The organism is Dryocola clanedunensis (genome assembly GCF_038405435.1).
GTDB classification, from domain to species: Bacteria; Pseudomonadota; Gammaproteobacteria; order Enterobacterales; family Enterobacteriaceae; genus Dryocola; species Dryocola clanedunensis_A.
Genome location: NZ_JBBYHZ010000010.1, coordinates 54200 through 110517 on the forward strand (window position 1 = coordinate 54200; position 56318 = coordinate 110517).

Sequence of the window (56318 nt, forward strand, 5' to 3'; positions counted from 1 at the left end):
ATGATGTCGGTAATTTTGCTCGCTGAAGCGGAGATGTCGTCCATGGTCTGCACCACGCGGGCCACTATGGCGCCCCCTTGTTCCGCGCTGCGCGATGCCGTCGCCGCTATCTGGCTCGCGGCCTGGGCGTTTTCGGCGTTTTGTTTTACGGTGGCGGTCATCTGCTCCATAGACGATGCGGTTTGCTCCAGGGCGCTGGCCTGCTCCTCGGTGCGGGAGGCGAGATCCATATTGCCGCTGGCGATTTCGCCGGAGCTGTCAGAGATGCTGTTGCTGGTGCTGTGGACGATGTTAATGATCATGACGAGTTCGTCGCACATGGTTTTCATCGCCGCCATTACGCTTTGCGTATCTCCAGGCTTCACCGGCACGCGGCGGGTCAGGTCACCCCTGGCTACGGCATTGGCTATTTCGGCAACCTGAGCGGGCTCTGCGCCCAGCGAACGGAAGATGCTGCGGTGCACCCAGTAGCCGATAAGCAGCAGGAGCAGAACGGCGAGGCCGGAGCCGACCAGCTGCCAGCGCTCGGAGGCGCGGGTGCTGCTCTGCGCGGCATCGACGGCGCTGTTGGCGTAGCTTGCGGAGTCCTTCACGAATGTCACGATACCTTTCTCGTGGGCGAAGAAATGTTTATCAGCCGCTTTAAGGCGTTCAAATAGAGGGGTCGGCGCGCCGCTGCGGATCAGCTCAATAAGGCCGTTGGCATCTTTAATCATCGCAAGGCCCGCCGTGTACTGGGCGCCCAGCAGTTTTTGCTGCAGCTCCGGCGGCAGGACGCTTTTCCAGTAGTCGATGCGGTGATGCCAGAGCTTGCTGAGCCGCTGGATCTCCCGGTCGGCCTGGTCGACCGTCAGCGTCCCTTCCACCACGCGGGAGAGCACCAGCCGCATCTCAATCAGATAGACCGGGGCGGGATGGATATCGGATATCAGATCTTTGGCCAGCATGCCGCTCGCCGTTTTCTGCGCGCTCTGGTGGCTGCCGTAAAGTGAAATAGCGGTGATCAGCGCCGACATCAGCACCGAACAGCAGATCAATAACACTAAATTATGGGTCAGTGATTTCATTTGCCTCTCCTTGTGGTTGCCAGTGTTATCGGCTCAGGGGGAGGCAAACTTTCCTGTCGTTTCTCAAAAATTCAGACCGCATCACAAAATACAGTCAAAAATTTTTATTTAAAAACAGTTTGTTAGCGTGACTATTTCACAATCCATAAGTAAAAGTTTTAACGCGGCTGCTTTTCAGAAGCGTTGAGCCTGGGCTACTGCTTACCAATCACCAGCGAGACCAGACCTGCGGCAATCAGCGGGCCAACGGGCACGCCACGGAACAGCGCCACGCCCAGCACGGTGCCGACCAGCAGGCCCGCCACCAGCGTTGGCTGGCTGCTCATCAGCGTAACGCCCCGGCCGCCGAGCCAGGAGACGGCAACGCCGACGATAATGGCGACCACCGACTTCCAGTTGGTAAACGAGTGCAGCAGCGTGCTGGCGGGGAGGGTGCCGCTGGCGATGGGGGCCATCACGCCAATGGTGAGAATAATTATCCCGACGGTAAGGCCCTGTTTTTCAATCCACGGGAAGAACTGGCTGAGCGGCGTGACCCGCACGATGATCAGCACCAGTATGGAAACCGCCACGGTAGTGTTATGGCTGGCAAATCCCAGGGCCGCGAGGCCAAGTAAAATAAGCAACGTCGAGTCGAAGATCATAGCGATTCCTTGCAAAACAAAGGGGAGGTGGTTTTTTTATTGTTAATAAACACTCTACCTGCCGCGCTTTAATTTCGCTTCGCTTTTTCACCGCGCCGCATTTTTTTGTGCAAGTGTCCGAATGCCCGAGCCGGGCGGCGGCCTGCATCATAAATATGCAACAGAGGGCTGTTATTACTTGCTCCAGCGGCCCGACTAATCAGGCCTGACGTGGGAGAGTGAGATGAACGATCCGCTGTTTTACGAGGTGCTCTATATTACCGGTGCTTTTATCGCGATGATTAGCGCGCTGGTGGCATCGGTACTGCTGCTCGAGCGCTATCGCTGGTAACTCCCCTGAGTGGAAACGATTCTTAACGGGCATTCTCCTCGGCCCGCTCGGGCCTCTGCTAAACTTAACCCCGTAAGTTTTCGCTATTCTGTATTTCAACCAGAACTGGAGGATGTATGGGTTTAATCAGTTTCGTGAAGGAAGCAGGTGAAAAGATACTCCACGCGGTCACCGGTACGGCGCACGCCGCGGATCAAAACGAACTTCTCAAAGAGCACCTGAAGAAAACAGGGCTGCAGGACGCCGACAAAGTTGACGTTAAGGTAGAAGACGGCAAGGCGGTGGTCACCGGCGAAGGGTTAAGTCAGGAAGCAAAAGAGAAGATCCTGATTGCCGTCGGCAACGTCGAGGGAATTGCAGGCGTTGAAGATAACGTCAAGGTGCAGGATGCGGCAGAAGAAAGCCAGTACTACACCGTGAAATCAGGCGATACGCTGAGCGCTATTTCAAAGCAGGTTTACGGCGATGCGAATCAGTACAACAAGATTTTTGAAGCTAATAAGCCGATGCTGAAAAGCCCGGATAAAATCTATCCGGGGCAGGTACTTCGCGTACCTAAATAGCCCCAGTAACATAATCATCATTGGCGCGCGGGCGCGCTGATGGTGGTTATGCCTGTTTTTGCTGCTTATTGATATAAAGCTGTTTATCCGCAGCCTTATACATATCCTTCAGGGTGTCGTCTGGGCGCATGGCAGCCGCTCCCCAGGAAAAGTGAATGCGGCCCGTACCGTCGAGCTGGCTGACGTTATGCTCGATGCGCTGAATTAATTTTGGCGTCTCTTCGAAAGGGTAATTCACCAGAATCAGCATAAATTCATCCCCACCCAGACGAACCGGGTAGTCACTTCCGCGCACGGAGTTTTTGATCGCCTGGGCGAGGGTAACGATCGCCCGATCGCCTTCATCGTGTCCCCATGTATCGTTAAGCATTTTTAGCTTATCGCAGTCCAGCGCAATAAAAGTGACCGGGTTATCGGCCGCAATGGCCCGCTGAAGACGGGACTCCAGGCTTTGGGTCAATATTTTACGGTTATATAGGCCCGTCATTGTGTCGCTGATATTCTCCCGGCTCACGTGATGATAATGCCGGAAGTGCAGCCGTACTAATTGCAGCAGGGCCGCCGTAGAAAGAAGATAAAACAGAATGATTTTCCAGGACGAAAGAAGGAAATACCGCACGTCCAGAGAAAGCCTTACCTGCATGCCCTTTGCAAAGTTATGCGTATGGGTAACATAGTTGAAAATAGATTTTTTACTGCTGAGGACGTTTATCTGCCGCTGGCTGTGGGTATCCTTAATTTTAATATCCAGATTGCGGGAAACCAGCGGGCGGTCGTAGGGATAGAAAATATCCTGTAGATTATTCAGGCTATAGTCAGAAACAACAATACCTTTTAATTTCCCGGCCACGTACACCGGCGACATAATGCTCATGATATTTTTATTGCGAAACGTGTCGTGATAAATCTTCGGCACGGCCTTGCTGCTGGACATAAAGCCATTTAATACCGTTGTGTCAACGTTAAGCCTGCCGTATTTCAGAAAGTCGCGCGGCGTGAGAGTGAAGGCGTCGGTGCTGATAAACGAAGAGGTATAAATATATTTATTTTGCAGATCGACATAATAGGTGATGTGCCGGTTCTTAGCGCGTGCCTGCTTTTCACTGGCGTCGGTCTCATCCGGCAGGTTGGCCTTATCAAAGGCGGTGAGCTGGGGAATATCCTGCGCCCAACCGTGACAGTCATTCGCCAGCGTCTGGAAGGTGCCTGACAGCAGCGGGGAGTGCCGGTGATTAAGGTTGATCCCCCTGACCAGGCCACTGTATTCCATCTGCGCGCAGATCTGCCGCTGCTGGTAAGACGACAGCGGCGGCGTAGGCGTGTTAAAACGGCGTGTCAGGTAGCTCGCTATATTCTGATTCTGGTATTTATCAGCCAGCAGCGCCGATTCGGCCTTTTCCACGATGTAGTACATATAGGCATTCATCGAGCGGTAGCTGTTCATAAGCTCGTAGACAAAAAACGTCGAGGTGAAAGCAACCACGCCGAGCGAGATGAGCCCGCGGACAACCTTATGCTTTAACATCATGGTAACAGAACTCTGAGTGATGGCTTAATGAGCGACGAGGTAGTCTAGCACAGGGGAGGTATTACTGGTTTGCCAGATGTGGCATGGGCAGGAGAGATTTATTTAATAATAAGGTAGGGCTATTTAAGCCCTTACCGGAATTCTTACTTGTCTTTTTTATGAATATCGAGACAGGTAATCGTGGCCTCTTTGCCATCTTTATTCGTGACCGTCACTTTCTCGCCAGCCGCTTTGCCTTCGCAAGGGTTGGTGCGCTGAGGCGCGGTTTCGGCAGCAAAAGCGGAGGTGGTAACTGCTGCCAGAACGGCTGCCAGAATAATAGACTTCTTGATCATGATATTTCCTTTTTGATGTGGTTAATTCCGCAGATGATTCTAATGGCTGAACTAAATATTACTGTTAGGTTCTGTGTGTGAATGTTAATGAGAGGTTTTTGCAATTTAAATTTAAACAATTATAGGCTTGCAACGGTTTTGGTTTTCTCAATATTTATATTTAAATAAAATTATCGCACTAATAACAGGATGACAGTGAGGCAAAACACTTATGGCTTAATGTTATCTTAATCTTTATTCCATACTTGCCTCGTATTTATTAACGGGCATCGATTATTATGAAAATAAACACCACGCTTACACCTGCGACCGCATTGCTGGCGCTGTTCGCCTGCATAATCCCTTTTGCCGCAAATGTGCATATTCCCCTGCTGCATGGCCGCACGGTTACCTGGATTGAGAATTCGCAGGCCGTTCTGCTGCTGCTGGGGGCGGTCATCACCTTCAGCTATATGAAGCCGTTTGAGCTGCCGGAAGGCTCCAAAAAATTCTGGCTGTGGTCCGCCCTGTGGTGGGTCGTCCTGCTTGGGCGCAGCACCAGCTGGGGACGCGATTACTTTCCTCATCTGCCGCATTTCGTTTTCAGAAGCATTTCGGTGGTGCTGATTGGCGCTCTGTTGCTCTCCGTCATCCTGTCAAAGCAGCTGCGAAAAGAGATTGGGCTGCGGCTGAATAAGCTCAGCATCCCCGTCTGGACCTGCCTGCTGGTGGTCGCAACCTTTTTATTAGCGGACACGGTCGAGCATCACCGCCTGCTGGCGCCGTTGTTCCTGCACAGCGAAAAGTATCAGGATCTGACGGAAGAGCTTTATGAGACGCCGTTTATTATCGGCCTGCTGCTTATTTCGTTCGATTTTATGAAGCAGGAAGTGCAGTACAAGAGTACGTTTAGCGAGGCTATGCTTGCGCTGCAGTATCGTCAGTCGATGAGAAAGGCGTGAGAAAAAATCGGCCAGCGAAAGGGTATCCGCTGGCTGATTTGATTGAGTTAATTATGGGAATCTGAAGTTTGCTTCTGAAACAGCTCCCGGAACACAGGATAAATATCGTCCTGATCGCGGATGTGCTGCATGGCGAAGTTATCGAACGTTGACTGCAGGTTCTCGTACTCGCGCCATAGCGTCTGGTGCGCGCGACGGGTTATTTCGATATAGCTGTAATAACGCACCACCGGCAGCAGTTTCTTCGCCAGGATCTCATGGCACAGCGGGGAGTCATCGGCCCAGTTATCGCCGTCCGAAGCCTGGGCGGCGTAGATGTTCCACTGCGCCGGGTCATACCTCTCTTTCACGACTTCATCCATCAGCTTCAGGGCGCTCGACACGATGGTGCCGCCGGTTTCCTGCGAATAGAAGAACTCGTGCTCGTCCACTTCTTTTGCCTGGGTGTGGTGGCGGATATAGACCACCTCGACGTTTTTATAGGTCCGGCTAAGGAACAGATAAAGCAGGATGTAAAAACGCTTCGCCATGTCCTTCGTCGCCTGGTCCATGGAGCCGGAGACGTCCATCAGGCAGAACATTACGGCCTGGCTCGACGGCTCGGCACGCTTTTCGTAGTTTTTATAACGCAGATCGAAAGTGTCGATAAACGGCACGCGCTTGATTTTATCGCGCAGCTCGGCGATCTCCTTGCGCAGCCGTTCTTCCTCCAGAAGCTGTGCGGGTTCGCTTTTGCTGACGATTTCCAGGCTGTCTTCAAGCTCATGCAGCGCCCGACGCTTGCCAGCCGTCATTGCCGTACGCCGCGCCAGTGAGTTTTGCAGCGAGCGCACCACGGCGATATTAGCCGGCACGCCGTTGGACGTGTACCCGGCACGGTGCGTTTTGAACTCGTTGAGCTGCCGGTGCTGATTTTTCTTCAGGTTGGGCAGGGCGAGATCCTCAAACAGCAGGTCGAGGTATTCATCTTTCGAGATCTGGAAAACAAATTCGTCCTGGCCTTCACCGTCCTGGCTTGCCTGCCCCTGTCCGGCGCCGCCTCCGCCACCGCCGCCCTGCGGGCGTTCGATGCGGTCATTCTGCACGAAGTGATCGTTGCCGGGATGGACGCGATGGCGCAGTCCGCCTCGTCCCTGGTGAAACATCGGTTCGCTGATATCTTCACTGGGGATGGAAACAGATTCGCCGCTGTCGACGTCGGTGACCGAACGCTTGTTGATGGCCCCGGAGATCGACTGTTTGATTTGCGCTTTGTAACGGCGCAGGAAGCGCTGGCGGTTCACCGCGCTCTTGTTTTTGCCGTTCAGTCGCCTGTCAATAAAATAGGCCATAGTTCCCCCAAACTTCTTTGCCAACTGCGCAGGGGTGCCACGGCTGTGGCACCCGGTGGTGACTTAAGACGTTTATGAAGATTTGCGCACCCGCAGATACCATTCGCACAGCAGACGGACCTGTTTACGGGTGTAGCCTTTCTCCATCATACGATCGACAAAGTCATCGTGTTTCTTCTGCTCGTCGGTCGAGGTTTTGGCGTTGAACGAGATAACGGGCAGCAGCTCTTCGGTATTCGAGAACATTTTCTTCTCGATGACCGTGCGCAGCTTCTCGTAGCTGGTCCAGTTAGGGTTACGACCATTATTGTGGGCGCGGGCGCGCAGCACGAAGTTAACGATTTCATTACGGAAATCTTTCGGGTTGCTGATGCCGGCTGGTTTTTCAATTTTTTCCAGTTCCGCATTCAGGGATTCACGGTCAAACAGCTGGCCGGTATCCGGGTCGCGGTACTCCTGATCCTGGATCCAGAAGTCAGCATAGGTCACATAACGGTCGAAGATGTTTTGCCCATACTCTGAGTAGGATTCCAGGTACGCCGTCTGGATCTCTTTGCCGATAAATTCGGCGTATTTCGGGATCAGATAGCCTTTCAGGTGTTCAAGATACTTCTCGGCGATATCCTGCGGGAACTGCTCGCGCTCAATCTGCTGTTCCAGAACGTAGAACAGGTGTACCGGGTTAGCCGCCACTTCCACATGGTCAAAGTTGAACACGCGGGAAAGTATTTTAAACGCGAAGCGCGTCGACAGCCCGTTCATCCCTTCGTCCACACCGGCGTAATCGCGATACTCCTGGTAGGATTTCGCTTTCGGATCGGTATCCTTCAGGCTTTCACCGTCGTACACCCGCATTTTGGAGTAGATGCTGGAGTTTTCCGGCTCTTTCAGACGCGACAGAATGGAGAAGCGCGACAGGGTTTCCAGCGTGCCCGGGGCGCAGGGCGCGTGGGACAGCTCGCTGTGATTAAGCAGCTTCTCGTAGATTTTGATCTCTTCGGAGATGCGCAGGCAATAAGGCACTTTGACGATGTATACGCGGTCAAGGAACGCCTCATTGTTTTTGTTATTTCGGAAGGTCACCCACTCTGATTCGTTGGAGTGCGCAAGGATAATGCCGTTGAACGGCAGGGCAGAGATCCCCTCGGTGCCGTTGTAGTTCCCCTCCTGGGTTGCGGTCAGCAGCGGGTGGAGCACTTTAATCGGCGCTTTGAACATCTCGACGAATTCCATGATGCCCTGGTTCGCCCGGCACAGCGCGCCGGAGTAGCCGTAGGCATCCGGGTCGTTCTGCGCGTGGTTTTCCAGCTTACGGATATCCACCTTACCGACCAGCGCCGAGATATCCTGGTTGTTCTCGTCACCCGGTTCGGTTTTGGCAATGGCAATCTGCGCCAGAATTGACGGCCAGACTTTTACCACGCGGAATTTAGTGATATCCCCGCCGAACTCCTGCAAACGTTTTGCCGCCCACGGCGACATAATGGTGCCGAGGTAGCGGTTAGGCACGCCGTACTCTTTTTCAAGTATCGACGCATCTTCCTGAGGATTAAACAGGCACAGCGGGTGGTCATTCACCGGGCTGCGCTCGCCGTTGGCGCTCAGAGTATAAATAGGCACCCGCTGCATCAGCGCTTTCAGGCGTTCGGCAAGAGAAGACTTACCGCCACCCACCGGCCCCAGCAAATAGAGGATCTGTTTCTTCTCTTCCAGACCCTGGGCGGCGTGTTTCAGGTAAGCAACGATCTGTTCAATGGCTTCTTCCATGCCATAGAACTCTTCAAAGGCCGGGTAGCGGGAGATAACCCGGTTCGAAAAGAGACGGGATAGCCGTGGCTCCGTGGCAGTGTCCACCATCACTGGCTCACCGATGGCCATCAATAGCCTTTCTGCCGCGTTGGCATAGGCACTGCGATCTTGCTTACAGATGGCAAGAAATTCCTGCAGTGTGAACTCTTCGTCCTTGGCAGCTTCATAACGCTGGCGATAGTGATCGAATATATTCATGGCATGCCGTCCTTTCGTTTTTAGCACAGGTTAGAGAGCCGAAGGTAATAGTAATGGGGGCTCCCGGAAGACGTATTCTGAGTACAGCAACCCTTATGCCAACTTCTCTGTCGTGGTGCTGGTGGGACTGTCGTCAGAGGAATTCACCTTCTTAAAATAAAGCGTAGATGGCATTTGCAAAACTTGCATACGGCCGCGGGCCAATTTCAATGACATATCAATAACTCATCCTAATATATCTGCGCAGAGAGTAAGCGCTTTCATACGGGCGTCACAAAACTGACAGCCAGTCGTCATGTTCATCCGTGATGGTATGTTGTTTGAATGCTAACAATGATCGGTAAAATATTTGGGATACGCGGCGGAGGCGGTTACACTGCCAGCGCTGATTATTTGATTAAAGGACTTAATGGATTGTGAGCAAATTCAAAATTCTGGCAATAGGGGCTTTTGTCGCCTCATCTTTTACGGCAGCCCATGCCGAAGGCCCGTGGTCGTTAGGCGCAGCAGTGCTGGTGACCCCGAATCCTTATAAAGGCGATCAGGACCGGGTATATCCGGTGCCAATGATTGGTTATGAAGGGGAAGACTTCTTCCTGCGCGGCTTTAACGCCGGTTATTACCTGTGGAACGATAAGGTCGACAAGCTCGCAGCGATCGTTTACTACGATTCACTGCACTTCAAACCGAAAGACAGCAACTACAGTAGCATGCGCTCGCTCGACAGCCGTAAATCGACGATGATGGGCGGGCTCTCCTACGTCCACAACACCGATTATGGTTTCCTGCGCACCGTGCTGGCAGGCGACATGCTGGGTAACAGTAACGGTATCAACTGGGATATGGCGTGGCTGTACCGTTATAACACCGACCGTCTGACTCTTACGCCGGGCATCGGCGTGCAGTGGAGCAGCGAAAACCAGAACGAATACTACTATGGCATCAGCAAGAAAGAGTCCAGCCGCAGCGGACTGCGTTCGTACGATCCGGACGACAGCTGGTCGCCATACGTGGAGCTTTCCGTGAACTATAAGCTGACGGACAGCTGGAACGTCTTCGGGATGGGCCGCTACATCCGCCTGGCCGATGAGGTCACGGACAGCCCGATGATCGAGAAGCAGTGGACCGGGGTGCTCCTCACCGGGATTACCTACAGTTTCTGATGGTGCAATCTGTGCATTATCACGGGGCGCTTGCGCCCCGTTTGCATTATGGTGGTGCAACCGAATAAGGAGGCGTCATGACAAAGCAAATTCAATTCTCACACGCTCAGGCACTACCCGCTATCGGACAGGGCACGTGGTATATGGGTGTTGATCCGGCGAAACGTGCGGATGAAGTCCGTGCACTGCAAATGGGCATCGATCTGGGCCTGCGGCTGATCGACACGGCGGAAATGTATGCCGACGGCGGCGCGGAGCTGGTTGTTGGTGAGGCTATGGCCGGACGCCGCGACGACGTCTTTCTGGTTTCAAAAGTGTATCCCTGGAACGCGGGCGGGCAGCGGGCTGCTGCGGCCTGCGAGGCGAGCCTTAAACGCCTGAAGACCGACTATCTCGATCTCTATCTTCTCCACTGGCGCGGCGAGATCCCGCTGGAAGAAACCGTTGCCGTGATGGAAACCCTGAAGCAACAGGGAAAAATCCGCCGCTGGGGCGTGTCAAATCTGGACGCCGACGATATGCAGGAATTACTGAGCATTGAGGGCGGGGGTGAGTGCGCGACTAATCAGGTGCTCTATCATCTGGCTTCACGCGGTATCGAGCATGATTTACTGCCGTGGTGTCAGCAGCACGCAATCCCGGTAATGGCCTATTGCCCGCTGGCTCAGGCCGGCCGCCTGCGTAACGGGTTGTTTAATCATCCCCGGCTCAACGAGCTGGCGGCGGAGAAGGGCGTCACAATGGCGCAGCTTCTGTTAGCCTGGGTAATCAGCCACGAGGGCGTGATGGCAATCCCCAAAGCGGGAAGCACCGAACACGTGCGGGAGAATGCCGCGGCGCTGGCGGTTGAGCTAAGCGAGGATGAACTGGCGGTGATGGAAAAGGCGTTCCCGGCGCCGGGCCGCAAAACGCCTTTAGATATGGTCTAGCTCTTTTTCGCGACGCGCAGCGTAGCCGCCAGGCGAGAAGGTTTGTCAGCGGTGGCCTTTTGTGACGTTGTCACGCATGCGGTTTCAACGCAGACAAAAGTTTTGTAGCCGTCATCCGGCATATCGCCCATGGAAACGGACAGCGCAGGGCCCGGGTTCCAGCCCACCACGTTGCTCTGATGATGGTGCACAACGTCGATGGTGCGTTTCAGGCTGGCGTCGTGGATCACGCTGCAGTCGTCTGCCTCAAGGTAGAGGCGGTCGGTGCGGTCCGGGAAGGTCTGCACGCCGTCGGCCAGTTCGCCTTTCGCGCCGTCCAGCACTTTATCGATGTAGGGCTTGCCGAGGCCGCTGACCTTAACCGCGCTGATATCACCGACGGTGAAATAGGTGTGCAGGGCTGCGGTTGTTTCGAACTCACCGTGTGCTTCCAGCTCCATTTCGCAGGTTTTACCGAGTCTGAAACGGGCATACAGCGTGAAGTCGTGCGGCCACAGTTTGCGGCTCTCTTCGCTGCTTTGCAGCTCGAAGGTCAGCGACACGCCGTTTTCATCTTCGTTATGGGCGCTCAGCGTCCACGGCAGATTGCGGGCGAAACCGTGCGCGGGCAGATCTTTCTGTTCTGCCGGGCCAAACCACGGCCAGCAAATCGGCACGCCGCCGCGCAGGGCCTTGCCGTGTTTAAACGGCGTGATGTCGCTCAGCCACAGTACTTCTTCCTCACCCGCTGGCTGCCAGGAGAGCAGGTGCGCCCCCTGTAAAGCCACGGATGCGCGAACCTGCGGATGGTCGACAACAATCACGTCCAGCTCGTCCTGCTTGCGAAGTGAGAGAACCGGAGCGATCTGTTCAATAACCGGAAGGGCAAAAATTTTAGTAATCATTGACTCAACCTATATATCGAAAGCGAAAAAAAAGGCGACCGTGATGGTCGCCCTTATGGAATCAACTGCTCATCTCAACTTATTTAGAGATGTGGGCAATCAGGTCCAGTACTTTGTTTGAGTAGCCAGTTTCGTTGTCGTACCAGGAAACCAGTTTCACGAAGTTGTCGTTCAGTGCGATACCAGCTTTAGCATCGAACACGGAAGTGCAGATTTCGCCGTTGAAGTCAGTAGAAACAACGTCGTCTTCGGTGTAACCCAGAACGCCTTTCATTGGGCCTTCAGAAGCCGCTTTGATTGCTTTCTTGATTTCTTCGTAAGACGCTGCTTTTTCCAGACGAACGGTCAGGTCAACAACAGACACGTTTGGAGTTGGAACGCGGAACGCCATACCAGTGATTTTGCCGTTCAGCTCTGGCAGAACAACGCCTACAGCTTTAGCAGCACCGGTAGAAGAAGGAATGATGTTCTGAGCTGCGCCGCGGCCGCCGCGCCAGTCTTTGTGAGACGGGCCATCAACAGTTTTCTGAGTTGCGGTGGTAGCGTGAACGGTAGTCATCAGACCTTCAACGATACCGAAGTTGTCGTTGATAACTTTAGCCAGTGGAGCCAGGCAGTTAGTGGTGCAAGATGCGTTAGAAACGATGTCCTGACCTTCGTATTTATCGAAGTTAGCGCCTTTAACGAACATTGGCGTTTTGTCTTTAGAAGGACCAGTCAGAACAACTTTCTTAGCGCCAGCAGTGATGTGCTTACGAGCGGTTTCGTCAGTCAGGAACAGACCAGTTGCTTCTGCAACAACGTCAACGTTGACTTCGTTCCACTTCAGGTTAGCCGGGTCACGTTCTGCGGTAACACGGATAGTTTTGCCGTTAACAACCAGGTGGCCGTCTTTCACTTCTACAGTACCGTTGAAACGACCGTGAGTGGAGTCGTACTTCAGCATGTAAGCCATGTAGTCTGCGTCTAACAGGTCGTTGATTGCAACGATTTCGATGTCAGAACGTTCCTGAGCAGCACGGAAAACAATACGGCCGATACGGCCAAAACCGTTGATACCTACTTTGATAGTCATATATTCCACCAGCTATTTGTTAGTGAATAAAAGGTTGGCTGTAAAATTACAAAAACCTTACGCAGCGTCAAGCGGAATCGTGTCAATCATTGCGACAAATCAATCATCGGAGCAGCAATTGTACGATAAAACCGCTTCACGTTTCCCTTTGAGCTTCTAAGCACATGGGGGCGGTTTAGGACATTTTAAAGGGCATCAGATACAAAAATGTGACTGCGATCACATATGATGCCGGGCCAGAAATTCAGGGCTAAGTTTAGATCAAAAAGCCGCGCGGCGTTGTTAATTTTTTGTTAGAATCATACTGTTATCTGTAACAGTTGCAACCGCATGAGACCTACGCCCATGGCTAACCAATTACCCCCTGATTCAGCGAAGAAAAATCTCAACGAGATGCAGTTTTACGTCACCCAGAAACATGGCACCGAGCCGCCATTTTCCGGGCGGCTGCTGCACAACAAGCGGGAAGGCGTTTACCACTGCCTGGTCTGCGACGCGCCGCTGTTTATGTCCGACTCGAAATACGACTCGGGCTGCGGCTGGCCCAGCTTCTACGAGCCGGTCAGCGAGACGGCTATCACCTATATCAAAGACTTTTCCCACGGCATGGAGCGGGTCGAAATTCGCTGTGGAAACTGTGAAGCGCACCTGGGGCACGTTTTCCCGGACGGTCCGCAGCCTACGGGCGAGCGCTACTGCGTCAATTCCGCCTCGCTGAGCTTCACCGACGAGGAAAACGGCGAGCAGACTGAAGGGTGAAGAATCGATTCAGCAAATTATTCCACAGGAAGCGTAAATCATGATGAATCTGGACGAAATGTTGGCCTCGATGACCCCGGAAGTTTATCAGCGGCTGATGACCGCCGTTGAGACGGGCAAATGGCCGGACGGCGTGGCGCTGACGCCGGAACAGAAAGAGAACAGCATGCAGCTGGTGATGATGTGGCAGACCCGCCATAACAGCGATCCGCAGCATATGACCATCGGCACCGACGGCAATATCGTGATGAAGAGCAAGCAGCAACTTAAGGCGGATTTCGGCATTGAGCCTGCGCCAATTGTGACGGTAAAGCTGTAGCGTTTTATCGGTGGATGAATCGACCAAGCGTTTAAACCCTCTCCCGCAGCGGAGAGGGTTTAGTGTGACGGTCAGTGTTTTGTCTTAATCCCCAGCGTTTCCGCAAGCTGCTTCGCCAGCTGGTTGTTATCGTCCGCGCCATACTCCCAGAACATCGCGCCGCCTAAACCTTTACTCTTGATGTACTCGCCTTTAATCGCCACCGATTTTGGATTCTCATAGGAGATGGCAAACAGATCTTTGCCGTCGGCAGACTTCATCGTCAGGTAAGGCACTTTTGCATCGTCATCCCAGCGCTCGGTAAAGCGCTTCTGCGGATCGTTGAGCAGTTTGCTGACGATGTCGTTGTACTTAAAGTAGCTGTCTTTGGTGAGATCTAACCCGAATGAAGAGAAGACGGCCCTTTCTGGCGCGCCGAAGTAAGGCTGGGTAACCGGATGTTTGGCGGCATCCGCCTTGTCCCAGTCAATGCCAGGCTCCGTGGCTCGTTTTGGGACGCGGCCATAGAAGCCAATCCCCAGGTTCATCTGCGAAGGCTTCAGGCCAGCGGCCAGATAGTTGTTCACCACGAAGTCGGCGCTGTATTTATCCGCAGCGGCGACGGTCGGCCAGGCTTTCGAATCGTACAGGTTCGAGTTGAAGTACTGCGTGCCGTACGCCATGTCGTAGGTCATCAGGTTGATGTAGTCCAGCGCGGGCGCAATGGCCTTCACGTCGACCCACTCTTTTGGACTCTGCACGTTGGCCCCAACGGCGATGGTCAGCAGTTTCTCTTTGCCCAAAGCCTGGCGCAGCTCGTTGAGCAGGGCGGTGAAGTTGTCGCGGTCGGCTTTGGTGGCGTCCACCAGCCCCCATGCGCCGTTAATCGGGTACTCCCAGTCCAGGTCGATGCCGTCCAGGCCATATTGCTTAATGACGTCCTGCGCGGACCTGATGAACACCGCGCGGCTTTCAGGCGTGGCGGCCGCACCGGAGAAGCCCCGGGCGCCCCAGCCGCCGACCGACAGCAGCACCTTCAGCTGCGGGTTCTGTTTACGCAGCTGCGGAACCTTTTGCAGATCGGACATCACTTTTGGCGACAGCCAGATCTGGTGCAGCTTCGCGGCATCCTTCAGGGCGGCGTTGGTTTCGCCTTTTTCATCGTTGTAGATCAGGCCAAACGAATAATTGAGGTGGGTTATCTGGCGGACATCAAGCTTGTCGATATCGCCGCCGGGACCGGCGGTAACGTCGCCGCCGCCGTTGAAGTAGCCGACGGAAAGATAGTTTTCTGCCTGGGCCGCACTGGCCCAGACGAGCTGCATGACTGCCAGCAGCGGCAGCAGCTTGCGCGTGAATTTCATAGCGGTTCCTCTTTGACGGACAATACTGGAAAACCTGCTCACATCGTGGATCCACAACGAGCAGGTGAAAATCAGCTAAGGCGCTGAATAAGTAAGCAAGATGATTATGAGAGCGCTCTCATTCAAGCGCGAGGAAAGAAAGTTAAAAATGAGAGCGGCGTCGAAAAGTAACCGGGCGCGGGCTGCGCCCATAATTTACTGGCAGAAGAAATCAGAGAGGGTCATCAGCGCCGCGCCCGCGGCGGACATATCCTGGAAGGCGAGCAGGCTGTCCTGCGGGGAGATGTTGACGCCACGGCAGCCATCGGTGATGACCGTTACCTCGTAGCCGAGGTCGAGCGCGTCCAGCACCGTGAATTTAACGCAGTAGTCGGTGGCGAGGCCAAGCACAACCAGCGTTGAAACGTCGCGCTCGCGCAGCCAGGCATCAAGGCCCGTTTTCTGACGGCGGCCGTTATCAAAGAAGGCGCTGTAGCTGTCGATGGCAGGGTTTTCACCCTTGTGAAAGATTGCATCGATGCTTTCCGCCTTAAGCAGCGGATGCAGGGCCGCGCCATCGCCGTTCTGGATACAGTGATCCGGCCACCAGGTCTGGGGATAGCCGTCCAGTTCGCCCTGCGTATACGGCTCGGTGGCCTGCACGCTGGCAAAGCTGCCGTGGTTCGCCGGATGCCAGTCCTGGGAGGCGATAATCAGCTCGCCACGGGCCTTCGCGTAATCGATCATCGCGTTAGCCACGTCGATGGTGCTGTCGCCTTCCGGCACGGCCAGCGCGCCGCCCGCGCAGAAATCATTCTGCAAATCTACCAGTAACAATGCACGCTTATTCATGGGCTCTCCTCACTCGTCCGGCGTCAGTTCGCCACGCAGGTTGCAGGACATTGCTTCGCGGATGGCCTGTACGTCCAGCCCCTGGCTAAGCAGATAGTGCAGTTTGGTCAGCGTGGCTTCCACCGTCATATCATAGCCGCTAATCACTCCCGCCTGGGCCAGCGCGTTGCCCGTCGCGTAGCCGCCCATATTCACCTTACCGGACATGCACTGGGTCAGGTTAACCACCACAATGCCCCGCGAGCAGGCTTCCTGAAGCTCTCTCAGAAACGCGCCGTGCTGGGGCGAATTGCCCACGCCGTAGGAGCGAAGGATCAGCGCTTTAACCGGCTGGCGCAGGAAGTTACCCACCACGTCGGCGGAAATCCCAGGATAAATGGTCACCACGCCAATCGGCTGCGGGGTGATAGGGTGAACGATAAGCTCGCCCTCACCGTGCGGCGCAGCGGGGGTATTAAGACGACGAATATGAATGCCTGCCTCCAGCAGCGGAGCGAGGTTCGGGGAGGCGAAGGCGTCGAAGCCGTCGGCATGGGCTTTGGTGGTGCGGTTCCCGCGATAGAGACGGTTGTTGAAGAACAGCGTCGCTTCGTTGATTGGGAAATTGGCCGCCACGTAGAGCGAGTTCAGCAGATTGATCTGCCCGTCGGAGCGCAGCTCCGCCAGCGGGATTTGCGATCCGGTGACGATAACCGGCTTGCTGAGGTTCTCCAGCATAAACGACAGCGCGGAGGCGGTGAACGCCATGGTGTCCGTACCGTGCAGGATCACGAAGCCGTCGTACTCGTCGTAGTGGGCTTTGATGTCGTCGGCGATATGCTGCCAGTCTTCCGGCGTCATGTCCGAGGAGTCCATCAGCGGCTGGTATTCATGAATGGTGAAGTCGGGCATCTCCTGGCGATGGAACTCAGGCATCAGCGCCAGCTGGCGCTGGAGGTGGCCGGAGACCGGAATATAGCCGTGTTCGGAGCGCTGCATACCGATGGTACCGCCGGTATAGGCAACGTAGATGGATTTTTTTTGCATGAGTGGACTCAGGGCTTTTTACATTATGGGGCGCAGTATAAGGGGCTGGCGGGAAAAAATCAGCCCGGCGATTGCCGGGCTGATTTTATTGCTTAGGTTTGCTTACCTTACATCTCCGCAGGTGAGGCAGAAGGCGTAGCGGTTTTGCGGATCGTTCATGGTGCCGAACTTGTCGTTCTGCGCTTTTACCGCCAGCGCTGCGTCCGCCAGCGGGGCAGGCAGGTAAGCCTGAATCGCCTCCGGCAGCATGGCGCGCACTGAGCCGCTCATGCTGTTAAACACCATATCCACGAAGCTCGGATCGTCCTGCCAGAAGTCCAGGTGCCAGCTTTTCAGCTTCGCAAGCTCGGCCGCTTTGGCAACCGCGTCGTCGAAGTCGCCCAGGCTGTCCACCAGGCCGTTGGCTTTCGCATCCTGACCGGTCCAGACGTGGCCCTGGGCTATCTGGTCGATCTGCTCCGGGGTTTTCTTACGGGACTCGGCGACCAGGCCGATAAAGCGCTTGTAGCCGTTTTCAATGGTCAGCTGCATCATCTGCCCGACTTCCGGCGGCAGCGCTTTAGTGACCGCAACGTCTGCCAGCGGCGACGTTGACACGCCGTCGGTGTGCACGCCAATGCTGTCCAGCGAGTTCTCAACGGTGTTGATCACGCCAAAGATCCCGATTGAACCAGTCAGCGTGCTTGGGTTAGCTACGATGTAGTTCGCAGGCGTTGAAATCCAGTAGCCGCCGGATGCCGCCATGCCGCCCATAGAGACAACGATAGGTTTACCCGCCTCACGCGCTGCGGCTAGCTCTTCTCGGATCACCTCTGAGGCGGATACGCTACCGCCAGGGCTGTTAACGCGAAGGACAATGGCTTTCACTTTTGGATCCAGGCGCGCCTCGCGAATTTGCATCGCAGTGGTGTCGCCGCCGACCTGGCCCGGCGTTTCTTCGCCGTCCATGATGGCGCCGTTGGCGAAGATCACCGCGATGGAGCCGCCTTGGTCAGGCGCTTTCTTCACCTGATAGTCGTACATGCTGGTGTAGCTGAAGTCTTTGTTCTCTTTGCTCCAGCCGAACTGCTTGATCAGCGCTTTGTCGACGGTAGCGCCGGACGCCAGCTCATCAACCAGTTTGCTGTCCAGCGCGTACTTCGCCGTATCGCCACCAAGTTTAGTCAGGTTATCCAGCAGGCCCTGCGCCCCCGGGAACGCCTGCTCAGGGGTGATCTGGCGGTTAGCGGCGATAGTACCGATATAGTTCTGCCACAGCTCGCCAATCCAGCGGCTGTCCGCCTCGCGGGCGGCAGGGGACATATCGTCACGAATATAAGGCTCTACGGCTGATTTGTAAGTGCCCACGCGGAAGATATGCGTAGAGACTTTCAGCTTATCCAGCAGGGATTTGTAGTAGAGCGAGTTGGTAGCAAACCCGTGCAGATCGACCATACCCTGCGGCGACAGCCAGATTTTATTGGCGAAGCTGGCAAGATAGTACTGGCTCTGGTTGTAGCTGTCGCCCGTGGCGTAGACCGGTTTACCGCTGTCGCGGAACTCGCGCAGCGCTTTGCCGATATACTGCATTGAAGGCTGATCCGCCCCGGCGAACTCTTTCAGATCCAGCACGATGCCGGTGATATTGCGGTCGTCTTTCGCCTGGCGAATCGCATCCACGATATCAAACAGGGAGTTTTCCTGCAGGCGGTCGGAGCTGGCCCCGAGCAGCTGGCGGCCAATGACGCCGAGCTTATTGCTCACCGACGGCTTATCGACCACCACGCCGGTAATATCCAGCAGCAGCGCGCCGCGGGACGGCTCGGAAGAGGTGCTGCTCACCTGCAGCCAGATGCCGACGCCAACCAGCACCAGCAGGATCAGGAACATATTGAGAATGAATTCTCGGATGAAATTAAGCAGACGCCATGTCCACTTGAAGAAACCGGCAATAAAACGCCCTATGGTACGCATGTCTTCTCCGTCGCCGTCTGAATCCAGGGCTGTCCAGAATGACAGCCAAAGTGACCGCTATCCTAAATAGCCCTCGGCCAAAAGTCAGCAGGAATTCGGCCCGGCGCTGTAACAAAAGGCACGGGCGTGTTAATTTTGTGAATGAAAATCACTACAGGAGTTACCTAATGGATGCACTCGAACTACTGCTAAACCGCCGCAGCGCCTCACGTCTGAGCGAGCCAGCCCCGGCGGGTGAAACGCTGGAAAACATTTTCCGCGCCGGTATGCGTGCGCCCGATCACGGTACGTTACAGCCGTGGCGCTTCATCGTGATTGAAGGCGAGGGCCGCGAACGGTTCAGCAAAGTGCTGGAAGCCGCCGCCATTGCCGAAGAGATGGACGAGAAGGGCATAGAGAAAGCGCGCACCGCGCCGTTTCGTGCGCCACTGATCCTGGCCGTTGTCGCCCACTGCGACGACGAGCACAAAGTTCCGGTCTGGGAGCAGGTTGTCTCTGCGGGCTGCGCCGTGATGGCGATGCAAATGGCCGCGGTGGCCCAGGGCTTCAACGGCATCTGGCGCACCGGGCTGTGGACGGAAAGCGAAGCGGTTCGCGAAGCTCTTCACTGCCGCGAGCAGGACGAGGTTGTCGGCTTCCTCTATCTCGGTACCCCGCAGCTGAAAGCCTCCACCACCATTTCCGTACCGGATACCACACCATTCGTGCGGCATTTCTGAACAATTAACGCAAAGCTGTCTGGATTGTGAGCGAAAGCAGCGCAATTCAGACACGCACACTTACTACTCCTTCATTTGAGCGCTAACATAGAGCGATTGCCAATGACAGGAGATGTCCATGAGTGAGCAAACCGTTCGTTTAACGCAGTACAGCCACGGTGCCGGATGCGGCTGTAAAATTTCCCCGAAGGTGCTGCAAACCATTCTGCAGTCGGAGCAGGCGAAGTTTGTCGACCCGAACCTGCTGGTGGGGAACGAAACCAGCGACGACGCGGCGGTTTACGATCTGGGCAACGGTACCTGTGTCATCAGCACCACTGACTTCTTTATGCCGATCGTGGATGACCCGTTTGACTTCGGGCGCATCGCGGCGACGAACGCCATCAGCGATATCTACGCCATGGGCGGTAAACCCATTATGGCGATTGCCATTCTGGGCTGGCCTGTGAATACCCTCGCACCGGAAATAGCCCGCAAGGTCATTGAGGGCGGACGTTTTGTCTGCCAGCAGGCGGGGATTTCCCTGGCGGGTGGGCATTCCATCGACGCACCGGAGCCGATTTTTGGCCTTGCTGTTACCGGCATCGTGCCGACCGATCGCGTGAAGAAAAACAGCTCGGCGGAAGCGGGCTGCAGGCTCTATCTCACCAAGCCGCTGGGCATTGGCGTGCTGACCACCGCCGAGAAAAAATCCCTGCTCAAACCCGAACATTATGGCCTTGCCGCCGAAGTGATGTGCCAGCTTAACAAGCCCGGCGCGGAGTTTGCCGACATTGAAGGCGTGACCGCCATGACGGATGTGACCGGCTTCGGGCTGCTGGGCCACCTCAGCGAAATGTGCCAGGGGGCGGGCGTTCAGGCGGAAGTGTGGTTCGATAAGGTGCCAAAACTGCCGGAGGTCGAAGCGTACATCGCCCAGGGCTGCGTGCCGGGCGGCACCGGACGTAACTTCGCCAGCTATGGCCACCTGATGGGGGAGATGTCCAGCGCGCATCGCGATCTGCTTTGCGATCCCCAGACCTCCGGCGGGCTGCTGCTGGCCGTTCGTGCAGATGCGGAACAGGCCGTTGCCGCCGTGGCAGAGAAAAATGGCATTAAACTTACCGCCATTGGCGAACTGAAAACCGCCCGCGCGGGACGACCGATGATCGAGATCCTGTAATCACATGCGGCTGTTTATTGCGGAAAAACCGAGCCTGGCGCGTGCAATTGCAGACGTGCTGCCCAAGCCCCACCGTCGCGGTGACGGCTTTATCGAGTGCGGCAACGGGCAGGTGGTCACCTGGTGTATCGGCCACCTGCTGGAGCAGGCGCAGCCGGACGCCTACGACGGGCGCTATGCGCGCTGGAATCTTGCCGACCTGCCCATTGTGCCGGAAAAGTGGCAGCTGCAGCCTCGTCCTTCGGTCACCAAACAGCTCAACGCCATCCGCAAGCTGCTGGATCAGGCTACCGAAGTGGTTCACGCAGGTGACCCGGACCGCGAAGGGCAGCTGCTGGTGGATGAAGTGCTGGATTACCTCCAGCTCCCGCCTGAAAAGCGTCAGCAGGTGCAGCGCTGCCTGATTAACGATCTCAACCCGCAGGCCGTGGAGCGCGCCATTTCCCGCCTGCGCTCCAACAGCGAATTTATCCCGCTATGCGTTTCGGCGCTTGCCCGCGCACGGGCGGACTGGCTTTACGGCATCAATATGACCCGCGCTTACACCATTCTTGGGCGCAACGCGGGCTACCAGGGCGTGCTGTCCGTAGGGCGCGTGCAGACGCCGGTGCTGGGCCTTGTGGTACGCCGCGACGAAGAGATTGAAAACTTCGTTGCGAAAGATTTCTTCGAAGTAAAAGCCCATATCATCACCCCGGCAGACGAACGTTTTGTGGCGACCTGGATCCCCAGCGAATCCTGCGAACCTTACCAGGATGAAGAAGGGCGTTTATTGCACCGTCCGCTTGCCGAGCACGTCGTTAACCGCATTGGCGGGCAGCCCGCCGTTGTCACTGCCTATAACGATAAGCGGGAATCCGAAGTGGCGCCGCTGCCGTTTTCCCTCTCCAGCCTGCAAATCGAAGCGGCGAAGCGCTTCGGCCTCAGCGCGCAAAACGTGCTCGACGTCTGCCAGAAGCTGTATGAAACCCACAAGCTGATTACCTATCCGCGCTCCGACTGCCGTTATCTGCCGGAAGAGCACTACGCCGGGCGGCATTCGGTGCTGAACGCCATCAGCGTGCATCAGCCAGATTTGCTGCCGCAGCCTGCGGTGGATACCGATATTCGCAACCGCTGCTGGGATGACAAAAAAGTTGATGCCCACCATGCGATTATCCCGACGGCGCGCAGCTCCCGCGTCTCGCTGACGGAAAATGAAGCTAAAGTTTATAACCTTGTTGCCCGACAATACTTAATGCAGTTCTGCGCCGACGCGGTGTTCCGCAAATGCACCATCGACCTGGACATCGCGGGCGGCAAGTTCAACGCCAAAGCGAGATTCCTGGCCGAGGCGGGCTGGCGCACGCTGCTGGGCAACAAAGAGCGCGACGAGGAAAACGACGGCACCCCGCTGCCGGTGGTCGCCAAAGGGGACGAGCTGCTGTGCGAGAAGGGGGAGGTCGTTGAGCGACAAACCCAGCCGCCGCGCCACTTCACCGACGCCACGCTGCTTTCGGCCATGACCGGCATTGCCCGTTTTGTACAGGATAAAGATCTGAAGAAGATCCTGCGCGCCACGGACGGCCTGGGGACGGAAGCTACGCGCGCGGGGATCATCGAACTGCTGTTTAAGCGTTCCTTCCTGGTGAAAAAAGGGCGCTATATTATCTCCACCCCTCCGGGACGCGCGCTGATTCACTCCCTGCCGGAGCTGGCCGCAAGGCCGGACATGACCGCGCACTGGGAATCGACGCTGACGCAAATCAGCGAAAAGCAGTGCCGCTATCAGGACTTTATGCAGCCGCTGGTGAATACGCTTTATGAGCTGATTCACCAGGCCAGAACGACCCCGGTCCGTCATGCCTTTAAAGGCATTAAAGCGCCGGAAGACAATAAAAAACCCCGCAAAAGCTGGGCAAAAAAAGAGGGAAGTGAGGATGCGAACAAAAAGCCTGCTCGTCGGCGTCGCGGCGCTGATGGTGAGCCTGCCGGGGATGGCGCAGCGTCTTGATTCACAGCTGGACATCAACGTTCCGCCGGAGGTTTTCACCAACCAGACTCAGCGCGCCCAGCCGTGTAACCAGTGCTGTATCTATGAAGATAAAAACTATTCCGAAGGTGCGGTGGTAAAAGCCGAGGGCGGCGTACTGCTGCAGTGTCAGCGGGACGATAAAACGCTGAGCACCAATCCGCTGGTCTGGCGTCGCGTAAAACCCTGAGAGCCCTGCTGAATCATGACAAATAAATCTCCGTGGGTGGCACCGCTTAACAAGCTGCCCGCAAGCCTGCGTCCGATTGTGGCCATGCAGGAAAAGCACTTTGGCGCGGTGCTGAACCCCACCCGCTGGTGGGGGCGCTACCCGTATCTCTTCTGGCTGATTGCGCTGTTTGTCGGCTTCCTTGAGCGCCGCCGGGCGAAAATCGACGCCGTGACCCGCTCGCTGGTGATGACCCGCGTGTCCCAGCGGTGCTGCTGTGAGTTCTGCATTGATGCCAACAGCCTGCGGCTCGCAGAGCGCAGCGGGTCGATGGACAAAGTGCTGGCGGTGGCGAACTGGCCGCAGGAAACGCTGTTCAGCGAGCGTGAACGCGCCGCGCTGGCCTATGCGGACGCTATGACCGCTACGCCGCCTGCGGTCGGGGACGAACTGAAAGCCACGCTTAAAACCCACTTCGATGATAAAGCGATTACCGAACTGACGGCCCTGATCGCTTTTCAGAATCTCTCCGCACGGTTTAACGCGGCGCTGGATATTCCCGCTCAGGGCCTGTGCGTGCCGAAGGGCGGGGAAAAGCGCGATGTTTGACAGCTACCTGCATCCACGTATTAAGCCAGCGCTTAACCAGATGGTGAGCGTGCTGGATAAACCCTCCATTACCCCTGACGGCCTAACGCTGTTCGGCTTCGCCGTTGGCGTGCTGGCGCTGCCGTTTCTGGCGCTACAGTGGTATGGCGCAGCGCTGGTTGTCATCCTGCTCAACCGCTTATTCGACGGCCTGGACGGGGCGCTGGCCAGAAGGCGAGGGCTGACGGATGCGGGGGGCTTTCTTGATATCGCACTGGATTTTCTGTTCTACGCGCTGGTGCCGTTCGGCTTTATTCTTGCTGACCCGGCACAAAACGCCGTGGCGGGCGGCTGGCTGCTGTTCGCGTTTATCGGCACCGGCAGCAGCTTCCTTGCCTTTGCAGCGGTCGCGCAAAAGCACAGTCTTGAGAACCCCGGCTATGCGCACAAGTCGTTTTATTATCTGGGAGGCCTGACCGAAGGCACAGAAACTATCGCGCTGTTTGTGCTGGCGTGCCTGCTGCCGGAGGCGTTTGCCTGGCTGGCGTGGGTGTTTGGCGCGCTGTGCTGGATGACAACGCTGACCCGGGTATGGAGCGGCTATCAGACGCTGAAAAGGGTGGTTAAGCCTGACTAAGGTTGTCGGATGAATCAGGCTTCCCCACCCTGTATAGCTACTGAGCGGCCTTCACGGGCTCGGCGTTCGTCACCGGCCCCGGCGTTGCGGAGGGCAGCTTATCCGGCGTCGAATCACACGGTTTTTCTTTACCGCACAGCATATCCAGCATTTTCAGCGTTACGCCGTTAGTCCAGCCGAAGCCGTCCTGCAGCGGATATTCACCGCCACCACCGCCGGTCCCGGTGGTTGATACATCGTATTTCTCCACCAGTTTTTGCTCGCGGTTATAGGTGTGCTGCACGTTGGTCAGGAAGCGCCAGGTGACCTCCATGGCCAGTTCTTTATGTCCGTAGTTTTGCAGCCCTTCGGTCGCCACCCACTGCAGCGGCGCCCAGCCGTTTGGCGCATCCCACTGCTGACCAGACTTAACGTTGGTGGTGGCAAGTCCGCCCGCCTTGAGGAGCTGAGCGCGCGTTGCCGTCGCCATTTTATCGGCGCGCTCTTTCGAGGCCACGTGCACATAGAGCGGGAACAGCGCGGCGGCGGTCAGCTGGCTGCGCACGGCGTTACGTTTAAGATCGTAATCCGCATACCAGCCCTCTCTGGCGTTCCACATATTAGCTTCGATAGCCTTCTGACGGTCGTCCGCCAGCTTCTGGTATTTCGCCGCACCGGCATCGTCTTTGGCTACCCGGCTGGCGTGGGCCAGCGTTTTTTCGAGCTGATACATCAAAGCATTCAGATCGACAGGCGCGATGGTCGTAGTGCGGATCGATCCGAGCTGCTCAGGGTTGTCCATCCAGCGCGAGCTGAAATCCCAGCCGGATGCCGCACCCGCGCGCAGATCGCGATAGATTTCAGTGGCGGGGCGGTTGGGGTTGTTCTTCGCCGTGGTGACGTCGTCGAGGTACGATTCGGTACGCGGCGTATCCCGGTCATCCCAGTAGCGGTTGAGGATTGCCCCGTCCTTGAGTTTGACTACCCGCTTGTTCGCCTGGCCTGCGGTCAGCGCATCGCTGCCTTCCATCCAGTAGGCGTACTCCTGTTTGAGCTGCGGCAGGTACTTGCTGTAAACCTCGTCGCCGCCGTGGCTGGCGAGCAGCTCAACCATAAACGCGAAGAACGGCGGCTGGGAGCGGCTCAGGTAGTAGCTGCGGTTGCCGTTAGGAATATGGCCCCAGGTGTCTATTTCGCTGGCAAAGTTATCGGTCATATCCTGCACTTTATCCCAGTGCCCGCTTTCCGCCAGGCCCAGCATGGTGAAGTAGCTGTCCCAGTAATAAACTTCACGGAAACGTCCGCCCGGCACGACGTAAGGCTTCGGCAGCGGCAGCAGGGAGTCCCATTTCCCCGCGCTGTCGGTCGTCCGGGTCAGCACCGGCCACAGCCCGTCGATATGCTCGCGCAGGGTTTGCCCTTCCGGCGGCACGTACTTTTCGCCTTCCTTCGGCAGGATGAAGTTAACCTGCACAAAATGCTTCAGGTCGAAGCCGGACTGATTTCGCTGCATGCGGTAGTCCGCCAGGATCATCAGCGGATCGCCGTTGGGAACCGCATCGGCGAAGGTTTTTTGATCGGGGAAGAGCTTTGCGGTCTGCACATCGGTAAACAGCGGCCCAAGCAGCGCGTCCGGCGGCTGGGGCTGCGCCCGAAGCTGAGGTGTCTCGTCGGCGGAAGCCGGAAGGGTAAAGGTGACGAAGGCGCATCCCAGCGCCATCTGAACAGCAAGCAGTAACGTACGGGGACGGCGCAAACCAGGATTTATCATCTATTGTTCTCCTTTGCAGGACCGCAGCGAAAGTTTACTGCGATCAACCATATGAAAACCTTAGACGAATTTCACAGCCGCTGCGTGTCGTCAGGTAGCAAAAGTGAGGAAAGCAGACAAATTACCCTCCTCGCGGCTTGCTATTCCGGCGGATTTAACAGCCAGGTACCGGGTTTGTCGACGGACAACGATGCCGTACGGGTCTGGCTCTGATTGCGCAGGGTGATGTCATATTTCCCCGCCGGAAGCTGAAGAATGCCATAGCCGTTCGTGGTGGGAACGTTTTTCTGCGGCTTGCCGTTCACCTCCATCTGGTCGCCCTCGTTCAGATGAATGTAAACCCGGGCAAGCAGGTTCCCCGCAGCAGGGGCCGTTTTAGCCGCGGGCTTAGATACGGCGGGTTCAGCGGGGCTTTTCACCGCTGTTGCCGACACCTCCGGCGACGAGCGGCCAAAAATCAGCGCGCCGGCAATCACGCCGACGACTACGCCTGCGGCAATCTGTAGCGGGGATTTATAGCGCCTCCATCCGGTGATTGCAGCGACGTCCTCTTCTTCTTCCACCGCAACCAGCATGGTACCAGGCTGTTTTGTCCCCGGCACGTCGCCAGCTTCCCCCAGCGGGATATCGGCCAGCGCGGCAAATGCTTCAATGGACTGCGGGCGGTCTTCGGGCTTCAGCGAGAGGGCTTTGTCGATAGCCTGCAGCAGGCTGGTGGAATAGCCTTCAATCTGGCTTTGCGCCAGCGGCGTGCAGGTATCCTGAATACTGCGCGCCACGCTTGCCTGCGGCGTATTACCGGTGATAAGCGTATAGAGGATAGCGCCCAGGGCATAAATATCGGTCCACGGGCCAAGCTGGTTTTCAAGATCTTCGGTGTACTGCTCCAGCGGCGCAAAGCCGGGGTGCAGCAGAGTTTTGCTCTCGTCGCTCATCCCGCTGGCGTTGCGGCGTGAGGCGGCAAAATTGAGCAGCAGCGGAATACCGCTGTCCTGGATCTGAACGCTTTTCAGCGACAGGTCGCGGTGAATATAGCCGCCGCTGTGCAGGGCCGCCAGCGCGCCGCACAGCATTGGCAGCATGCCGCGTAGCCAGGCTTCATCGATGATTTCGGGCTGTTGCTGCTGCAGCTCCGCAAGGGTGATGCCGCTGTAGAACAGGGTGGCGGTATAGGCCGTTTCGTTAAGCGTCCAGAAGCGCAGCACCTGAAGCAGGTTCGGATGGTTGAAGTGGGCAAGCTGGCGCGCTTCCTGAATAAAGCGGTTCAGGCCGGTAGTGAACTCCGTGCTGTCCTGCTTGCTGCGCAGGACCAGGCGCATATCGTCGCTGCGCACGGTCAGGGCACGCGGCATGAATTCACGGATGGCAATCGCACGCTCCAGCTGATGGTCCCAGGCCCGGTAGACAATGCCCGTGTTGGTGGAGTCGATGACTTCCTGAATTTCAAACTCGTCAAAGCGATAACCGGGCGGCAGCGCGTCGGGGACACCTGGCGTGTAGTCGTTAACTATCATGATGCCTTCTCTGCTCAAAATTAAAAAGTTTTCGGACTATTTCTGGGCGCGCCATGCGCCGACCGCCGGGTCCCGCAGCTGCGGATGCAGGGAGTCAATCAACAACAGCGTAATGGTTGTGTCGGGCTCCAGCCAGGCCGACCACACCCTGCGGATCTCATTAAGCCTGGCCTGCAGCCGGGACTCATCCAGGGCCATTTCGCGGGGAACTTCGACGGCAATGGTGCCGGTGGTTTGCCAGCCGTTCAGCTCGGGCTTGTAGGGCAGGATCATCCAGCTAAGCGGGGCGTGTTCGTTGCTGACCACCATCCGCTCGTTGTTCAGGCTGGTGATAAGCAGCGTATCCGCGTTGGCATTATTGCTTAAGCCGCTGACCGGGAAGCCGTGAACAAAGGTCATTTCGAGACGTTTTTCGCCGTTTTTCCCGCTCTGGATGACTTCGCTGCGGCCGTTCAGCCAGCCGCCTTTTTCGCATTTGCCATCGGGAATAAAGAGCGCGGAGGCGTTTTCATCCCCACGCCAGAAGGTGCGCAGATGGCAGCCGTCCTGCAGGGTAAACTCCTGCCACGGCGTGCGGTCTGCCTGGGGCGACATCTCTTTGGCCTGCTCGGCAGAAGAGGTGTTTTCCGTAATGACCGGCGCGACGGTCACCGCCCAGTCGCTGTTTTTCGCGGCCGTGCCGAAGGCAAGGGTGTCGCCCTTATCGTCTTCCATCCGCCAGTTAACCAGCTCGATTTTTTCGCACTGGCTTTCCAGCAGCGCGCCCAGGCGGGGCATGAAGCTGTTGAGAATTGACGGCGTTTTTTCACCGTTGGCAACAATGCGCAGGGGAAGCTCGGTGTCGCACCAGCTCTGCGGCGAATTATTTTTGATGTTGTCGATCCAGACGTCCAGCTTCTGGGAGGGGGACTGCACAATACGATAATTCCCTGCCCATACGGTTGTTGATGCCAGCAGCAACGCAACGCCTGACAGCCAGAGTTTCATAATAATCCTTGAGCCAAAGTGAATGATGAGTGGGGCGCGGCAGCCGGGCAGAAAATGCCGGGTGCGCCCCTATGTTCTCATGGTAACTGCTTGTTTTAAATCTTTCTTTCTAGCCGCCAGGAGGACTAATCGATGATCCAGGTGCCGTTGTTGGCGTTCTGGCAGGCTTTACTGGCGTTATCCACCGCGACGCAGGTTGTTTTCTTTGCCGCTTTGCGAGGGCGCGGGCGATCTTTCTTCAGCGTCTGGGCATACAGCTCGCTTTTAACCAGCGCGCGCATCGGCACGTAGCCCGTCAGCTGCTGCTTGTCTTTTTCCGCGATGGCAAGCCACGAATGTTCAACCTGACCCAGCACGCGATAGGTCTGGCCGTTTTCCAGCTGGCCGATAACCTTGCCACCGAAGTCTGGCTTGCTCAGAATAGAGCCCGGATAGAGCGCCCGGTAGTCGGCATCAATCGCCGTGAATTCCGCCGGTGGGGAGACGGCGTAGCGGTGGGTGAGCGTAACGCCGTTCACCACGCTGGTCACAATGGTGTCATCCGTCATGGTCGGAGGCGGCGCTTTGCAGCCAACGACGCTTGTGACGACAAGGAGGGCTAACAGATTTCGCAATTTCATCGTGACTTTCCCTGAAAATTTTATCGTGTGGGCAGGGAAGTCCTGGCCCGGGATAGAAAATTAAGCGTATGGGTTAAGCATAGTAGTCGTGATTTTACATAGCCTGATTAACAATTCAATGGCGAGATAACATCGCCAGAACATTAAACGGGACGGATAACAAACTGCGGGAAAAACAGGCAAAAATAATCCCTCTGAATCCCACCGCTCCGCCAGCCTGGAAAAACAGCGTAAAAGCTCGGCTTTTATACTATCTTACTGAATAATAGCCAGTAAACTGTAGCTTATTCTTATGGGATCTGCCCTTCAAAAAAGAAGGGTAATTGGCGTTCGGGGACGTGAACCTGAGGATAATCTTAAATCAATTTTTATTCCTTTCCCGCCACATAGAGTGCGCGGAATTAAAAGGCCAGCCTTATTTAATTGCCGTGCTAAATAACGTCATTAATAAACAAGCTTAAAAAGTTTCGCTGCTCGCATTAGCGGTCGGCATTAGCCAGGAGACGAGAGCACTTTACCCTGCCGGAAAGCAAAAATATTGGCAGGCCGCAGGCTTCGTGCTGTTTGTGACAATTTTTTTACATTCCATATTAATGCCCGCGTAACGTACTTAACGCAGCACGAAAGGCCGAGTTGCTCATAACTAATTGATAGTATACTGTTAAATTAATCATTTCGGATTGAAATTAATGATTGAGCCGCAGGGGAAAAGGCTCTATATTGGCCGCGTTTTTCTCACGCTCGTTACTTTTATTTTTCAATTATTCAACTGTGGCGTTACCAATAATCCCAGTTGTAGGAGTGATATGATGACGGATAAAGTCCGTATTGATACTTTAGGTGCAAATTCATTAAATGGTAACAACGAAGCGTATTTAGCCAGACAGGCTGAATATGAATCGAATGTCAGGAGTTATCCCCGTAAGCTGCCGCTGGCTATAGCAAAAGCCGAAGGCGTATGGATAACCGACGTTGAGAACAATCACTATCTTGACTGTCTGGCCGGCGCGGGAACGCTGGCGCTGGGTCATAACCACCCTGACGTACTGCAAAGCATCCAAAATGTCCTTACCAGCGGCTTGCCGTTACATACACTGGACCTGACTACCCCCCTGAAAGACCAGTTTTCCGCCTACTTACTCTCTTTATTACCCGGTCAGGGGAAAGAGTACTGCCTGCAGTTTACCGGCCCAAGCGGTGCGGATGCGGTAGAAGCGGCGCTTAAGCTCGCCAAAAAAGTCACCGGCAGAAGCGGCATCATCAGCTTCTCCGGGGCCTACCACGGCATGACGCACGGCGCGCTGTCCGTCACCGGCAACCTTTCACCCAAAGAAGCCATCAACGGTATGATGCCGGAAGTGCAGTTTATGCCTTACCCGCACCAGTACCGCTGCCCGCTGGGCATCGGCGGTGAGGCGGGCGTGAAAGCGCTGACCTACTATTTCGAAAACCTGATTAACGACGTTGAAAGCGGCGTGCGCAAACCTGCGGCGGTTATTCTGGAAGCCGTTCAGGGCGAGGGCGGCGTGAATCCGGCCCCGGTCGAGTGGCTGCAGCGCATCCGCAAGGTGACCCGGGAGCACGGCATCCTGCTGATTATTGACGAGGTGCAGGCTGGCTTCGCGCGCACGGGTAAATTCTTTGCCTTTGAGCACGCGGGCATTGAGCCGGACATTATCGTGATGTCCAAAGCCGTAGGCGGCGGCCTGCCGCTGGCGGTGCTCGGCATCAAAAAACAATTCGATGCCTGGGAGCCAGGCCACCACACCGGCACCTTCCGCGGCAACCAGCTGGCAATGGCAACCGGGCTTAAAACTTTACAGCTGCTGAAAGATAACAATGTGGCTGACAAAGTGGCGGCGCAGGGCGAGTGGCTGAAGGCTAAACTGGGCGAGCTGCAAAAACGCTATCCGGTTATTGGCCACGTACGCGGTCTGGGCCTGATGATCGGCATCGAGATTGTTAAGCCTTCTGAAGCGCAGGACCACATGGGCAGCTACCCGGCGGACGGCGAGCTGTCGGCGCTGCTGCAGAAGAAATGCTTTGAGTCAGGGCTGATCCTCGAACGCGGCGGCCGCCACGGCAGCGTGCTGCGCCTGCTGCCTTCGCTGCTTATTACTAATGAAGAGCTGGGCATATTCCTCGACAAATTCGAGCAGGCAATGCTGGGCGCAGGCCTGAAGCCCGTCGGCGGAGAACAAGCGTAATGTCCGAGCAAAATCCAATTCTGTCCTCTTCACTGCAAAGTATTGAGGCCTATCAGCAGGCCATCGCCCAGAGCAGCGAGGCCGTTGTGCAGTGGCTTAAGCAGCCTGAGATGTATCAGGGTAAGAGCGTTGCCGAGCTGCGCGAGCGCATCAGGCTTGACTTCAACCCGCAGGGCCTGGGCAACCAGGCCGCCATCGAACGCGCTGTCGAATACTTTTTAAAAGACAGCCTGTCGGTGCATCACCCGCAGTGCGTTGCCCATCTGCACTGCCCGAGCCTGGTGGTCAGCCAGGCGGCGGAAGTGCTGATCAACGCCACCAACCAGAGCATGGATTCCTGGGACCAGAGCCCGTCGGCCACCCTCATCGAAATGAAGCTGATCGAGTGGCTGCGTAACCTTGTGGGCTACGGGGCGGGCGACGCGGGCGTCTTCACCAGCGGCGGCACCCAAAGCAACCTGATGGGGCTGATGCTGGCTCGCGACGCCTTCTTCGCGCGTCAGGGGCATTCCGTCCAGCAGGACGGGCTGGTGGGCAATCTCAGGAAGATGAAAGTTTTCTGTTCTGAGCACGCCCACTTCTCCGTGCAGAAGAATATGGCGCTGCTGGGGCTGGGCTACCAGTCCGTCACGCTGGTCAAAACTGACCGCTTCGCGCGCATGGACGTAGGCGACCTTGCCCAGAAGCTGGAGCAGGCGAAGGCCAACGGCGAGCAGGTCATGGCCATTGTGGCGACGGCGGGCACCACGGATGCCGGCGCTATCGATCCCCTGCGCGATATCGCGCGCCTGGCCGCCGAAAACAATATCTGGGTGCACGTGGATGCGGCATGGGGCGGCGCGCTGCTGCTTTCGGAGCAGTACCGTGACTATCTGGACGGCATCGAGCTGGTGGATTCCATTACCCTCGACTTCCACAAGCAGTTCTTCCAGACCATCAGCTGCGGCGCCTTCCTGTTAAAAGAAGCCCGCCACTACGAGCTGATGCGCTATCAGGCTGCCTACCTCAACTCCGAGTTTGACGAAGAGCAGGGCGTGCCGAACCTCGTGTCGAAATCCTTGCAGACCACGCGCCGTTTCGACGCGCTGAAGCTGTGGATGGGGCTGGAGGCGCTGGGCCAGAAGCAGTACGCGACTATTATTGACCACGGCGTGAGCCTGGCGCAGGACGTGGCTCATTACATTCACGAGCAGCCAGCGCTTGAGCTGGTGATGCAGCCGCAGCTGGCAAGCGTGCTGTTCCGCTATCGCCCGGCTGAATGGCCGCCGGAGAAAAACGCCGATGTGGCCCTGCTGAACCAGAAAACGGGGGACGCGCTGCTGGAAAGCGGACGGGCCAACGTCGGGGTCACCGAGCACGGCGGCGTGACCTGCCTGAAGCTGACGCTGCTGAACCCGACGGTGACGCTGGAGGATATTAAAATCCTGCTGGCGCTGGTGGAGAAAACGGCGCGGCAGGTATTGAACCCTTAAGCAAGCCAAGTGGCGGATGCGCCGCGCCTGTCAGCCCTACAAACGAACAGGTGCGGCGTCATTCGCCAATGAACATCACTTCACCCTGCAATACTGCCAGAACGTCTCTGGCATCCCACCTCATCCGAAAGATAAGCTAACTGTTTTGTCACATCCGGGCGGCAAAGCCGTACTCTTGTATAAGTTTCATGCTGGTCTATGCTCAATTCAGTGATAAAGCACCAAAGATCATTGTGTGTGTTTGAAAATTAAAACAAAATCACCATTTTTCCGGATGCTGCTTATGAACAGGATGCTGTTGTGCCTGCTGAGCGTCGGGCTCGGGCTGCCCGCGGCCGTCAGCGCCAGCGGTTTTATAGACGATACGGATGGCATGCTGGATATGAGCGAATACCTGACGGATAACCGTTACGGCTTTCTGCCCATTCCGGTGGTGATCACCGAACCGGCTGTGGGCTACGGCGGCGGGCTGTTCGGCCTGTTCCTTCACGACACGGCGGACAGCGAAAACTCAAAGGCCAGGCAGAACGGCAAAATGATCCCACCGGCCATGACGGCGTTCGGCGGCGGCGGGACCCAGAACGGGACGTGGTTTGTTGGCGGCGGGCACCGCCACACGTGGAATAACGACAGCATCCGCTACCTCGTGGCGCTGGGCTATGCGGACGTCAATCTCGACATTTATTCCGGCGATACGCTGGGGTTTGGTGAGGGGAAGGGCGTCAGCACCCGGACCAAAGGCTATGGCGGTATGCAAAGGCTGCTGTTTCGGGTCAGCGATACGCCGTTCTTCGTTGGCGCGTCGCAGTTTTACGCCAATATGGATATTTCTGCGGACAACAAAGTTATTAACCGGGCGCTGCAGCGCGTGCTGGGCGAAAACAGCACCACTTCTGCGCTTGGGCTGATGGTGCAGTACGACACGACGGATAACTTTTTTTATCCCCAGCGCGGGCTATCGGTAACGGGCCAGTACCAGTTTTACTCCAGCTTCCTGGGCGGAGATTATCGCTATAACCAGCTGTCCATCGACGGCAAATATTTTCAGCCCCTCGGTCATGATTTGACGCTGGTGCTGGCGGGGGACTACCAGTCCCTGTCGAACCGCGATGGGCATCTGCCGCCGATGGCCAGGCCCTATATCAATCTGCGGGGCATCTCGCGCTACCGCTACCAGGGCGATTACGTCAGTACGGTACAAACGCAGCTGGAATGGCAGATGACGCCGCGCTGGACGCTGCAGGGGTTTGTCGGCGCCGGGAGCGCCAGCAAAGAGGCGGATGAGCTTTATAACCAGACGGAAGTGGCTTGGGGCGGCGGTTTTCGCTACCTGGTGGCCCGCAAGTTCGGCCTGCGCACGGGGATAGACGTCGCTTTCAGCGACAGCGAGCAGGCGGTATATTTCAATGTTGGAGCGGGTCTGTAAAGGGAGTTTACCGCCCCAGACGATAACGCAAACATAATTAAAAACGCATGAGCTGTTCGTCCGCGTGGGCGCAGTTTCGAGAGGGTTTGGATGAAGACGATATTTATGGGTAAACAGCAGTACCGGATGCTTGCACTGCCGCTGCTGCTGTTATCCGGGCATGCGCTGGCGGCGGCTGACACAGAGGCGAACTCAGAGAGCAGCACATTTCCAATCTGGGGAGATGAGGCCCGCGCGCGCGGCTACTCCATCCCGCTGCCGTTTGGGGTAAATCTCAGCTACATGAATATGCGTCAGAACGTTGACGTCGACAGCATTACTTTTTCCGGCCTGAAGCTTGGTACGCACGCGATCCCGACCGATATGTTCAATATTGACGTCGGCAGCACCCGCGAGCGCAGCAAGACGGAGAACCTGCGTCTGGACATGTGGGTCTTTCCCTTCCTTAACGTCTACGGTCTGATTGGCTACACCAAGGGCTCATCCGTATCTAACGTTTCGGTAGATGCCGATCCTTCTTTATATACGGGTATCGACCGCATTATCGCCTCCTCGGTGCATAACCTGAATCGCAGCGGCGACCTGAAAGATATCGACTTCCAGCTGGATTTCAAAGGCCAGACCTACGGGGCCGGTTTTACCCTCGCCGGTGGCTATAAAAACTGGTTCGGCCTGGTAGACACCAACTACACCCGGACGGATTTCGATATTCTGGATGGCGAGATCTCTGCGCTGACCGTCTCGCCGCGCGTTGGCTATCGCTTTGAGCTTCAGGGGATTTCAGGGCCATCGCACCTGAGCCTGTGGGTGGGGGCGATGTACCAGGACGTGCAGCAGGAGTTCCGGGGCAGCCTGTCCGATCTGCATATGCCCGCTCAGCTTCAGCCGCTGATCAACACGGTGAACAAGGACGATCAGGGCCGCTTCGACGTGAAGCAGCACCTCACGTCGCCGTGGAACACGCTGCTTGGCGCACAGTATGAAATTACGCAAAACTTTAACGTGCTGACCGAGATTGGCTTTAACGAGCGCAACAGCTTCTTCGTGGCGGGCGAATATCGATTCTGATGAACAGATATGGAACGTTGTTCTTTGCTGTGCTGAGCCTGCTGTCCGTTTCGCAAAGTGCCCGGGGCGTGAGCCGAGAAGAAATTGACGGTTTTCTCGGCAAGCTGGGCGCGGACAATCAGTATGACGCCAGTAAGGGGATCAACTGGAGCGTGCTGCCCGGCCCGTTTTATACCCCCGAGTTAAAACTTGGCCTCGGCGCGGCGATTGCCGGGGTTTACCGCGTCGACCCTAATGATAAAACCACGCAAAACTCCTCGATTTCATTCACCGGGTTTGTCAGCAGCAGCGGTGCGCTTGGCGTGGGCATGAAGTCTTACACCTTCTTCAGCGGTGACAAATGGCGCATGTTTGTCGACGGCTCGCTGGCGAATATCCCAACGGGATTCTGGGGTATCGGCTACGACGCCGCGCAGGGGAACGAACAAAAATACACGGACCAGTCCGTCAGCGTGCATCCGCAAATCATGCGTCAGATCGTTGATAACCTCTACGCAGGCGTGGGCTGGGACTATTCAACAATGCACGCAACCGAGCTGGAAGATACGCATCCGGGCGATAACTTCACCCGTTACGGCGCGGTCAAAGACTCCAAAAGCTCGGGCGTAACGGCAACGCTTAATTATGATTCGCGTGATGTCATCACCCGGCCACGGCGCGGGCAATTTTTCAGCGCCGAATACAGCAACTTCGACCCCTCTCTCGGCTCGGATAATCACTTTACCGTTCTGCAGCTGCAATATAATTATTACCATCCCCTGAACGAGGAGGACGTACTGGCGTTCGACCTGTGGGGACGTTTTTCTCGTGGGGATGTGCCGTGGGATCGCCTGTCTGAACTCGGGGACGACAAGCGCATGCGGGGCTACTACCAGGGGCGCTATCGCGATAAAGACGTGGTCAGCACCCAGCTGGAATACCGCAAAAAGCTCGACTGGCGAAATGGCTACGTGCTCTGGCTGGGAATGGGTGCGCTGGGAGGCAGCACGGGCGATCTGCTGGATAACGCGCCGCTGCCAACCACGGGCGTCGGCTACCGCTTCGAGGTAAAACCAGACATGAACATTCGTCTTGATTTAGGATTTGGGAAAGAGAGCGCCGGATTTTACTTCCAGGTCGCGGAGGCATTTTAATGCGGGTATGGCTTTTCACACTGCTGCTTGGCATCACAACCTTAAGCTACGGCGCTCAACCGCCCGTTGCGGATATTTTACCCATCGAACAGGCGAGGCGCGCCTGGCCGGTAGTGGAAAACCTTACCCCGCCGGAGTCCTTGCGCCCCTGCTGCGCGTTCGGCTATGACCTGCACGTTCGGGCAATCGGCGTGCCTATTCCGATCTACCAGATTGGCAACGTCCTGACGGTATCGACCCTCGGCCACCACCACTACAACGACAGCGCGTTTGGGGCGGTTAAAAATATCGTCGGCCTAAGCGACGAGAAAAGCGGCCTTATCTACACCCACCGTGGCGGTTTTATTGATATTGCCCACGTGCGCGATACCGCCGACAACACGCTCTATCTCTTCTCGCAAATCCATGCGCTGCTGGGCCAGGACCAGCGAATATTCTTCAGCGAAGAGCTTGGCCTGCGGCGTATCCAGCTGCAAGCTTTTACCCCGCCAGCCGCGATGGCGGAGCGTTACAGCCTCGCCGCATGGCTGGCGGGCCACCTGGCATTTCAGATGGCCCAGTGGCATGAAGTTGCCCAGTGGTACGGCTTCCAGTCCGTCCCCGGTTTCTCTGAAGAGATCTCCGCTTTCTCGCCGGAAGATCTTTACTCCAACCTGCTCGGCGCACGTCTGGCAATCAATGTGATTTTGCAGGGCCAGGCCGGTTCCGTTGAAGCCTACGATCGCGCGATGGATAAAGCTCTGCACTCTGCGCTGATACAGCTAGGGGCGGTAAACAAAGAAGAGACCGAAAAAGAGTTCCGCGACCTGGACGGCGACTGGTGGAACAGCAAGCGCCGTGTGCCGGATAAATTCCTGGTGCTGAACCGCAATTACGATCTGAGCGAAAACCGCCTGCCAACGGAGGTCCCATTCGAGCAGGCGGAACGCTACCGGCTGGTGATGCCCGCGACGGTGGCTGGCATGACGCTGAGCAGCCTCGGGGAGTTACAAATCCATAAAGGCAGCAAGATGAAGGGGCTGAAAGCGCCGGACGGTTTTTATACGCCGCCACAGTTTAAAGCGCTGGCGGAGCAGGCAAAGCAGGCCGATCAGATACAGCTGCAGAGAATGAATAAATAGCCTCAGCGCCATCCACCGTTGTTGACCGACCTGCTGGTTTTGGGGTTTGTAGGGGGGATAAGCGCAAGCGCCATCCACCAAAGTAGGGCCTCTGCCAGGAGGCCCTTTTCTGTCAGGCCAGTTTATCCTGGGCACGCAGTTCAAAATCCGAAGCGTCGTGGCGTTCGTGCAGCTGCTCTGAAGGTTCACCCCAGGTGCGGTTAACCATGCGTCCTCGCTTCACTGCCGGGCGGGTTGCCACTTCGTCCGCCCAGCGCTGGAAGTGCTTATATGAGGCGACGTCGAGGAATTCCGCTGAATCATACAGGCCGCCTTTTGCCAGCGCGCCGTACCACGGCCAGATTGCCATATCCGCAATGGAATACTCATCGCCCGCAATAAAGCGGTGGTCGGCCAGCTGGCGATCCAGCACGTCTAGCTGGCGCTTGGTTTCCATTGCAAAGCGGTTGATGGCGTATTCGATTTTCACCGGCGCGTAGTGGAAGAAGTGGCCGAAACCGCCGCCCAGATAAGGCGCGGAGCCCTGCAGCCAGAACAGCCAGTTCAGCGTCTCGGTGCGGGCGGCAGCGTCTTTCGGCAGGAAGTGTCCGAACTTCTCGGCCAGATAGAGCAGAATCGAACCGGACTCGAAGACGCGAACCGGCGGGGTGGCCGAGTTATCAAGCAGCGCCGGAATCTTCGAGTTAGGATTTACTTCCACGAACCCGCTGGAGAACTGATCGCCTTCGCCAATACGGATTAAGTGCGCGTCGTACTCCGCTCCGCTGACGCCGAGCGCCAGCAGCTCTTCAAGCAGAATCGTCACTTTCTGGCCGTTTGGCGTACCGAGGGAATAGAGCTGCAGCGGATGTTTACCGACCGGCAGCGTTTTTTCATGCGTTGGTCCGGCGACCGGACGGTTGATATTGGAAAACTGCCCGGCTTCGGATTTGTTCCAGGTCCACACTTTCGGTGGCTGATAGTTATTTTCGGACATGCTGTTGGCCTGCCTTTTGTCGTTGGAGTTTACTCAGGCAGATCAGTTTATGCCATCCCCGGGCTTCTGGCGAAATTAGCTTTTCAGCCATAAAAAAATCCACGCCTGAGCGTGGATTTTTCGTAACGGGAAAGAGGATTAGACGTTGAACAGGAAGTTCATCACGTCGCCATCTTTCACGATGTAGTCTTTGCCTTCCGCACGCATCTTGCCTGCTTCCTTCGCGCCTTGCTCACCTTTGTAGGTGATAAAGTCTTCGTACGCGATGGTTTGCGCGCGGATGAAGCCTTTTTCGAAGTCGGTGTGGATCTTACCTGCCGCCTGCGGCGCGGTGGCGCCAACCGGGATTGTCCATGCGCGGACTTCTTTTACGCCAGCGGTGAAATAGGTTTGCAGGTTCAGCAGTTCGTAACCGGCGCGGATTACGCGGTTCAGGCCCGGCTCTTCCAGACCCATTTCGGCCATGAACTCGTCACGGTCGGCGTCGTCCAGCTCGGCGATATCAGACTCAACCGCTGCGCAAACCGCCACCACCACGGAGCCTTCGGCCGCCGCGATTTCACGGACTTTGTCCAGGTACGGGTTGTTCTCGTAGCCGTCTTCATTGACGTTGGCGATGTACATGGTTGGCTTCAGGGTCAGGAAGCTCAGGTATTTGATTGCCGCTTTGTCTTCTTCGCTCAGGTTCAGCGCGCGCAGCATACCGGCGTTTTCCAGCTGTGGCAGGCATTTCTCCAGCGCGGCCAGCTCGGCTTTTGCGTCTTTGTCGCCGCCCTTAGCTTTCTTCTGAATGCGGTGCATAGCGCGTTCACAGGTGTCCAGGTCGGAGAGGGCCAGCTCGGTGTTGATCACCTCGATGTCGTCCGCCGGGTCAACCTTGTTGTTCACGTGAATGATGTTGTCATTCTCGAAGCAGCGCACCACGTGGCCGATAGCTTCGGTTTCACGGATGTTGGTCAGGAACTGGTTGCCCAGGCCTTCACCTTTAGACGCGCCTTTTACCAGGCCGGCGATATCCACGAATTCCATAGTGGTAGGCAGGATACGCTGAGGTTTTACGATTTCGGCCAGCTTGTCCAGGCGTGGGTCCGGCATCGGCACCACGCCGGTGTTCGGCTCAATGGTACAGAACGGGAAGTTTGCTGCTTCAATTCCCGCCTTGGTGAGCGCGTTGAACAGGGTGGATTTACCGACGTTCGGCAAGCCGACGATACCGCATTTGAATCCCATGGTTTAAATCACCTTAATAGCTTTGATATCAATGAGTTAATGTTAACTCAATGAAAAAATGGAAATAACTTTGCCTATTATACACCTAAACTGTTTTAAAGGTGCGTGGAAATGGCGCGGCCCGGGGCGCGCAGCCTTACTGAGCTTTAAAAGCGTGCAGGCGGTTGGTCGCCTTGGTCAGGCCTTCTTTCAGCCAGACTTCCGTGCAGCGTGCCGCTTCGTCTACCGCGTCATCGATAAGCTTCTGCTCGCTGACCGGCGGCTTGCCCAGCACAAAGCCGACAACTTTGTTTTTATCGCCCGGATGGCCAATTCCCAGCCGTAAGCGGTGAAAGTTCGGGTTATTGCCCAGTTTGTTAATAATGTCTTTCAGGCCGTTATGGCCGCCGTGGCCGCCACCGAGCTTAAATTTTGCCACGCCCGGCGGCAGATCCAGCTCGTCGTGGGCAACGAGGATTTCGTCCGGCGCGATGCGGAAGAAGGTCGCCATCGCGCTGACCGCTTTGCCGCTCAGGTTCATAAACGTGGTTGGCACCAGCAGGCGAACGTCCTCACCGGCCAGGCTAATGCGCGCGGTGTAGCCAAAAAACTTCGCTTCTTCTTTCAGCGACTGGTTATGGCGTTCGGCCAGCAGATCAACATACCAGGCCCCGGCGTTGTGGCGGGTTGCCGCGTATTCCGCACCCGGATTGGCCAGGCCGACAATCAATTTAATACTCACGTTTTCTTTCCTGAAAGCAGACTCAAGCCGCGTAGTTTACTGCGCCGCCGCCGTGATGACAAAGCGCAATGCGCGGCTGGCTTAATTAATGAATAGTTCAGTCCCTGAACAATTAGAATTTCATGCTATTCAGCAGCTTATTTGTAAATTTTTGTCATAATTTCATTCGTAATTGCGATCGCTATCGCATATAGCAAGCGGCAGTGTTGTCTATACTTTACACACAAGGAGAGGGGATATTCCCCGCCGACCCAGGATCCATCCGGAGGTGACACATGAAACGCAGAAACGCTTCGTTACTCGGTAATATTCTCATGGGGTTGGGGTTGTTCGTCATGGTGGGTGGCGTTGGTTACTCCATTCTGAACCAGTTGCCTCAGTTCAATTTCCCACAGATCTTCGCCCACGGAGCCGTGCTTAGCATCTTTGTCGGCGCGGTGCTCTGGCTTGCCGGCGCGCGCGCGGGCGGACGTGAACAGGTCTGCGACCGCTACTGGTGGATACGCCATTATGACAAACGCTGCCGCCGCGACGAGCAGCATCGCCACAGTTAAGTAGTAAGCGGAATTAAAAAAAGCTCAGCTAAATTGCTGAGCTTTTTTGTGTCATTCCCCCAGCGCGGCCTGTACGTCAGGGAAGAAGGTTAGCCTGCCGGGGATTGGTTTCACCCCCGCGCGAGCCAGCGTTTTCAGCGGCTGGAACTCAAGATTCGTTACCCGCAGCTCGCAGCCCTCCGGCAGCTTTGCCACAAAACGCATAAACGCATCCAGCCCGCCCGCGTCCAGCACCGGCACGGCATCCCACTGCAGAATAATCAGATGGTTTTGCTCAACCCGCTGGGCCAGCTGGCTGAACAACCCTTCTGCGGCGGCAAAGAACAGCGGCCCGGTAACCCTCAGCGCCAGCACGCCTTGCGGCGCGGTGATATTCAGCGGAGCCAGCCTGGTCAGCCGGGCGATGCGGCGCATAAACAGCAGCGACGCCAGCACAATGCCCACGCTAATCGCAATGACCATATCAAAGAGTACGGTCAGCGACAGGCACATCAGCATGACGATGATGTCATCTTTCGGCGCGCGCCTGAGCAGATCCACTACCTTGTGCGCTTCGCTCATGTTCCACGCCACCATCAGCAGCAGCGCGGCCATAGCCGACAGCGGCAGCCACGACAGCAGCGGGGCCAGCACCAGCAGCGCCATGATCACCAGCAGCGAATGGATGATGGCGGCAACGGGAGACGTCGCGCCCGCGCGGACGTTAGCCGCAGAACGCGCAATTGCAGCAGTGGCGGTGATCCCACCAAAGAACGGGGCGATCAGGTTACCCAGCCCCTGGCCGATAAGCTCGCCGTTAGCGTTATGCCTGGTATCCGTCATCCCGTCCAGCACGACGGCGCACAGCAGGGACTCAATGGCCCCGAGCATCGCCATTGAAAAGGCGGCGGGAAGCAGGGCGGTCAGTGAATCCCAGCTCAGCGTAAAGCTGGAGTGCGGGATATTCCACGGCAGCATCAGCTGCGGCAGCAGCTGCGGAATACCGTTGCCCTGGGTGCCGTCTGCCAGCAGGTAATGGAAGCGGGAGCCGATAGTCGCCACGTCCCATCCGGCAAGATGCATCACGCCCATCACGGCACAGCCCGCCAGCAGCGCGGGAAGGTGGCCCGGCAGGCGGATACCCAGGCGCGGCCAGAGGATCAAAACGGCAAGCGTCACGATGCCAGTCGCGGCGTCGGCAATATTCAGAGTTGGCATCGCCATCGCCAGCGCGGCGACTTTATTGAGGTAGTGTTCCGGCACGTGCTCAAGCTGCAGACCGAAGAAATCCTTGATCTGCATGGTGGCAATGGTGATGCCAATTCCCGACGTGAAGCCGAGGGTCACCGGCAGCGGAATGTATTCGATCAGGCGGCCAAACCGCGCCAGCCCGAAGAGGATCAGGAATACCCCGGACATCAGCGTGGCAACAAGCAGGCCCGCTAAGCCAAACTGCTGGGCGACGGGATAGAGGATAACCACAAAGGCGGCGGTTGGGCCGGAGACGCTGAAGCGGGAGCCACCGCTGAGCGCAATGACAATTCCGGCGACGGCTGCCGTGTAGAGGCCATACTGCGGGGCCACGCCGCTGCCGATAGCGAGCGCCATGGCTAACGGGATAGCGATGATCCCAACGGTGACACCGGCGATAGCGTCGCGGGTAAAACGGGAAAGGGTGTATTTTTCGCGCCAGCAGGCGTCAATCAGGGCGCGGAAAGGCAAAACTCGAGAAGATACGTTTTTCACTTGATTCATCCGTGAGCGCATCATCTGTCATAAAGGCAGGTGAAGGAGGCTGTGCTTAACAATAGGGGCCGGTAAAACGAAAAAACCCGCCGGAGCGGGTTTTTTAAGCGGGTCCGATTAGTGTTCGAACATCGCAGAGATTGATTCTTCGTTACTGATACGGCGGATAGCTTCGGCCAGCATTCCGGACAGGGTCAGGGTGCGGACGTTAGGCAGCGCTTTGATTTCATCAGACAGCGGGATGGTATCGCAGACAATCACTTCATCAATGACGGAGTTACGCAGGTTGTGAACCGCGTTGCCGGAGAAGATTGGGTGAGTGGCATAAGCGAATACACGTTTTGCGCCGCGCTCTTTCAGCGCTTCCGCTGCTTTGCACAGGGTGCCGCCGGTATCGATCATATCGTCAACCAGCACGCAGTCACGGCCGCTCACATCACCGATGATGTGCATCACCTGAGAGACGTTAGCGCGTGGACGACGTTTGTCGATGATAGCCATGTCGGTATCGTTCAGCAGCTTAGCGATAGCGCGGGCACGCACTACGCCGCCGATGTCCGGGGAAACCACGATTGGGTTTTCCAGGCCGATCTGCAGCATATCTTCCAGCAGGATTGGGCTGCCGAAGACGTTGTCTACCGGCACATCGAAGAAGCCCTGAATCTGTTCTGCGTGCAGGTCCACGGTAAGAACACGGTCAACCCCAACGCTTGAAAGGAAGTCAGCGACAACCTTTGCCGTGATTGGCACACGAGCAGAACGCACGCGGCGGTCCTGACGAGCGTAACCAAAGTAAGGGATAACAGCGGTGATACGACCTGCAGAGGCGCGGCGCAGGGCGTCGACCATAACAACGAGTTCCATCAGGTTGTCATTGGTGGGAGCACAGGTGGACTGGATGATGAAAATATCACCACCGCGTACATTTTCGTTGATTTGTACGCTTACTTCACCGTCGCTAAAACGACCGACGGCGGCGTCACCAAGAGAGGTGTACAGGCGGTTGGCAATACGTTGTGCTAGTTCCGGGGTGGCGTTACCAGCAAAAAGCTTCATATCAGGCACGAGAAAAACCTCAGGCATGCGTCCAGTGGCGGATGGATGCTACCGCAACGATGCGGCAGGTAAGGGTGGGGCAACACCCATCCAGGCGGTGTATAAAGAGCTTGATGCAACGTCTGAAACGAGGTGACGTTGTCACCAATACTCAGCTTGCCCGGATATGGCCTGGTGCAGCGGGGAGAGATTGACGCCTCGCGCAACAAACCCGTGCAGCCATTCCGGGGCTTGCTCAAGCACCTGGCGGGCTGCGGACTCAGTGTTAAATTCAGCAAACACACAAGCGCCGGTGCCAGTCAGGCGCGACGGCGCGTATTCTAACAGCCAGGAAAGCAGCTCATCAACCTTACGAAATCGTTTTCTTGCGATAAGCTCACAATCATTACTAAATTCACATTTTAGTAACGTTTCGACAGGGCGGCTCGGCGTATTTCTGGGCAGCTCGGGATCTTTGAAGATAACGGGCGTAGGAATGCTCACGCCGGGGTGGGCAACCAGATACCATTTTTCTTCTGGATTAACGGGGGTCAGCTTCTCCCCGACGCCCTCAGCAAAGGCCGCATGACCCCGCACAAACACCGGGACGTCCGCCCCAAGCGTGATGCCCAGCTCCGCAAGCTGGTCTTCGCTCAGGCCGTTTTGCCATAAATGGTTCAGCGCAACCAGCACCGTTGCCGCATTGGAAGAGCCTCCACCCAGTCCTCCGCCCATCGGCAGGCGTTTTTCAATGCCTAAATCAGCCCCGGCCCCTTCGGGCAGCGTGCCCAGGCGCAGGGCTTCCCTCTGTAACAGACGGGCTGCGCGAACGATTAGATTCTCTTCGTCCGGGACGCCTTCTATCGGCGTCAGCAGGTTTATTACCCCGTCGCGGCGCGGCTCGATGGTGATGGTGTCGCCATAATCAAGAAACTGAAACAGCGTCTGCAGATTATGGTAGCCATCTTCACGACGGCCGGTGATATACAGGAAAAGATTCAGTTTTGCCGGGGACGGCCAGCGGGTCTGCATTATTTAACGGTCCAGTTATCCATTTTCAGCTTGATGCGCTGGTCGCCTTCGCGCAGTTCCATATTCGACGGCAGGGACGGCTGCACTTTATCGTCGTAGTCGTTATAAACCACTTTCCAGGTTTTGCCGTCCTGGGTGTAGTTGACTTCGCTCAGGCGATACTGGCTGTCCAGCTTGTAGTCTGTCGCTTCGCCCGGCAGGCCAAGCATCCACTGGCGCAGGCTGTTAAGCGGGATAGGCATCCCGGTCAGCTTGCCAACCATCTCTTCGGCGTCGTCGGCAACGTAATGCTTGCCGTTGCGGTCGGTTAACTGCACCTCGCCCGGTTTGGCGTTCAGCTCAAGCTCGGTGCTGCCTAACGGGTTGGTCAGCAGCAGGCGATATCTGTCCGCTGCGGTTTGCTGCCAGTTAAAGCGCGCGTAAACTTTTTGGCTATCAGAAAGATAGGCAAAAGCGCCACGGGTCTGATACTGGGTGATTTTTTGCACTTGTTGCTGGTGTTGTAACCACTGCGGCGAGTCCGGGCTTTTGCCAGGACCGGTAGGTTGGTTGATTGCACACCCTGCCAGAACCAGGCTTGCGAGGGGCAGAAGGCGCATCAGACGGGCTTTTGGCATTAACATAGCGCAATGAATCCTTAGAAATCGTTATTGTAGTCAACCGTTCATGCTAGCGGCGCACAGCCGGGGCGTCTATGGTCAAGTTATCCTAAATCAAAAATTGGCCTGCTACCCCACAAGGAGTGGCTCTCTTTTATTGAGGGGGCGCATCCTGTATGATGCGCCCAGAAATCCTTATCAACATCGGTATTACTCAGACCGCTCAATGACCCTGTTAGCGCTAGGCATCAACCACAAAACTGCTCCCGTATCGCTGCGAGAACGCGTCACGTTTTCGCCGGACACGCTCGACCAGGCTTTAGGTAGCCTGCTTGAACAGCCGAGCGTGCAGGGCGGCGTCGTGCTGTCTACCTGTAACCGGACCGAGCTTTACCTGAGCGTTGAAGAGCAGGATAACCTCCACGAACAGCTGGTGCGCTGGCTTTGCGACTACCACAACCTCAACGAAGAGGAAGTGCGTAAAAGCTTATACTGGCACCACGATAATCACGCCGTCAGCCATCTGATGCGCGTAGCCAGCGGGCTGGATTCGCTGGTGCTCGGCGAGCCGCAAATCTTAGGCCAGGTGAAAAAGGCGTTTGCCGATTCCCAGAAAGGCCATTCGCTTTCCAGCGAGCTGGAACGCATGTTCCAGAAATCCTTCTCCGTTGCTAAACGCGTGCGTACCGAAACCGAAATCGGTGCCAGCGCCGTATCCGTGGCGTTTGCCGCCTGTACGCTTGCCCGGCAAATCTTCGAATCGCTCTCAACGGTTACCGTGCTGCTGGTCGGCGCGGGCGAAACCATTGAGCTGGTTGCCCGGCATCTGCGCGAGCACAACGTGAAGAAGATGGTTATCGCTAACCGTACCCGCGAGCGGGCACAGCTGCTTGCCGATGAAGTGGGGGCCGAAGTCATCAGCCTGAGCGATATCGACGAACGCCTGGGCGACGCCGACATCATTATCAGTTCCACCGCCAGCCCGCTGCCGATCATCGGTAAAGGCATGGTTGAACGCGCCCTGAAAGCACGCCGTAACCAGCCGATGCTGCTGGTGGATATCGCCGTGCCGCGCGACGTGGAGCCGGAGGTGGGTAAGCTTGCCAACGCATACTTATATAGCGTTGATGATTTGCAGGCGATTATTCAGAGCAACCTCGCCCAGCGCAAAGCTGCGGCTGTGGAAGCGGAAACGATCGTCGAGCAGGAATGCAGTGAATTTATGGCCTGGCTGCGCGCGCAGAGCGCAACCGAGACCATCCGCGATTACCGCAGCCAGGCGGAGCTGATTCGCGACGATCTGGCCGGCAAGGCGCTTGCCGCGCTCTCTCAGGGCGCCGACGCCGAAACCGTACTTCAGGATCTGGCATGGAAGTTAACCAATCGCCTGATCCACGCACCAACCAAATCACTTGCGCAGGCTGCCCGTGACGGGGATGACGAACGCCTGCAGATCCTTCGTAACAGCCTCGGGCTGGATTAGCACAACAACTCTTATTACAAGGTGATACACCGCCCATGAAGCCTTCTATTGTTGCCAAACTGGAAGCCTTGCAGGAGCGCCATGAAGAAGTTCAGGCCCTGCTAGGAGACGCAACCACCATCGCCGATCAGGACCGCTTTCGCGCGCTTTCCCGTGAATACGCCCAGCTGAGCGATGTCTCGCGTTGTTTCCTGCAATGGCGCCAGGTGCAGGAAGATATTGAAACCGCACAGAGCATGCTCGACGATCCGGAAATGCGCGAAATGGCGCAGGAAGAGCTCAACGAGGCGAAAAGCGCCAGCGAAGAGTTAGAGCAGCAGTTGCAGGTCCTGCTGCTGCCAAAAGATCCGGATGACGAGCGTAACGCGTTCGTGGAAGTTCGCGCCGGGACCGGCGGTGACGAAGCCGCGCTGTTTGCCGGTGATTTATTCCGCATGTACAGCCGCTACGCGGAATCCCGCCGCTGGAAAGTGGAAATCATGAGCGCCAACGAAGGCGAGCACGGCGGCTATAAAGAAGTGATCGCCAAAATCAGCGGCGAGGGCGTTTACGGCCGCCTGAAGTTTGAGTCCGGCGGCCATCGCGTACAGCGTGTTCCGGCCACGGAATCGCAGGGGCGCATTCATACCTCCGCCTGTACCGTTGCCGTGATGCCGGAAATCCCGGAAGCAGAGCTGCCGGATATCAACCCCGGCGATTTGCGTATCGATACCTTCCGCTCTTCGGGCGCGGGCGGTCAGCACGTTAACACCACCGACTCCGCAATCCGTATTACCCACCTGCCAACCGGCATCGTGGTTGAATGTCAGGACGAACGTTCCCAGCATAAAAACAAAGCGAAGGCGCTCTCCGTGCTCGGTTCGCGCATTCGCGCGGCGGAAATGGCCAAGCGCCAGCAGGAAGAGGCTTCAACCCGCCGTAACCTGCTGGGCAGCGGCGACCGTTCCGACCGCAACCGCACCTACAACTTCCCGCAGGGCCGCGTGACCGATCACCGCATCAACGTTACGCTCTACCGCCTGGACGAAGTGATGGAAGGGAAAATCGACGGGCTGATTGAGCCTATCGTGCAGGAATACCAGGCCGACCAGCTGGCGGCGCTCTCCGAGCAGGATTAATGGATTTTCAGCACTGGCTTAAACAGGCGATAGCCCGGCTTACTGAAAGTGAAAGTCCGCGCCGCGACGCGGAAATTTTGCTGGGGTTCATCACTGGAAAAGCCCGCACGTTCATTCTGGCCTTTGGTGAGACGGTGCTTACGACAGCGCAGGAACAGCAGCTCGATGAACTGCTGTCACGTCGTTTACGCGGCGAGCCTGTCGCGCATCTGGTAGGGGAGCGAGAATTCTGGTCGCTCCCCCTGCGCGTTTCCCCCGTCACGCTTATTCCCCGCCCGGATACCGAATGTCTGGTTGAGCAGGCCCTGGCCCGCATGCCCGATGAGCCTTGTGCCGTGCTCGATCTCGGTACGGGGACGGGGGCGATTGCCCTTGCCCTCGCCAGCGAACGCCCTGACTGTTCCGTTACCGCACTGGATCTCATTCCCGAAGCCGTTGAGCTTGCCCGAGAGAATGCCGATCGTCTTGGCATTACCAATATCAGGGTCTTGCAAAGCGACTGGTTTAGTGTGCTCAATAGCCAGCGTTTTTCGATTATTGTCAGCAATCCGCCCTATATCGACCGCGAGGACCCGCATCTTGCGCAGGGCGACGTGCGTTTTGAGCCGCTCAGCGCGCTGGTTGCTGATAATCACGGGCTTGCGGATTTACACACGCTGATTACGTCATCCCGACAGCATCTTGAACCCGGCGGCTGGCTGCTGCTGGAGCATGGCTGGCAGCAGGCGCAGCAGGTACGGCAGCTGTTCAGTGCCGCCGGTTTCGCTGAGGTTGAGACTTGTCAGGACTACGGCGGTAACGACCGCCTGACACTGGGACGCTATTTTTAAGATAAGGAACGCTTTCGATGGCAACTTACTTTGCGCTCAAGCATTTGCATATTTTAACGGTCATCATTTCGGTGAGCCTGTTTGTACTACGCTACTGGTGGCAGTACCGCGAAAGCCCGATGTCCGGCAGGCGCTGGGTGCGCATAGTGCCGCATATCAACGACACCCTTTTGCTGGGCAGCGGTGTCGCACTGGTGATGGTGACGCACTTTTATCCTTTCACCCCACAGGGGACGTGGCTGACTGAGAAACTGTTTGGCGTTATCATTTACATCGCTTTGGGTTTTATCGTGCTGGGCCGACGCCCGCGCAGCCAGCAGCTACGGTGGATTGCCTTCCTGCTGGCCCTGGTGGTGCTCTACATCATCGTTAAACTCGCCACCACAAAAATACCGTTATTGGGGTTTGTATGAGTCCGTTAGCCGATTTTGAATTCAATCAGGCGCCGTTATGTGAGGGTATGATTTTAGTTTCGCAGGTGATTCGTGATGATTTTCCCGTTGCGGAAGTGCGTGCGCAGCTGGATCAGCTGGTCCGCCAGGCCCGTGAAGATATCTGTGAGGCAGATGATGCCGACCTCCAGCTGGAGAAGCTGCTGGAGCTGTTTTATGGCGAATGGGGCTTCAAAGATGCGGGAGGCGTTTACCGCCTTTCAGACGCGCTGTGGCTCGATCAGGTCTTAAAGAACCGTCGCGGGAGCGCGGTTTCGCTGGGAGCTATTCTGCTGTGGATCGCCGAAAGCCTGGATATCCCGCTGATGCCGGTTATCTTCCCGACGCAGCTGATCCTGCGCGGCGACTGGCTGGACGGCGAAATGTGGCTGATCAACCCGTTCAACGGCGATACCCTGGACGAGCATACGCTGGAAGTGTGGCTGAAGGGCAACATCAGCCCGGGTGCGGAGCTGTTTGAAGAAGACCTCGATGAGTCCGACAATGCCGAGGTGATCCGCAAGCTGCTCGACACGCTGAAATCCGCCCTGATGGAAGAGCGGCAGATGGAGCTGGCGCTTCGCGCAAGTGAAGCCCTGCTGCAGTTCAACCCCGAAGATCCGTACGAAATCCGCGACCGCGGCCTGATTTACGCCCAGCTCGACTGCGAGCACGTGGCGCTCAGCGATCTCAGCTATTTCGTTGAGCAGTGCCCTGAAGACCCGGTCAGCGAAATGATCAAGGCGCAAATTAACTCGATTTCGCATAAGCAGATTACCCTGCACTGATGCTAAGTTTTTACATGTTTCCCAACAAGGCGAGATAAAGATGGAACAAAAAGTGGTTAAGATTGGCGATATCAAGGTCGCAAACGACCTGCCATTTGTGCTGTTCGGCGGCATGAACGTGCTGGAGTCGCGCGATCTTGCGATGCGCATCTGCGAGCACTACGTGACCGTGACCCAGAAACTGGGTATCCCTTACGTGTTCAAAGCCTCGTTCGATAAAGCAAACCGTTCATCCATTCACTCTTACCGTGGCCCGGGCCTGGAAGAGGGGATGAAGATTTTCCAGGAGCTGAAGCAAACCTTCGGCGTGAAAATCATCACTGACGTGCACGAAGCAAGCCAGGCGCAGCCTGTGGCTGACGTGGTAGACGTTATCCAGCTGCCTGCGTTCCTGGCTCGCCAGACTGACCTGGTCGAAGCCATGGCGAAAACCGGCGCGGTCATCAACGTGAAGAAACCTCAGTTCGTAAGCCCAGGCCAGATGGGCAACATCGTCGATAAATTCGAGGAAGGCGGCAACGACCAGATTATTCTCTGCGACCGTGGCGCGAACTTCGGTTACGACAACCTGGTCGTCGACATGCTGGGCTTCAGCGTAATGAAGCAGGTTTCTAAAGGTTCCCCGGTTATCTTCGACGTTACCCACGCGCTGCAGTGCCGTGACCCGTTTGGCGCGGCGTCCAGCGGTCGTCGTGCTCAGGTTACCGAGCTGGCGCGCGCGGGGATGGCAACGGGCCTGGCAGGTCTGTTCATCGAAGCGCACCCGGACCCGGACAACGCCCGCTGCGACGGCCCTTCCGCGCTGCCGCTGGCGAAGCTCGAGCCGTTCCTCAAGCAGATCAAAGCGATTGACGATCTGGTGAAAGGTTTCGAGCCGCTGGATACCAGCCACTAAATCGCTTTCGTTGATGGATGACGCTTATCCACCCTACAAGTCTTTCGTAGGTCGGATAAGCGGAGCGTCATCCGACAGCGCCAAAGTAAAAAGCCCTTATCTCGCGATAAGGGCTTTTTTATGTCCGGGGCAAAATCAGGCAAATATCGTCATCAGATAAGCGGCGAACAGCGCAAGGTGAGCCGTCCCGTTGAGAACATTGGTGCGCCCCGTCGAGAACGAGATCTGACACAGCACCAGCGAGGTCAGCATCACCACCATTTCCGGCTTGCCGAGGCCGAAAATCAGGTCGTTATCTGTGAGCATCGCAATCAGCGTTACCGCAGGCACGGTCAGTGAAATCGTTGCCAGCACGGAGCCAAAGAACAGGTTCATGGCGCGCTGTACCTGATTGTTCAGTACCGCCCGCAGGGCTCCCAGACCTTCCGGGGAGAGGATCAGCAGCGCGACCAGGAAGCCGGTGAACTGCGCCGGAGCATTGAGCGTACCCAGCAGCGACTCCAGCGGCCCGGCGTTCATCTTGGTGACGGCGATAACCGCAACCAGATGCACAATCAGCCAGGCGGCGTGCCAGGTGCTGCTGTGCGCCGACGGCTTGCCGTGGTGCGGGTCATCGTCGTCGGCCTCATCTTCATGCTCGTAGACAAACAGGCTCTGGTGCGTTTTGGTCTGGATAAGCAGAAACACGCCGTACATGGCCGCAGAGATTGCCGCCGCCATCAGCGCCTGCCCGGTGCTGAAATTGCCTTCCGGCAGGGCCGTCGGGAGCACCAGCACAATCACCGCCAGCGGGAACAGCGCTATCAGGTACTGTTTGATGCCGAACAGATTCATGTACTGGGTAGCGAATTTTCGGCCGCCCAGCAGCAGGGAGAAGCCCACCAGGCCGCCGGTAACAATCATAATGATGGAGTAGAGCGTGTCGCGCATCAGCGTCGGCGCGGCATCACCCGTTGCCATTAAGGCGGATATTAAGCTGACTTCAAGGATAACGACGGAAAGGCTGAGGATTAAGGAGCCGTAGGGTTCCCCTAAACGGTGGGCCAGCACATCGGCATGGCGGACGACGCTAAAGGCGCTGCTTAAAATACCTACCAGCGCAAGAATATTGATGCCTATCACCACTGGCAACGACTGGCCGGACCCCCACACCGCCAGTACGGCCAGCGCCAGAATCGGGAAAATGAGAGAACTCTCCTTATGGCGGGTTTTAACCGCCTCGTGTGCTGTTTTTGTCATTCTGATACTCCATTTGCGCGGGTGTTGTGCAATTTCTTCATTATAGTCATAGTTTTTGACGGTAATAACATAGCAAAAAACCGCAACAATTCGGAAAAGTTTACCTAATTTTACGGCTTTACCATGGTAATCACCTGAACCTTCCATAAGTAATAACTTTTGGATAATAACCATTTTAAAACAGCGTGATAAAAGCTATGGATTAAAGAAAACGGCCATAAACTGGCGTCATCGCCCCGTATGTTTCAGACTTAAGTATTACCCATACAGGAGACGAACCTATGCCATACAAGAGCAAAAGTGACCTTCCGGACAGCGTGCAAAACGTACTGCCTGCCCATGCGCAGGATATTTACAAAGAGGCGTTTAACAGCGCCTGGGACGAATATAAAGATAAAGAAGATCGTAAAGGTGACGCCAGCCGGGAAGAGACGGCCCACAAAGTCGCCTGGGCCGCCGTGAAGCATCAGTATGAAAAGGGCGACGACGACAAATGGCACAGGAAAAAGTAGCGCTGCATAATTGAATGTATTTGCTTCACTTTCCCCATTCCCTCCCTCAGCCTGGCAGGTTTTGATGACATTTTTATTATTTTGTGATCGCCATCAAACTTGCCAGCGACCCGCTAATTGCTTATCGTCAGCAAAATGCTGCTCTATAAGTGAGCAGTAAATAAAGCCGGGAAGGCGCATCTGACGTAGTCACAGGGAAGTATGCGGTGGCGGAGGTGTATAGTGTTAACGCGTGATTTCCTGATGAAAGCGGATTGTAAAACGGCTTTTGGTTCCATTGAGGAATCGCTGCTGTGGACCCCGGAGCAGCGCTCGGCATCCCTTGCCGCGACGCTTGCCTGTCGTCCCGACCAGAGCCCGGTATGGATTTTTGGCTACGGCTCCTTAATGTGGAACCCGGCGTTCGAATTCGAAGAGTCAGCGCCCGGCACGCTGGTCGGCTGGCATCGCGCCTTCTGCCTGCGCCTGACGGCCGGACGAGGCACCGCCTGCCAGCCGGGTAGAATGCTGGCGCTGAAAGAGGGGGGCCGCACCACCGGCCTGGCGTACCGTCTGCCGGAAGCGATTCTGGAAGAGGAGCTGACGCTGGTCTGGAAGCGCGAAATGATCACCGGCTGCTATCTGCCGACCTGGTGCCGGCTTGAGCTGGACGATGGCCGCACCGTCAACGCGCTGGTTTTTATTATGGATCCCCGCCACCCGCTGTACGAAGCCGATACCCGCGCGCAAATCATCGCGCCGCTTATCGCCGCCGCCAGCGGCCCGCTGGGCACCAACGCCCAGTATCTGTTCTCCCTTGAACAGGAGCTTAAAAATCGCGGCATGCACGACGACTGCCTGGACGAGCTGGTCAATCAGGTTCGCGACTGGCTCCGGAAACCGGAGCAGGAAGGCGGCAGCTTTGAACCGGGGTTTGCCGCCCCCTGATTTAAAAGGTCAGGACTTTATCGGCCTGCAGCGTCCATTCGGCCAGCTCCACCAGCGTGCCGATAGCCACGCCGTCCGCCAGCGGGAGGCTGGAGATACCCCGCCCGTCGGCGCAGGTTTTACACAGTTTCACCGGCACGTCCTGCGCGGTAAGGATCTCCAGCATCTGCTGGATGTTATACCCCTCGGCGGGCCTCTGGCCTTTAAGCCCGGCGGTGACGGCATCCGACATTAAAAACAGCTTAAGCTCGGGTGCCTGCGGCTGGTCGCGCAGGGCAATAGCCAGCCGCAGGCTGTTGAACAAAGACTCGCTGCCGTAGGCGGCCCCGTTGGCGATAATCACTATTTTCTGCATTTTTCTCACCTTTTCTCCTTAAGGCACGACTTTTGCTTCGCTAAAGGATATCAGCGGCAAGAGCCCTTCAGGAGCGTTTATGAATCCCACTGCCCATGACTTTCTGCTTATTGCCAAGGCAAGGGAGCGCGCACAGCTCCAGGATCTGCTGCAAATAGGGCAGCTTACCGGGCGGATCGCGAAGCTTGTCCATATGCTACAGCGCGAACGTGGAGCCTCCAATATCTGGCTGTGTTCCGGGGGCCGCCAGTTTGGCGAAGTACGTCTCGATTATGCGCAGGAAGTCGACCAGCAAATCGCCTGCTTTCAGCAGAGCCTGCTGCGGCCGGATTACCTTCCCGGCAGCGGGCTGGTCGCCAGCCTTGCCTGCGCCTTGTACTCCCTTGAGCAGCTTGCGGCGCTGCGCGAGCGAATCGCCAGCCGGCAAATTGACTCTTTCGACGCCATGGAGCAGTTCAACACCACGCTGAGACACTTACTGTGCATCGTCCCGCAAACCAGCAGCGTGGTGGACGAACCGGGCGTGGCGCGGGCGCTGGCAACCTTATTCAGCTTTATGCAGGGCAAGGAGCTGGCGGGGCAGGAGCGGGCAATTGGCGCGCTCGGCTTTACCCGAGGCGAATTTGACGAACCGCTGCGCCAGCAGCTGGTGGACAGAATCGACGGCCAGCAGCACTGTTTTGAGACCTTCTACAGCATGGCGGACGAGCCGCTGCGCGAACGGTACCGCAGCTGCGCCGAACCCTGCCGGGAAATGGAGCAGCTCAGGCGGCAGGCCTGCACGAGGCTTAACCGGGCGGAAGATGCATCAGCGCTTGTTTCGCGCTGGTTCACTTTGTTGACAGCCCGCATTGATGCGCTGAGGGACATAGAAGAAACGCTGATCCACAACGTTCTGGCTCAGGCCCAGGGCGCGCTGGGGCAGGCGCTGAACGAGCCGGATGCCAGCGACGACGAAATGGCGAATTTGATCGCGGGAGCCAAAGAGGCCCGGCCAGGCGACCATTATCTCGACCGCCATCTGCTGGTGCTTGTCCGCCAGCAGGCGCAGCAGCTGGAGTCTATGGCCCGCAGGCTCGCCTCGCTGGAGACGACGCTCGCTGAACGCAAGGTTATCGAAAAGGCGAAAGGGCTGCTGATCCGCCATCAGGGCTACAGCGAAGAGCAGGCCTGGCAGGCGCTGCGTAAAATGGCGATGAACCAGAATAAGCGCATGGTTGAAGTGGCTGGCGCGATGGTAGCCGTGGCAGACATCTGGACGTTACCCCCAAAGGAGTAGCTGCACAGAGAGTGGGCATTTCATGCATTTTCCTGGTGCGTATTTACCCGCGTTAAGCATAAAAATGCCGGGATCATCGGGTTTATAAGCTGGCACGCAGGTTGCATTACTCCTTTAACAATATGGTTTCCTCAGGCTTCCCCAACGGCGGGGCAGGCCTGGTCGGACAAAGGCGTCCTTCAGTGTATTCCCACACTGACGGGCGCTTTTTTTTTACTTTTTTTCAGGAGCAGGCCGATGGGTGACAACGCAACAACGCTTTCCCGCCGACGATTCTTACAGGCAGGCGCCGCGCTGGGCGGGGCTTATTTACTGCCTGGCCTGATGAATGCCGCATGGGCGGCGGGCAGCGACGGGCCGGAGCAGGAAACGGTGAAGGTGGGTTTTATCCCGCTGACGGACTGCGCCTCCATCGTGATGGCCTCGGTGAAGGGCTTCGACAAAAAGCACGGCATAACGATTGTGCCGAGCAAAGAGGCGAGCTGGGCGGCGGTGCGCGACAAGCTGGTCTCCGGCGAGCTGGATGCGGCCCACGTTCTGTACGGCCTGATTTACGGCCTTGAGCTGGGCATCGCGGGCAAACAGCAGGCGATGGCGAACCTGATGACGCTCAATAACAACGGCCAGGCCATTACGCTGGCCATGGAGCTGACGAAGCAGGGCGTCACCGATGCCGCGAGCCTGAAAAAGCTGATTGCCGCCAACGCGCCCGGTACGTTCACCTTCGCCCACACGTTCCCGACGGGGACCCACGCCATGTGGCTCTATTACTGGCTGGCCGCCGCCGGGATCCATCCGTTTAATGACGTTCGCACCGTCGTCGTCCCGCCGCCGCAGATGGTGATGAACATGCGTATCGGCAATATGAGCGGCTACTGCGTGGGGGAACCCTGGAACCAGCGGGCCATCAACGACGGCATCGGCTTTACGGCGGCAACCTCCCAGTCCATTTGGGCCGATCATCCCGAAAAGATTC

The 56318-nt window shown here is 56.7% G+C and carries 55 protein-coding genes (2 of these 55 running past the window's edge); 30 read left to right on the forward strand and 25 right to left on the reverse strand.

Translation table 11 applies throughout. From position 1 onward, the window contains the following. Positions 1-1067 carry the 5' portion of a methyl-accepting chemotaxis protein gene (locus AAE045_RS18470; protein WP_455548957.1) on the reverse strand. 385 nt of this gene lie to the left of the window's left edge, so the window shows 1067 of its 1452 coding nt (coding positions 1-1067); it begins with the start codon at positions 1065-1067; its stop codon lies beyond the left edge, outside the window. A 194-nt stretch (positions 1068-1261) separates the two neighbouring features. After that, a complete protein-coding gene (locus AAE045_RS18475) occupies positions 1262-1708 on the reverse strand; it encodes a DUF441 domain-containing protein (protein WP_455428258.1) in 447 nt (148 codons plus the stop codon). Positions 1709-1934: 226 nt separating this feature from the next. On the opposite strand from AAE045_RS18475, the gene yoaI reads away from it, so the two are divergent. Both yoaI and lysM read left to right on the forward strand, forming a co-directional pair. Then, a complete protein-coding gene (gene yoaI, locus AAE045_RS18480) occupies positions 1935-2042 on the forward strand; it encodes a small membrane protein YoaI (RefSeq protein WP_455548958.1) in 108 nt (35 codons plus the stop codon). Positions 2043-2158: 116 nt separating this feature from the next. After that, positions 2159-2605: a peptidoglycan-binding protein LysM gene (gene lysM, locus AAE045_RS18485; RefSeq protein WP_455548959.1), complete on the forward strand. Its 447-nt coding sequence runs from the start codon at positions 2159-2161 to the stop codon at positions 2603-2605. A 46-nt stretch (positions 2606-2651) separates the two neighbouring features. Here the strand turns inward: lysM and dgcJ are convergent, their stop codons facing one another. Together dgcJ and AAE045_RS18495 are read right to left on the reverse strand one after the other, a co-directional pair. Continuing rightward, positions 2652-4133 (reverse strand): diguanylate cyclase DgcJ, encoded by a 1482-nt coding sequence (dgcJ, locus tag AAE045_RS18490; protein WP_455548960.1) that lies wholly within the window; start codon positions 4131-4133, stop codon positions 2652-2654. Between the two features lie 143 nt (positions 4134-4276). Continuing rightward, positions 4277-4468: a hypothetical protein gene (locus AAE045_RS18495; RefSeq protein WP_455548961.1), complete on the reverse strand. Its 192-nt coding sequence runs from the start codon at positions 4466-4468 to the stop codon at positions 4277-4279. Between the two features lie 278 nt (positions 4469-4746). Between AAE045_RS18495 and AAE045_RS18500 the strand changes: the two genes are divergently transcribed. Continuing rightward, the gene (locus AAE045_RS18500; protein WP_455548962.1) at positions 4747-5409 is read left to right on the forward strand and encodes a hypothetical protein; all 663 of its coding nucleotides are present in this window, start codon (positions 4747-4749) and stop codon (positions 5407-5409) included. 47 nt (positions 5410-5456) lie between these two features. Here AAE045_RS18500 and AAE045_RS18505 read toward each other — a convergent pair whose 3' ends face one another. Together AAE045_RS18505 and yeaG are read right to left on the reverse strand one after the other, a co-directional pair. Beyond that, a complete protein-coding gene (locus AAE045_RS18505; protein WP_455548963.1) occupies positions 5457-6740 on the reverse strand; it encodes a YeaH/YhbH family protein in 1284 nt (427 codons plus the stop codon). Between the two features lie 72 nt (positions 6741-6812). Continuing rightward, complete coding sequence (gene yeaG / locus AAE045_RS18510) at positions 6813-8747, reverse strand: protein kinase YeaG (RefSeq protein WP_202307395.1); 1935 nt, start codon at positions 8745-8747, stop codon at positions 6813-6815. 416 nt (positions 8748-9163) lie between these two features. Between yeaG and AAE045_RS18515 the strand changes: the two genes are divergently transcribed. Continuing rightward, complete coding sequence (locus AAE045_RS18515) at positions 9164-9910, forward strand: MipA/OmpV family protein (protein ID WP_455548964.1); 747 nt, start codon at positions 9164-9166, stop codon at positions 9908-9910. Positions 9911-9987: 77 nt separating this feature from the next. Then, a complete protein-coding gene (locus tag AAE045_RS18520; protein WP_455548965.1) occupies positions 9988-10839 on the forward strand; it encodes an aldo/keto reductase in 852 nt (283 codons plus the stop codon). Here AAE045_RS18520 and AAE045_RS18525 read toward each other — a convergent pair. Next, positions 10836-11723: a D-hexose-6-phosphate mutarotase gene (locus tag AAE045_RS18525; RefSeq protein ID WP_455548966.1), complete on the reverse strand. Its 888-nt coding sequence runs from the start codon at positions 11721-11723 to the stop codon at positions 10836-10838. The genes AAE045_RS18520 and AAE045_RS18525 overlap by 4 nt on opposite strands. Before the next feature lie 79 nt (positions 11724-11802). Beyond that, entirely contained in the window at positions 11803-12798 is a 996-nt protein-coding gene (gene gapA / locus AAE045_RS18530; RefSeq protein ID WP_455427864.1) for a type I glyceraldehyde-3-phosphate dehydrogenase, read from the reverse strand. Between the two features lie 345 nt (positions 12799-13143). Between gapA and msrB the strand changes: the two genes are divergently transcribed. Together msrB and AAE045_RS18540 are read left to right on the forward strand one after the other, a co-directional pair. Then, on the forward strand, positions 13144-13557 hold the full coding sequence (gene msrB / locus AAE045_RS18535; protein ID WP_455427865.1) for a peptide-methionine (R)-S-oxide reductase: 414 nt from the start codon (positions 13144-13146) through the stop codon (positions 13555-13557). Between the two features lie 43 nt (positions 13558-13600). After that, positions 13601-13876, forward strand: a complete 276-nt coding sequence (locus AAE045_RS18540; RefSeq protein ID WP_455549021.1) for a YeaC family protein — start codon at positions 13601-13603, stop codon at positions 13874-13876. A 71-nt stretch (positions 13877-13947) separates the two neighbouring features. Here the strand turns inward: AAE045_RS18540 and AAE045_RS18545 are convergent, their stop codons facing one another. The 4 genes from AAE045_RS18545 to sppA form a co-directional block, all read right to left on the reverse strand. Then, on the reverse strand, positions 13948-15219 hold the full coding sequence (locus AAE045_RS18545) for a glycoside hydrolase family 18 protein (protein WP_455548967.1): 1272 nt from the start codon (positions 15217-15219) through the stop codon (positions 13948-13950). Positions 15220-15414: 195 nt separating this feature from the next. Further along, a complete protein-coding gene (gene pncA / locus AAE045_RS18550; protein WP_455548968.1) occupies positions 15415-16050 on the reverse strand; it encodes a bifunctional nicotinamidase/pyrazinamidase in 636 nt (211 codons plus the stop codon). Positions 16051-16059: 9 nt separating this feature from the next. Next, positions 16060-17076: an asparaginase gene (gene ansA, locus AAE045_RS18555; RefSeq protein WP_455548969.1), complete on the reverse strand. Its 1017-nt coding sequence runs from the start codon at positions 17074-17076 to the stop codon at positions 16060-16062. Between the two features lie 102 nt (positions 17077-17178). Beyond that, positions 17179-19029 carry a signal peptide peptidase SppA gene (gene sppA / locus AAE045_RS18560; protein ID WP_455548970.1) on the reverse strand — a complete coding sequence of 617 codons (1851 nt, stop codon included), beginning with the start codon at positions 19027-19029 and terminating at the stop codon, positions 17179-17181. Positions 19030-19196: 167 nt separating this feature from the next. Here sppA and AAE045_RS18565 point away from each other — a divergent pair, with 167 nt between their 5' ends. The 6 genes from AAE045_RS18565 to AAE045_RS18590 all read left to right on the forward strand — a co-directional run bounded on the left by AAE045_RS18565 (position 19197) and on the right by AAE045_RS18590 (position 24315). Continuing rightward, positions 19197-19748 (forward strand): NAD(P)H nitroreductase, encoded by a 552-nt coding sequence (locus AAE045_RS18565; protein WP_455548971.1) that lies wholly within the window; start codon positions 19197-19199, stop codon positions 19746-19748. Positions 19749-19866: 118 nt separating this feature from the next. Further along, the gene (gene selD / locus AAE045_RS18570) at positions 19867-20910 is read left to right on the forward strand and encodes a selenide, water dikinase SelD (RefSeq protein WP_455548972.1); all 1044 of its coding nucleotides are present in this window, start codon (positions 19867-19869) and stop codon (positions 20908-20910) included. A gap of 4 nt (positions 20911-20914) precedes the next feature. Beyond that, entirely contained in the window at positions 20915-22903 is a 1989-nt protein-coding gene (locus AAE045_RS18575; protein WP_455548973.1) for a DNA topoisomerase III, read from the forward strand. Further along, the gene (locus AAE045_RS18580; protein WP_455549022.1) at positions 22869-23111 is read left to right on the forward strand and encodes a DUF1496 domain-containing protein; all 243 of its coding nucleotides are present in this window, start codon (positions 22869-22871) and stop codon (positions 23109-23111) included. The genes AAE045_RS18575 and AAE045_RS18580 overlap by 35 nt, the downstream gene beginning before the upstream one ends. Positions 23112-23126: 15 nt before the next feature. Beyond that, entirely contained in the window at positions 23127-23699 is a 573-nt protein-coding gene (locus AAE045_RS18585; RefSeq protein WP_455548974.1) for a carboxymuconolactone decarboxylase family protein, read from the forward strand. Continuing rightward, positions 23692-24315, forward strand: a complete 624-nt coding sequence (locus AAE045_RS18590; protein ID WP_455548975.1) for a CDP-alcohol phosphatidyltransferase family protein — start codon at positions 23692-23694, stop codon at positions 24313-24315. Before AAE045_RS18585 ends, AAE045_RS18590 begins: the two co-directional genes overlap by 8 nt. Positions 24316-24352: 37 nt before the next feature. Here AAE045_RS18590 and treA read toward each other — a convergent pair whose 3' ends face one another. The 4 genes from treA to AAE045_RS18610 form a co-directional block, all read right to left on the reverse strand. Next, positions 24353-26065 carry an alpha,alpha-trehalase TreA gene (gene treA, locus AAE045_RS18595; protein WP_455548976.1) on the reverse strand — a complete coding sequence of 571 codons (1713 nt, stop codon included), beginning with the start codon at positions 26063-26065 and terminating at the stop codon, positions 24353-24355. Positions 26066-26205: 140 nt separating this feature from the next. Beyond that, positions 26206-27579 carry a serine/threonine protein kinase gene (locus AAE045_RS18600; RefSeq protein WP_455548977.1) on the reverse strand — a complete coding sequence of 458 codons (1374 nt, stop codon included), beginning with the start codon at positions 27577-27579 and terminating at the stop codon, positions 26206-26208. 36 nt (positions 27580-27615) lie between these two features. Beyond that, positions 27616-28566, reverse strand: coding sequence for a hypothetical protein (locus AAE045_RS18605; RefSeq protein ID WP_455548978.1), 951 nt, complete (start codon positions 28564-28566; stop codon positions 27616-27618). 125 nt (positions 28567-28691) lie between these two features. Beyond that, complete coding sequence (locus AAE045_RS18610; RefSeq protein WP_455427878.1) at positions 28692-29186, reverse strand: SH3 domain-containing protein; 495 nt, start codon at positions 29184-29186, stop codon at positions 28692-28694. An 809-nt stretch (positions 29187-29995) separates the two neighbouring features. On the opposite strand from AAE045_RS18610, the gene AAE045_RS18615 reads away from it, so the two are divergent. The 6 genes from AAE045_RS18615 to AAE045_RS18640 all read left to right on the forward strand — a co-directional run bounded on the left by AAE045_RS18615 (position 29996) and on the right by AAE045_RS18640 (position 37613). Next, positions 29996-31393: a diaminobutyrate--2-oxoglutarate transaminase gene (locus tag AAE045_RS18615; RefSeq protein WP_455548979.1), complete on the forward strand. Its 1398-nt coding sequence runs from the start codon at positions 29996-29998 to the stop codon at positions 31391-31393. Beyond that, entirely contained in the window at positions 31393-32865 is a 1473-nt protein-coding gene (locus tag AAE045_RS18620) for a pyridoxal phosphate-dependent decarboxylase family protein (RefSeq protein ID WP_455548980.1), read from the forward strand. Before AAE045_RS18615 ends, AAE045_RS18620 begins: the two co-directional genes overlap by 1 nt. Before the next feature lie 274 nt (positions 32866-33139). After that, positions 33140-34291, forward strand: coding sequence for a BamA/TamA family outer membrane protein (locus tag AAE045_RS18625; protein WP_455548981.1), 1152 nt, complete (start codon positions 33140-33142; stop codon positions 34289-34291). Between the two features lie 90 nt (positions 34292-34381). Next, the gene (locus AAE045_RS18630; protein WP_455548982.1) at positions 34382-35359 is read left to right on the forward strand and encodes a hypothetical protein; all 978 of its coding nucleotides are present in this window, start codon (positions 34382-34384) and stop codon (positions 35357-35359) included. Then, a complete protein-coding gene (locus tag AAE045_RS18635) occupies positions 35359-36492 on the forward strand; it encodes a BamA/TamA family outer membrane protein (protein WP_455548983.1) in 1134 nt (377 codons plus the stop codon). The genes AAE045_RS18630 and AAE045_RS18635 overlap by 1 nt, the downstream gene beginning before the upstream one ends. After that, positions 36492-37613: a DUF4056 domain-containing protein gene (locus tag AAE045_RS18640; protein WP_455548984.1), complete on the forward strand. Its 1122-nt coding sequence runs from the start codon at positions 36492-36494 to the stop codon at positions 37611-37613. The genes AAE045_RS18635 and AAE045_RS18640 overlap by 1 nt, the downstream gene beginning before the upstream one ends. A gap of 112 nt (positions 37614-37725) precedes the next feature. Here AAE045_RS18640 and yghU read toward each other — a convergent pair whose 3' ends face one another. The 3 genes from yghU to pth all read right to left on the reverse strand — a co-directional run bounded on the left by yghU (position 37726) and on the right by pth (position 40540). After that, positions 37726-38589 (reverse strand): glutathione-dependent disulfide-bond oxidoreductase, encoded by an 864-nt coding sequence (yghU, locus tag AAE045_RS18645; RefSeq protein WP_455548985.1) that lies wholly within the window; start codon positions 38587-38589, stop codon positions 37726-37728. Positions 38590-38727: 138 nt separating this feature from the next. Further along, positions 38728-39819 carry a redox-regulated ATPase YchF gene (gene ychF, locus AAE045_RS18650; protein ID WP_202300532.1) on the reverse strand — a complete coding sequence of 364 codons (1092 nt, stop codon included), beginning with the start codon at positions 39817-39819 and terminating at the stop codon, positions 38728-38730. Positions 39820-39955: 136 nt separating this feature from the next. Beyond that, positions 39956-40540 carry an aminoacyl-tRNA hydrolase gene (gene pth, locus AAE045_RS18655; protein ID WP_455548986.1) on the reverse strand — a complete coding sequence of 195 codons (585 nt, stop codon included), beginning with the start codon at positions 40538-40540 and terminating at the stop codon, positions 39956-39958. A gap of 275 nt (positions 40541-40815) precedes the next feature. Here pth and ychH point away from each other — a divergent pair, with 275 nt between their 5' ends. Further along, positions 40816-41094: a stress-induced protein YchH gene (gene ychH, locus AAE045_RS18660; protein WP_202300528.1), complete on the forward strand. Its 279-nt coding sequence runs from the start codon at positions 40816-40818 to the stop codon at positions 41092-41094. Between the two features lie 51 nt (positions 41095-41145). Here ychH and dauA read toward each other — a convergent pair whose 3' ends face one another. The 4 genes from dauA to lolB form a co-directional block, all read right to left on the reverse strand. Beyond that, positions 41146-42819: a C4-dicarboxylic acid transporter DauA gene (gene dauA / locus AAE045_RS18665; protein ID WP_455548987.1), complete on the reverse strand. Its 1674-nt coding sequence runs from the start codon at positions 42817-42819 to the stop codon at positions 41146-41148. A gap of 117 nt (positions 42820-42936) precedes the next feature. Next, positions 42937-43884 (reverse strand): ribose-phosphate diphosphokinase, encoded by a 948-nt coding sequence (gene prs / locus AAE045_RS18670; protein WP_008454180.1) that lies wholly within the window; start codon positions 43882-43884, stop codon positions 42937-42939. 132 nt (positions 43885-44016) lie between these two features. Next, positions 44017-44886 (reverse strand): 4-(cytidine 5'-diphospho)-2-C-methyl-D-erythritol kinase, encoded by an 870-nt coding sequence (gene ispE, locus AAE045_RS18675; protein ID WP_455548988.1) that lies wholly within the window; start codon positions 44884-44886, stop codon positions 44017-44019. Next, entirely contained in the window at positions 44886-45509 is a 624-nt protein-coding gene (lolB, locus tag AAE045_RS18680) for a lipoprotein insertase outer membrane protein LolB (protein WP_455548989.1), read from the reverse strand. Before lolB ends, ispE begins: the two co-directional genes overlap by 1 nt. A 202-nt stretch (positions 45510-45711) precedes the next feature. Between lolB and hemA the strand changes: the two genes are divergently transcribed. Genes hemA through kdsA form a run of 6 tightly spaced genes read left to right on the forward strand, consistent with a single transcriptional unit; the run spans position 45712 to position 51030 of the window. After that, positions 45712-46968 (forward strand): glutamyl-tRNA reductase, encoded by a 1257-nt coding sequence (gene hemA / locus AAE045_RS18685; RefSeq protein ID WP_455548990.1) that lies wholly within the window; start codon positions 45712-45714, stop codon positions 46966-46968. Between the two features lie 35 nt (positions 46969-47003). After that, entirely contained in the window at positions 47004-48086 is a 1083-nt protein-coding gene (gene prfA, locus AAE045_RS18690) for a peptide chain release factor 1 (RefSeq protein ID WP_455427890.1), read from the forward strand. Beyond that, the gene (prmC, locus tag AAE045_RS18695; RefSeq protein WP_455548991.1) at positions 48086-48916 is read left to right on the forward strand and encodes a peptide chain release factor N(5)-glutamine methyltransferase; all 831 of its coding nucleotides are present in this window, start codon (positions 48086-48088) and stop codon (positions 48914-48916) included. Before prfA ends, prmC begins: the two co-directional genes overlap by 1 nt. 17 nt (positions 48917-48933) lie before the next feature. Continuing rightward, on the forward strand, positions 48934-49329 hold the full coding sequence (locus AAE045_RS18700; RefSeq protein WP_455548992.1) for a SirB2 family protein: 396 nt from the start codon (positions 48934-48936) through the stop codon (positions 49327-49329). Beyond that, entirely contained in the window at positions 49326-50135 is an 810-nt protein-coding gene (sirB1, locus tag AAE045_RS18705) for an invasion regulator SirB1 (protein WP_455548993.1), read from the forward strand. The genes AAE045_RS18700 and sirB1 overlap by 4 nt, the downstream gene beginning before the upstream one ends. Before the next feature lie 40 nt (positions 50136-50175). Beyond that, positions 50176-51030 (forward strand): 3-deoxy-8-phosphooctulonate synthase, encoded by an 855-nt coding sequence (gene kdsA / locus AAE045_RS18710; protein WP_455427894.1) that lies wholly within the window; start codon positions 50176-50178, stop codon positions 51028-51030. 135 nt (positions 51031-51165) lie between these two features. On the opposite strand, the gene chaA is transcribed toward kdsA, so the two are convergent. Continuing rightward, positions 51166-52269: a sodium-potassium/proton antiporter ChaA gene (chaA, locus tag AAE045_RS18715; RefSeq protein ID WP_455548994.1), complete on the reverse strand. Its 1104-nt coding sequence runs from the start codon at positions 52267-52269 to the stop codon at positions 51166-51168. 281 nt (positions 52270-52550) lie between these two features. Here chaA and chaB point away from each other — a divergent pair, with 281 nt between their 5' ends. Beyond that, positions 52551-52781 carry a putative cation transport regulator ChaB gene (gene chaB / locus AAE045_RS18720; protein ID WP_455548995.1) on the forward strand — a complete coding sequence of 77 codons (231 nt, stop codon included), beginning with the start codon at positions 52551-52553 and terminating at the stop codon, positions 52779-52781. 222 nt (positions 52782-53003) lie between these two features. Continuing rightward, positions 53004-53708 (forward strand): gamma-glutamylcyclotransferase, encoded by a 705-nt coding sequence (locus AAE045_RS18725; protein WP_455548996.1) that lies wholly within the window; start codon positions 53004-53006, stop codon positions 53706-53708. A 1-nt stretch (position 53709) separates the two neighbouring features. Here AAE045_RS18725 and AAE045_RS18730 read toward each other — a convergent pair whose 3' ends face one another. Next, complete coding sequence (locus tag AAE045_RS18730; RefSeq protein WP_455548997.1) at positions 53710-54063, reverse strand: DsrE/DsrF/TusD sulfur relay family protein; 354 nt, start codon at positions 54061-54063, stop codon at positions 53710-53712. Positions 54064-54142: 79 nt separating this feature from the next. Here AAE045_RS18730 and AAE045_RS18735 point away from each other — a divergent pair, with 79 nt between their 5' ends. Together AAE045_RS18735 and AAE045_RS18740 are read left to right on the forward strand one after the other, a co-directional pair. Next, entirely contained in the window at positions 54143-55342 is a 1200-nt protein-coding gene (locus AAE045_RS18735; RefSeq protein WP_455548998.1) for a nitrate- and nitrite sensing domain-containing protein, read from the forward strand. Positions 55343-55579: 237 nt separating this feature from the next. Then, a protein-coding gene (locus tag AAE045_RS18740) for a CmpA/NrtA family ABC transporter substrate-binding protein (protein WP_455548999.1) crosses the window boundary here: on the forward strand, positions 55580-56318 show its 5' portion. 512 nt of this gene lie beyond the right edge of the window; the window shows 739 of its 1251 coding nt (coding positions 1-739); it begins with the start codon at positions 55580-55582; the stop codon falls past the right edge of the window.

What these genes read in the sequence shown, in the direction of transcription:
- yoaI (WP_455548958.1), top strand. Translation starts at nt 1,935, where the DNA reads ATGAACGATCCGCTGTTTTACGAGGTGCTCTATATTACCGGTGCTTTT.
- lysM (WP_455548959.1), top strand. Translation starts at nt 2,159, where the DNA reads ATGGGTTTAATCAGTTTCGTGAAGGAAGCAGGTGAAAAGATACTCCAC.
- dgcJ (WP_455548960.1), bottom strand. Translation starts at nt 4,133, where the DNA reads ATGATGTTAAAGCATAAGGTTGTCCGCGGGCTCATCTCGCTCGGCGTG.
- AAE045_RS18495 (WP_455548961.1), bottom strand. Translation starts at nt 4,468, where the DNA reads ATGATCAAGAAGTCTATTATTCTGGCAGCCGTTCTGGCAGCAGTTACC.
- AAE045_RS18500 (WP_455548962.1), top strand. Translation starts at nt 4,747, where the DNA reads ATGAAAATAAACACCACGCTTACACCTGCGACCGCATTGCTGGCGCTG.
- AAE045_RS18505 (WP_455548963.1), bottom strand. Translation starts at nt 6,740, where the DNA reads ATGGCCTATTTTATTGACAGGCGACTGAACGGCAAAAACAAGAGCGCG.
- yeaG (WP_202307395.1), bottom strand. Translation starts at nt 8,747, where the DNA reads ATGAATATATTCGATCACTATCGCCAGCGTTATGAAGCTGCCAAGGAC.
- AAE045_RS18520 (WP_455548965.1), top strand. Translation starts at nt 9,988, where the DNA reads ATGACAAAGCAAATTCAATTCTCACACGCTCAGGCACTACCCGCTATC.
- AAE045_RS18525 (WP_455548966.1), bottom strand. Translation starts at nt 11,723, where the DNA reads ATGATTACTAAAATTTTTGCCCTTCCGGTTATTGAACAGATCGCTCCG.
- gapA (WP_455427864.1), bottom strand. Translation starts at nt 12,798, where the DNA reads ATGACTATCAAAGTAGGTATCAACGGTTTTGGCCGTATCGGCCGTATT.
- msrB (WP_455427865.1), top strand. Translation starts at nt 13,144, where the DNA reads ATGGCTAACCAATTACCCCCTGATTCAGCGAAGAAAAATCTCAACGAG.
- AAE045_RS18540 (WP_455549021.1), top strand. Translation starts at nt 13,601, where the DNA reads ATGAATCTGGACGAAATGTTGGCCTCGATGACCCCGGAAGTTTATCAG.
- AAE045_RS18545 (WP_455548967.1), bottom strand. Translation starts at nt 15,219, where the DNA reads ATGAAATTCACGCGCAAGCTGCTGCCGCTGCTGGCAGTCATGCAGCTC.
- pncA (WP_455548968.1), bottom strand. Translation starts at nt 16,050, where the DNA reads ATGAATAAGCGTGCATTGTTACTGGTAGATTTGCAGAATGATTTCTGC.
- ansA (WP_455548969.1), bottom strand. Translation starts at nt 17,076, where the DNA reads ATGCAAAAAAAATCCATCTACGTTGCCTATACCGGCGGTACCATCGGT.
- sppA (WP_455548970.1), bottom strand. Translation starts at nt 19,029, where the DNA reads ATGCGTACCATAGGGCGTTTTATTGCCGGTTTCTTCAAGTGGACATGG.
- AAE045_RS18565 (WP_455548971.1), top strand. Translation starts at nt 19,197, where the DNA reads ATGGATGCACTCGAACTACTGCTAAACCGCCGCAGCGCCTCACGTCTG.
- selD (WP_455548972.1), top strand. Translation starts at nt 19,867, where the DNA reads ATGAGTGAGCAAACCGTTCGTTTAACGCAGTACAGCCACGGTGCCGGA.
- AAE045_RS18575 (WP_455548973.1), top strand. Translation starts at nt 20,915, where the DNA reads ATGCGGCTGTTTATTGCGGAAAAACCGAGCCTGGCGCGTGCAATTGCA.
- AAE045_RS18580 (WP_455549022.1), top strand. Translation starts at nt 22,869, where the DNA reads ATGGTGAGCCTGCCGGGGATGGCGCAGCGTCTTGATTCACAGCTGGAC.
- AAE045_RS18585 (WP_455548974.1), top strand. Translation starts at nt 23,127, where the DNA reads ATGACAAATAAATCTCCGTGGGTGGCACCGCTTAACAAGCTGCCCGCA.
- AAE045_RS18590 (WP_455548975.1), top strand. Translation starts at nt 23,692, where the DNA reads ATGTTTGACAGCTACCTGCATCCACGTATTAAGCCAGCGCTTAACCAG.
- treA (WP_455548976.1), bottom strand. Translation starts at nt 26,065, where the DNA reads ATGATAAATCCTGGTTTGCGCCGTCCCCGTACGTTACTGCTTGCTGTT.
- AAE045_RS18600 (WP_455548977.1), bottom strand. Translation starts at nt 27,579, where the DNA reads ATGATAGTTAACGACTACACGCCAGGTGTCCCCGACGCGCTGCCGCCC.
- AAE045_RS18605 (WP_455548978.1), bottom strand. Translation starts at nt 28,566, where the DNA reads ATGAAACTCTGGCTGTCAGGCGTTGCGTTGCTGCTGGCATCAACAACC.
- AAE045_RS18610 (WP_455427878.1), bottom strand. Translation starts at nt 29,186, where the DNA reads ATGAAATTGCGAAATCTGTTAGCCCTCCTTGTCGTCACAAGCGTCGTT.
- AAE045_RS18615 (WP_455548979.1), top strand. Translation starts at nt 29,996, where the DNA reads ATGACGGATAAAGTCCGTATTGATACTTTAGGTGCAAATTCATTAAAT.
- AAE045_RS18620 (WP_455548980.1), top strand. Translation starts at nt 31,393, where the DNA reads ATGTCCGAGCAAAATCCAATTCTGTCCTCTTCACTGCAAAGTATTGAG.
- AAE045_RS18625 (WP_455548981.1), top strand. Translation starts at nt 33,140, where the DNA reads ATGCTGCTTATGAACAGGATGCTGTTGTGCCTGCTGAGCGTCGGGCTC.
- AAE045_RS18630 (WP_455548982.1), top strand. Translation starts at nt 34,382, where the DNA reads ATGAAGACGATATTTATGGGTAAACAGCAGTACCGGATGCTTGCACTG.
- AAE045_RS18635 (WP_455548983.1), top strand. Translation starts at nt 35,359, where the DNA reads ATGAACAGATATGGAACGTTGTTCTTTGCTGTGCTGAGCCTGCTGTCC.
- AAE045_RS18640 (WP_455548984.1), top strand. Translation starts at nt 36,492, where the DNA reads ATGCGGGTATGGCTTTTCACACTGCTGCTTGGCATCACAACCTTAAGC.
- yghU (WP_455548985.1), bottom strand. Translation starts at nt 38,589, where the DNA reads ATGTCCGAAAATAACTATCAGCCACCGAAAGTGTGGACCTGGAACAAA.
- ychF (WP_202300532.1), bottom strand. Translation starts at nt 39,819, where the DNA reads ATGGGATTCAAATGCGGTATCGTCGGCTTGCCGAACGTCGGTAAATCC.
- ychH (WP_202300528.1), top strand. Translation starts at nt 40,816, where the DNA reads ATGAAACGCAGAAACGCTTCGTTACTCGGTAATATTCTCATGGGGTTG.
- ispE (WP_455548988.1), bottom strand. Translation starts at nt 44,886, where the DNA reads ATGCAGACCCGCTGGCCGTCCCCGGCAAAACTGAATCTTTTCCTGTAT.
- lolB (WP_455548989.1), bottom strand. Translation starts at nt 45,509, where the DNA reads ATGTTAATGCCAAAAGCCCGTCTGATGCGCCTTCTGCCCCTCGCAAGC.
- hemA (WP_455548990.1), top strand. Translation starts at nt 45,712, where the DNA reads ATGACCCTGTTAGCGCTAGGCATCAACCACAAAACTGCTCCCGTATCG.
- prfA (WP_455427890.1), top strand. Translation starts at nt 47,004, where the DNA reads ATGAAGCCTTCTATTGTTGCCAAACTGGAAGCCTTGCAGGAGCGCCAT.
- prmC (WP_455548991.1), top strand. Translation starts at nt 48,086, where the DNA reads ATGGATTTTCAGCACTGGCTTAAACAGGCGATAGCCCGGCTTACTGAA.
- AAE045_RS18700 (WP_455548992.1), top strand. Translation starts at nt 48,934, where the DNA reads ATGGCAACTTACTTTGCGCTCAAGCATTTGCATATTTTAACGGTCATC.
- sirB1 (WP_455548993.1), top strand. Translation starts at nt 49,326, where the DNA reads ATGAGTCCGTTAGCCGATTTTGAATTCAATCAGGCGCCGTTATGTGAG.
- kdsA (WP_455427894.1), top strand. Translation starts at nt 50,176, where the DNA reads ATGGAACAAAAAGTGGTTAAGATTGGCGATATCAAGGTCGCAAACGAC.
- chaA (WP_455548994.1), bottom strand. Translation starts at nt 52,269, where the DNA reads ATGACAAAAACAGCACACGAGGCGGTTAAAACCCGCCATAAGGAGAGT.
- chaB (WP_455548995.1), top strand. Translation starts at nt 52,551, where the DNA reads ATGCCATACAAGAGCAAAAGTGACCTTCCGGACAGCGTGCAAAACGTA.
- AAE045_RS18730 (WP_455548997.1), bottom strand. Translation starts at nt 54,063, where the DNA reads ATGCAGAAAATAGTGATTATCGCCAACGGGGCCGCCTACGGCAGCGAG.
- AAE045_RS18735 (WP_455548998.1), top strand. Translation starts at nt 54,143, where the DNA reads ATGAATCCCACTGCCCATGACTTTCTGCTTATTGCCAAGGCAAGGGAG.